Origin of the sequence: Flavobacterium algoris (genome assembly GCF_048158525.1) — a bacterium.
Classification (GTDB): Bacteria; Bacteroidota; Bacteroidia; order Flavobacteriales; family Flavobacteriaceae; genus Flavobacterium; species Flavobacterium algoris.
Window position 1 is genome coordinate 1 of sequence record NZ_JBLNKT010000010.1, and the last position, 57,671, is coordinate 57,671.

Here is a 57,671-nt window from a genome sequence, read left to right on the forward strand (position 1 = left end):
TCTAACAATTTGAAGCTTTAAAGACATACTGTAATCGCGTTGGGTGCGTTTTACATAATTTATGTTTTCTTCCATAACGATCTTTTTTGTGTATCGCTATTTCAGGACGGGACATATAATAAATTTAAAAAGCACGGTTGTAACAACCGTGCTTTTTTTTGTCATTTTATTAAATAAACAGCTCTTATTTATTTAAAAAGAGTAAATTTGACGAGTTTTTTAAAAATATTACATGAGCGCAGCGCACAAAGACTTGCATACTAAATTAACATTAGGCGGGTTATTAGTTTCATTAGGAATAATTTACGGTGATATTGGAACTTCACCTTTATATGTAATGAAAGCCATACTTGGTGATCATATTATTAATGCAGATGTCGTTTTAGGAGGGATTTCTGCTGTATTTTGGACTCTTACGTTACAAACTACTATAAAATACGTCTTGATTACTTTGAGTGCTGATAATCATGGAGAAGGCGGGATTTTCGCATTATATGCCTTAGTTAAAAAAACAAAAATTCAATGGCTAATAGTCCCCGCAATTATTGGCGGAAGTGCTTTACTGGCTGATGGAATCATAACCCCCCCCATATCTGTATCTTCTGCTGTTGAAGGAATTAGAACCTATTATCCTCATATAAACACAATCCCAATTGTCATAGGAATACTATTTGTATTGTTCGCAATTCAACAATTTGGAACCAAATTAGTTGGTAAATTTTTCGCCCCAATGATGCTGCTTTGGTTTGGTATGCTTGCCGTTTTGGGCTCTATACAAATCGCACAACATACTGAAGTTTTCAAGGCCTTGAACCCCTACTACGCTTATCATTTATTATCCATTCATCCTGAAGGTTTTTTTGTTTTAGGCTTTGTATTTCTTTGTACAACGGGTGCTGAAGCACTGTATTCAGACATGGGACATTGCGGTCGAAAAAACATTAGAATTAGCTGGATTTTTGTAAAAACGGCTTTAGTGCTTAATTATTTTGGACAAGCCGCTTATTTAATCCATCACGAAGGAGAAACATTGCAAAGTTTAGGCGGGAAAAATGGAAACCCATTCTATCTCATCATGCCGGATTGGTTTCAACCTATAGGAATTATTATTGCTACACTTGCAGCAGTAATTGCTTCACAAGCATTAATCAGCGGTTCATTTACATTAATAAATGAAGCGATGAGATTGAACTTTTGGCCGAAAGTAAAAATAAAATACCCAACTGAATTAAAAGGACAATTGTATATTCCGTCAATAAACTGGTTATTATTCTTTGGTTGTGTGGGCATTGTATTGCACTTCGAAGAGTCTAGTAATATGGAACATGCCTATGGATTAGCAATCATATTATGTATGATAATGACGACTATTTTGCTGAATTTTTATTTAATAATGAAAAGAGTAAAATTGTATTTTATCATGCCATTAATTACCATTTATCTAATTATTGAATTTAGTTTTCTTGCAGCCAATATTACAAAATTTGCAGAAGGTGGCTATGTAACTCTTTTTATAGCAACACTATTAATATCTGTAATGACCATTTGGTATTTGGCTAAGAAAATCAATAAAAGCTACACCAAAATTGTTAAAATTGAAGATTACAAAAAAGTACTTGTTGAATTGAGTGCTGATTTATCGATACCAAAATATGCAACGCATTTAGTTTACATGACAAATGCCGGCAGAACTGATGAAATAGAAGAGAAAGTAATGTATTCTATTTTACAAAAAAGACCTAAAAGAGCTGATATTTATTGGTTTGTACACGTAAACATATTAACGGAACCTTATAAAACCGAATATAAAGTAACCGAAATTGTCAAAGATGATTTGTATCGTGTTGATTTCAATTTAGGTTTTAGAGAACCTACTAAGATAAACTTGATGTTTAAAGAAGTAATTAAAGATATGGTACAAAAAGGAGAGATGGACATTACCAGTCGATATGAATCTTTGAATAAAAACAATATTATTGGCGATTTCAAATTTGTATTATCTGAAAAATTCCTTTCAAATGACAGCGATTTAAGATGGCATGAAAAATTAATCATGAATTCTTATTTCTTTATTAAAAAACTAAGTTTATCCGAAGAAAGAGCCTTTGGTCTGGATAGTAGCTCCGTTAAAATAGAGAAATTCCCAATGGTGCTTCATGCTCCCGAAAATATTGGTTTAACTAGAGTTAAATAAGGATTTTAAACCTACTAATTTATAAAAAACACTGTTTTGAAAACAGTGTTTTTTTATGTCAAAAAATTAAAAAACAACATTCATTATTAAAAATATAACATTCAATCAATTAATAGTACCTTTGCACCTCAATTATTTAAAATGAGATTACACAGAAATTTAGTTTATACTACCATCGATGCTTTGAACGCCATATTTAATGAAGGCGAATATGCTGATAAAGTGGTAGCACGATCCTTAAAAAAAGACAAACGTTGGGGAAGCTCTGACAGAAAATTTGTTGCCGAAACCATCTACGAAATTGTACGTTGGAAAAGATTATACGCAGAAATAGCCGAAGTAAAAGAACCATTTGACAGAGACAATCTTTGGAGAATGTTTTCTGTATGGGCAGTTTTAAGAGGCTACCCTATTCCTGATTGGCGCCAACTGGAAGGAACTCCGGAAAGAAAAATAAAAGGACGTTTTGACGAACTTTCAAAAGTAAGAGCTTTGAAAGAATCTATTCCGGACTGGATGGATGAATTAGGGGTTAAAGAATTAGGAGAGAAAGTTTGGGCAACCGAAATAACAGCTCAAAACCAACCTGCTAAGGTAATTCTAAGAGTCAACACACTTAAGACAACCAGAGAAGCGCTACGCGCTATTTTGATGGATTTAAACATTGAAACAGAAACGTTGAAAAATCAACCTGATGCTTTAGTGCTAAAAGAAAGAGCTAATGTTTTCTTAACTGATGCTTTTAAACAAGGTTTCTTTGAAGTTCAGGATGCCAACTCCCAATTAGTGGCTGCTTTCCTTGATGTAAAACCAGGAATGCGTGTCGTTGATACTTGTGCTGGTGCTGGTGGAAAAACATTGCACATTGCATCTTTAATGGAAAACAAAGGACAGTTAATCGCTATGGATTTGTATGAAAGCAAATTGAAGCAATTAAAAATCAGAGCCAAAAGAGACGGTGCCTTCAATATTGAATACCGCATCATTGACTCTACAAAAATCATCAAAAAATTACACGAAAAAGCAGACCGTGTTTTAATTGATGCACCTTGTAGCGGATTAGGGGTTCTAAAAAGAAATCCAGATGCTAAATGGAAATTAAAACCGGAATTTATCGACAACATCCGTAAAGTACAATCGGAAGTTTTAGAAAGTTATTCTAAAATTGTAAAACCGGGAGGAAAATTAGTATACGCTACTTGTTCTATATTACCGTCCGAAAATCAAGAACAAATTGCTCGTTTCTTAACTACTGACATTGGAAAACAATTCAACTTTGTGAAAGACCAAAAAATATTAGCTTCAGAGTCTGGTTTTGATGGATTCTACATGGCTTTGTTAGAACGTAAAGAAAACTTAGAACAGAAAGAAAAAAGAGTACAGAAAGAAATAGAATAGAATATAGATTTAGACTACAAAATTCACAAAAAAAATCCTCGAACAAAATCGAGGATTTTTTTATGCATTTTATCTATGTTCTTTATTCTATTCTCTTTATAATACTCCTAATCATTCATCGAGATTAAAAACTCCTCATTATTCTTCGTTTTCTTGAAACGATCATTAATGAAATCCATCGCTTCCACTGGATTCATATCCGAAAGGTATTTTCGCATAATCCACATTCTTTGCAATGTTTTTTGATCCAATAACATATCATCACGTCTTGTACTTGAAGAAGTCAAATCGATAGCTGGGAAAATACGTTTGTTAGCAATTTTTCTATCCAATTGCAATTCCATATTACCGGTACCTTTAAATTCTTCGAAGATAACTTCATCCATTTTCGAACCAGTTTCAGTCAATGCAGTAGCGATAATACTTAATGAACCACCATTTTCTACATTACGGGCAGCTCCAAAGAAACGTTTTGGTTTTTGCAATGCATTCGCATCCACACCTCCACTTAATACTTTACCAGAAGCAGGCTGAACCGTATTATATGCCCTGGCCAAACGCGTAATGGAATCCAATAGAATCACTACATCGTGACCACATTCTACCAATCGTTTAGCTTTTTCAAGTACGATATTCGCAATTTTTACATGCTCTTGTGGTTCTCTGTCAAAAGTAGAAGCAATTACTTCACCACGCACACTACGTTGCATATCAGTAACCTCTTCCGGGCGTTCATCAATCAATAAAACAATTAAATACACTTCAGGATGATTTGCCGCAATAGCATTGGCAATTTCCTTAAGCAACATCGTTTTACCAGTTTTAGGTTGCGCCACAATCATTCCACGTTGTCCTTTTCCTATTGGTGAAAACAAATCGATAATTCGTGTTGAAATAGTACTTTGTTTTTCGGCTAATTTGAATTTTTCTGAAGGAAAAACAGGTGTTAAATGTTCGAATGAAACTCTATCACGAACTACTTGAGGATCGTGTCCGTTTATTTTTAAAACGCGTACTAATGGGAAAAATTTCTCCCCTTCTTTTGGTGGACGAACCACTCCTTTTACAGTATCTCCGGTTTTAAGTCCGAACAATCTGATTTGAGAAGTCGATAAATAAATATCATCAGGTGAAGCCAAATAATTATAATCTGAAGAGCGCAAGAAACCATACCCATCAGGCATCATTTCAAGAACACCTTCACTTTCTATAATTCCATCAAATTCAAAATCAGAAGCAGCAAAATTACTTTTCTTATTTTTAAAATTTGGATTTTGATTCCCGTTTCCATTTCCATTCCCGTTTTGATTTGGGTTTTGGTTAGGATTCTGATTTGGGTTCTGCTTATGTAATTGATTTGGATTTATCTTTTTAGCCGGTGCAGCAGTAGTTTCCGTTTTATCTTCAATGACTGCATCTACAACTTCTACATTCTCTTTGGCTGCTTCTTTTACTTCTTCCTTATCATTTTTTAAAGCAATTTTCTTTTCGTAGGCTGATTTATTAAATTTAATAATTTTACCTACTTTTTGCTCCCCATCTACTGGTTGTTCTGCAATTGGAGTAATATCCTCTTCTCTTGTTGTTGGTTCAACTAAAGGAAGATTTTCTTCAACTGGAGTACTTATTTCTGTTGCAGTTTCTTCTTTTTCAAACAGCGTATTTTTTACCGCTTTTTGTATCGCTACTTTTTTAACAGGAACGATTCGCGCTCTTTTGGGTTTATCGTCCTCAACATTACTTTCCTTTTTAGAATCTAAAGCTGAATCAACGTTAGTAGCCACTTGATGCTCTAAAATTTGACTAATTAAAGTATCTTTTTTAACACCGTTAAACTTTATGGTTTTAGCCGATTTAGCTATTTCTTGAAGCTCAGATAGCTTCATTTCTTTTAATGCAGAAATATCAAACATGAATGTTCTATGAGTTTAATTATTTTGGAAAATTGTAAAGATAGGTAGTAAACTTTTTTGTTTTGAATCAACCGCAGTATGAAGTGCTTACGGTATTATGATGCAATAATACGAATAAAATCTTATCATACAATAGTATTTATAAAAAAGAAAATATATTTTTGTAGAACAAATTCAAACCATGATACAAAGAATTCAAACCATTTATTTATTTCTTGCTTTTGTAGTGACAGGAATTTTACCGTTTTTCATTCCTTTATGGACAATGAACAATGGTAGTGATTTTTTATTCATGCAAGATCAAGTTTATGTAATCCTGTTTGGTTTAAGCACAACGCTTACTTTATTAAGTATTGTATCGTATAAAAAAAGACAAAATCAATTTGTCATTGGCAGATTGAACATAATATTAAATTTAATTTTATTAGGATTGTTTGTATATCATTCACTAAACTTATCTGGAGAAACACTCGCTGTTTCAGAGAAAGGTATTGGGATGTTTCTACCTGTAGTTGCTATCGTATTATTAGTCTTGGCTAATAAGGCCATCAAAAAGGATGAAGATCTTGTAAAATCTGTGGATAGATTGAGGTAAACCTATAAACTTAATTTATTAGTGCGAAGAAGACCCGAATGTAACAGTTCGGGTTTTTTTGTGCTTATAAATACTAAAAATCTTACTAAATAATCCATTATATTTTTCTAAATTTGAAACATAGTAATTTCATTATGAAAACAAGAACCAGAATCCATTTAGCAGACGATCATCAAATACTCATTGACGGAATCAGTACTTTACTGCAAACTATCCCTAATTTTGAAGTAGTGGGGTTTTCTTTAAATGGAACTACTATTTATGACGATGTTATCAATAACAAATCCGATATTCTTGTTTTGGATATCAACATGCCTGAAAAAGATGGCATTGAAGTCATTAAAGAATTTTTCGAAAAAGGCTTTCCCTGCAAGGTTATAATTCTTTCCAGTTATGACGAACTAAAATTGATCAAAGAAATCATGAAACTTGGTGCTAGTGGTTATCTGACAAAAAAATGCGCAGGCGAAAATATTGTAGAAGCTATTGAAGCCGTTTCCAGAGGAGAGGAATATTTTTGCCAATCCGTTAGAGAAAAAATCTTTAATTCATTTACAAAAAACAATCCAAAACTAAATAAATCAGAACCGATTACGAACTCCATTTTAACTGGACGCGAATTAGAAATCATCACTTTGATTTCTTTAGAATATAGCGGTAAGGAAATTAGCGAACAACTTTTCATCAGTGTCAATACCGTAGAAACACACCGTAAGAATATAATGAAAAAATTAGATGCAAAAAACACTATTAGCTTAGTGAAATATGCCCTTAAAAATAATTTGATTAAGCAATAAAAGTTCTTTTTATGCCTAAAATTCGAATTAACATTGTACTATTTCTATTGCTATTACTTTCTAGTGCTTCTTTTTTTGCACAAGAAAAAATACCTACTAAGGAAGAAATTACACTATTAGCAAAAGAGGCCAATAAATATATGAAAACGGGCAATTTTGAAAAATCACTCGTAAAATCAAGAATCGCTTTACATTATGCCATCACTGTCAAGGATGACAATCTCATCGCCTCTATTTACAATACCATTGCTGCAAATTTTGATGAATTAACAGAATTCGACAAAGCATTTTTCTACTACAAAAAAGGCTTGTTTTATGCCAAAAGAACAAATAATAGTGAATTAAAAAACTGGCTTTATAATAATTTAGGAAATATTTATTGCTTTGATAAAAAGCAATATGAAAAAGGAATTGTTTGCTACAAAAAATCGCTGGAATACAGTCAAAAAACAAATGATTTTGCTCAAATTGTTTTTACAAAACTCAATATAACTTGGGCTTACTTCGACATTGGTCGTTTTGACGAAGGTTACCCCTATTTAGTATATATAAATAAATACCACAAAAAATATGGTGATGAATCTACAATTGTAGCACTAAACATGCTCAATGGTATGTACAATAGCTATAAAAATAATACCGAAAAAGCCAATTACTTTTTTCAAAATGCCATAAAACACGGTATGGAAGGAAATGAAAAATCCGATTTGTCTTTTTCGCATTTAGAATATTCCAAGTTTTTATTAAAAAATAGAGCGTTCCAAAAAGCATACGAAAACCTGACTCTTTACAACTCAATTACGGCTGAACTTAATTATGAAGAAAAACTAAAAAAAACGAATGTTGCAGGAATTAACCTTGAGATTGATCGCTACAAAAGAGAAATTGACAACATAGAAACCAAATACAAAACCAAACAAAATTTACTAATAGAAAAACAGAATAAAAATAGAAAGATTAGTATTATTGTCATTTCGTTATTACTCCTAATCATTATTCTTTTTTATTTTTTATTTCAAAATACAAGACTAAAACAAAACAACAAACTGAAAGATTTACAAAGCAAAATTCAGGAAAACATCATCAACGCATCCATTAACGGACAGGAATTAGAAAGAAAAAAAATAGCTTCTTTTCTACATGACAACATTAGTGCCTTGCTGTCTTCTGCAGGATTACATTTAAATGTTTTCACATCACAAAACCTGTTACCACCCCAAGAAATACTAAAAACCAAAGCTATACTTGAAGAAGCTCATGATAAAGTTCGCGATTTATCCCATGAACTGATGCCCACACTTTTAGCACGATTTGGTTTGCTTTATGCATTAGAAGATTTATGTGAAAAAAACTCAAATTCCGTAATTGAATTTAAGTATTCGAGTTCCGTGTCTACAAAAACGCGTTATAATGAAGAATTTGAAATGAAAATTTATTTTATAGTCAGTGAACTTTTAAACAATATAACGAAGCACAGCCAAGCAAATTCTGCTAAGGTCACCATCCAAGAAAACAATAATCTACTTCAAATTCATGTCTATGACAATGGAAAAGGTTTTGATCCCGCTCATTTTCATATTCTTGAAGGTTTTGGACTAAATCAGATTCAAGCGAGAATAAACAATTTAAAAGGAGGTATTTCCATCGATTCAAAGCAACATTATGGAACATCAATTTATATTATTCTACCTATTACCGCTAAATAAAAGCTACCCTTTTTTCTCTATTTCTATAATTTCCAAATCTTTTATTTTATCCTCTTCAATTACAAAACGCAACATGGTGCGTACCTGATGAAAACCGCTTTTTCCAGCTGCTCCGGGATTCATATGTAAGAGATTATGTTTTTTATCAAATATTACTTTTAGAATGTGCGAATGCCCACAAATAAATAATTTGGGAGGATTCGCATCCATCTCCGCTTTAATATTAAGATTGTATTTCCCCGGATAACCGCCAATATGCGTAATCCAAACATCTACCCCCTCACACATAAAACGGTTGTGCAACGGGAATTCCAATCGGGCTTGAGCATCATCAATATTGCCATAAACACAACGCAACGGTTTTAGTTTTTTTATCGCATCGGTTACAACCAAATTACCAATGTCGCCTGCATGCCAAACTTCATCCGCCTGAACAACATATTTCAAAATGGTATCATCAATGTGACTGTGCGTATCCGAAAGGAGTAGTATTTTTTTCAAAACAGGTTTATTAGGAGCTATTTACAGCTATTCGCTTGTATCTTTTTATTCGCTGAAAAGGCTAATAAAAAGGATACCGCTGCTATCTGGGCTAGGATTTTGTGGTAAAATTAGACAATCAAATTCCAAATAAAAAATCCATTTAAAACTTAACAAACTTTTGCGCCATAGCGACTTCGTGACACAAAAATTAATAAGTATCTTTGCTACTTTAAAATATATAAAACTCGATTTCTTTCAGAACAATCTGAAATCTGAAATCTGAAATCTGAAATCTAACCTTGAGGTACTTCATAAAATTAGCTTATAACGGAACCCATTATCACGGCTGGCAATACCAACCTAATGCTGCATCAGTTCAGGAAACGATGAACAAAGCATTTTCGGTGCTATTGAATACCGAGATTAATCTTATGGGAGCCGGACGCACGGATACTGGTGTTCACGCCAAGGAAATGTACGCCCATTTTGATTTTGAAAGACCATTTGACATTCCAAATTTAGTTCACAAACTCAACTCCTACTTGCCCAAAGACATTGTTGTTTATACCATTATCCCTGTTCACGACGAAGCGCACACGCGTTTTGACGCGACTAAAAGAACGTATGAATACCACATCAACACGTTTAAAGATGTTTTTTCGCAAGAGCAAAGTTGGTATTTCCATCAAAAATTAGATGTAGATTTAATGAACGAAGCGGCCAAATTATTGTTTAATTTTACTGATTTTCAATGTTTCTCTAAAGTAAATACAGATGTGAATACATTTGACTGTACGATTTTTGAAGCGTATTGGACTCGAGGCACAGCCGAACAGGGCGTAGCCAAACAAGAAAATGGCAACCTTATTTTTACGATTTCGGCCAATCGTTTTTTACGAAACATGGTACGCGCTATTGTGGGAACATTAGTAAACATAGGATTACACAAGATAACACTGGATGATTTTACTGCCATTGTAGAAAGTAAAAACCGAGATAAAGCTGGTTTTTCGGTTCCGGCGCATGGTTTATATTTAACCAAAATAGAATACGATTACATTACGCAATAGCCCAGATAGCAGTGGAAATCCTTTTATGTTTTTTCTTTAAAAACATAAAAGATTGAAACGAATAGCTGGAAATAGCTCCTGAAAATAATCAGGATAAATCCAAAAAATATGAAAGCAAAAGCATTTGATACCCGATTATTCAAACGAATATTACAATATACGAAACCGTACCAATGGCGTTTTAATGGCGTGATTATTTTTGCTGTTTCGTTATCTATATTTGCGGCATTACGTCCGTATTTATTAAAGCAAACAGTTGATGGATACATAAAAACCCACGACCAACAGGGTTTATTGATGTATGTAATCCTGATGGGAATGGTGCTGTTGATGGAAGTATTTTCGCAGTTTTACTTTGTATATTGGGCAAACTGGCTGGGTCAAGATATTGTGAAAGACATTCGAACAAAACTGTTCAAACACTTGTTGAGTTTTAGAATGAAGTATTTTGATCTTGTTCCTGTGGGGCAACTCGTAACGCGTTCCGTATCAGATATTGAGGCAATTGCCCGTATTTTTAGTCAGGGATTGTTTATGATTATCAGTGACTTGATGAAAATGGTTGTGGTACTTCTTTTTATGTTCTACATGAACTGGACGCTGACTTGGATTGTAATTGTGGCTATGCCAATTCTGGTTTTCTTCACCCGAATTTTCCAAAAGAAAATGCAAGTGGCTTTTGAAGAAGTGCGTACGCAAATTGCCAACATGAACTCCTTTGTTCAAGAGCGTGTGACGGGAATGAAAATTGTCCAACTCTTTAACAGAGAAGATATAGAATTTGAAAAATTCAAAAGCATCAATGACAAGCATAATAGAGCTTGGATAAAAACCATTCTTTACAACTCCATCTTCTTCCCTATTGCTGATATTATTTCGTCTTTGACATTAGGTTTTATCGTGTTGTATGGTGGAATTAAAATATTAAATGGGGATCATTTTACCACTTTTGGAGATTTGTTTTCTTACACGATGTTTATTGGAATGTTGTTTAATCCATTGCGCCAAATTGCGGATAAGTTCAACGAAATGCAGTTAGGAATGATTGCGGCGAATCGTGTTTTTGATATTTTGGATACCCAAGATCAAATACAAGATACCGGAACAATTGAAGCGCCCATTTTCAAGGGAGATATAAAATTCGAAAACGTTCGTTTTGGTTACATTCCTGAAGAAGATGTAATTAAAGGAATTAACCTTGAAGTAAATGCCGGACAAACCGTTGCGATTGTAGGCTCTACGGGAGCAGGAAAATCAACGATTATCAACTTGTTAAACCGTTTTTACGAAATCAACAGCGGTTCTATTTATATTGACAATCACAACATAGAACATTATACTTTAAGTTCATTGCGTACCCAAATTGCAGTGGTGTTGCAGGATGTTTTCCTTTTTGCCGATACTATCTTCAATAACATCACCTTGAATAATCCAGCGATAAGCAGAGAACAAGTTTTGGCTGCTGCCAAAAAAATTGGCGTTCATGATTTTATTATGAGTTTACCTGATAATTATGATTTTGATGTCAAAGAGCGTGGCGTAATGCTTTCGTCAGGACAGCGTCAGTTAATTGCTTTTTTGAGAGCGTATGTGAGTAATCCAAGCATTTTAATTTTGGACGAGGCCACTTCATCCATTGACACCTATTCCGAAGAATTGATTCAACGCGCCACTGAAACTATTACTCAAGGCCGAACTTCGATTGTAATAGCGCATAGACTCGCAACTATTGTCAATGCTGATAAAATTGTGGTTATGGATAAAGGTTTAATTGTAGAGCAAGGCACGCATCAGGAGTTAATCAACCGTGAAAGTGGGTATTACAAGAACTTGTATGACTCGCAATTTTCGGTGGCTAATTAAGTTTTTCACTGCAACGTTTATTTGCCGCTAAGACGCAAAGGCACTAAGTTTTAAATTTGGTTTCGCTTCTTTTTTTGGAAATTATAAACAGAATACTTGAAAAAAGTAATTGATTTTCTTAACCATATAACAAGTGTAAGTTCATTTAAGTTTTGATTTCAATAGATTAGCTTAAATGAACTTACACTTCTTATATGATTTAAATTATATTTTTACTGGTTTAAAGAAAATCAGGATAACCCTAATTAAACTTCATTAGATTCATCGCTTAGTAAATGCAATGATTTCTATTGACAATACTGTAACCCTTTTTAAAATAACAGTGTTTTTTTGAAATTTTGTTACTTTAATACTTTATTTCATTGAAACTTTCTCAAAACAGAATAAATCCTTAAATTCGCCAAATCAATTAATTTAGTAAAAACGTACCTAAAATGAAATGAGCTTTTGCCAATTCCATTTATATAACTAAAAAAATACTTAAAAAATAAAATGAGTTTTTACAAATTCATTTTTACAAAAATTTAAATAAAAAAATGACACGAGCGTTAGCGACTGCATTTCACCAATAAAAACAAATAAAAAACTTTGAAATGAAATACGATATTATAGTTTTAGGAAGTGGCCCAGGCGGTTATGTTACAGCCATTAGAGCATCACAATTAGGCTTTAAAGTAGCCGTGATTGAAAAAGAAAACTTAGGCGGAGTATGTTTGAACTGGGGTTGTATCCCAACAAAAGCGTTACTAAAATCAGCTCAGGTTTTTGATTATCTAAAACACGCTTCTGATTACGGATTGACTGTTTCATCATTTGACAAAGACTTCCCTGCAGTTGTACAACGCAGTCGTAGTGTTGCTGACGGAATGAGCAAAGGAGTTCAATTCTTGATGAAAAAAAATAAAATCGACGTGATTGATGGTTTTGGAAAACTAAAACCAGGAAAGAAAGTTGATGTTACTGACAAAGACAATAAAGCTACTGAATACAGTGCTGACCATATCATTATTGCTACTGGAGCACGTTCTCGTGAATTACCAAACTTACCACAAGACGGTGTAAAAGTAATTGGTTACAGACAAGCAATGACCTTGCCAACACAACCTAAATCTATGATTATTGTAGGTTCTGGAGCAATTGGAGTAGAATTTGCACATTTCTATAATTCTATGGGAACTGATGTTACCATTGTAGAATTCATGCCAAATGTAGTTCCCGTTGAAGACGAAGACATTTCAAAACAAATGGAACGTTCTTTGAAAAAAGCAGGAATCAAAATCATGACGAACTCATCAGTAGAACGAATTGATACTACAGGAGCAGGTGTTAAAGCATTTGTGAAAACAGCCAAAGGAGAAGAAGTTCTGGAAGCTGACATTTTACTTTCAGCTGTTGGAATCAAAACCAATATTGAAAACATAGGATTAGAAGAAGTTGGTATTGCTACTGACAGAGATAAAATCTTGGTAAACGCATATAACCAAACCAACATTCCTGGATATTACGCTATTGGTGATGTTACACCAGGGCAAGCATTAGCTCACGTAGCTTCTGCTGAAGGAATCAATTGTGTAGAGAAAATCGCAGGACTTCACGTAGAACCTATCGACTACGGAAACGTACCGGGTTGTACCTATGCAACTCCTGAAATTGCATCCGTAGGTTTGACCGAAAAACAAGCTAAGGAAAAAGGATACGAATTGAAAATTGGTAAATTTCCATTCTCAGCTTCAGGAAAAGCGAAAGCTGCCGGAACTCCGGATGGTTTTGTGAAAGTAATTTTTGATGCTAAGTATGGCGAATGGTTGGGTTGTCACATGATTGGAGCCGGAGTTACGGATATGATTGCTGAGGCAGTTGTGGCTCGTAAACTGGAAACTACAGGACACGAAATCTTAAAATCTATCCACCCACACCCAACAATGAGTGAAGCTGTTATGGAAGCCGTTGCTGATGCATATGGCGAAGTAATACATTTATAGATTTTAGATCGTAGATTAACGATTTTTGATTTCAGATTTATTAATCCGATTTGTGAAAGCAAGTCGGATTTTTTTATGTTTTTAAAGCAAATAAAAAACAAGAATCCTATTAAAAAAATGTCAATAATTTAACAAATAAATTAATATTAATTCGTAAATTTGATTGTATTGTGCGATATTTAAATACAAATATGTTAAAATTTAATAATTTAATTTATTTGCTATGAAAACACTAAGACAATTCAGTTTAAAGCCGGTATTGATAATTATTTTAATTACTCCTGCATGCACTCCAAGTTCAGATGATTTGAAAACCGACAATCGATTAAATGGTGTAGCTCCAATAGATAACCGAAATAATATTACTATTGTTGTTACTGACGGAACTTTGAAAATAGATCTTTATTGGGACTCTGATAACAATGAAGCAATTAATTTCAATAGGTTAAATTTTAATTTTGAAACTAAAAATAGATTAACTGCCACTGACGGAACAACTACTTATAAGGGAACTTGGTCACTAACTGATACAACGGGGTATATTGATACTTTATCAGAAATAAAATTTGATATTACTTTTACATCCCCAATACATTTTGTGGAAACAATAAATCATTGGGAAATCATTGATCAATCAAGAAGTGATATTAAATTAAGTGATGTAATTTATGGCAACGGAGAAACAGATTTTTCCATAGTTAGTAAAAATTAAAAACTTGGCTAACTAAAGAATGTAACGCACAATAAAACAGTTACAAAATAATACTCATACCATTAAAACAATATTTAAAGCCAAAACAAAATAGTATTCTTGCGCTATCTATTCGTTTAATACTGACAAAAATAGTACTATAAATTCAACACTTATTCTAGGTAAATTGTTGCTGCATATTGCACTACTAAATCCGTTTTTTCTTATTCTTTGGAACAAGAAAAAACGGATTTTTGATGTATTAGCACCTCAACATTTTTGAAATAAATAATCCCAAAATATTAAAATTCAATACGTTATAACTAAAAAAAAGGTATTAGATTTAATATTGGGTTGGATTTTTTTGTAAATTAGTAGCCTCGTAAAAATGACACCCTTATGGTGCTTTATTATTAAAAAAAATGATGAATTAGTATGCCAAAACTCATAGTGAATTTAAACCGATAAGTTGGTTTAAAAAACTAGAAGTCATTACGGACAAACAAGAATACCAATAATTCAGTTAAGCGCTTCTTGTCAATGCCGACTCACAACAAAGATAAAATACAAAAACCATCGACTACTTAAAAAACGACCGAAACCAAAAAGCCGAACAAGTAGAAAAAAATTAAATTAAAATAACTAAAAATTTAAATTTTAAAAAGATGAAAACAATCAAAATGATTTTAGTGACAGTACTCTTTGGATTATTCCTACAGCAAGGAGCAAGTTTGTATGCACAAGACCCCATGAAAGCATCCCCAAATGTGTATAAAAAAATACTGCTTGAAAACGACAAGGTAAGAGTAATGGAGGTTGAATTCAAGCCGGGAGCAACAGCTGCTTGGCACAGTCATCCTAACCATGTCATCTATGCCTTAACCAGCGGAAAAATAGAAATAACCGAAAAAGGCAAAGCAGCAACTACTATGGATATCAAAGCAGGTAACGCTATGTATATGCCTGCAGTAACTCATATGGGCAAAAACGTTGGAACCACCACAATCAAATTAATTGTGACCGAAATGAAACCAATGATGCAAAAAAAGATGAATCCCATGATGGCTCCGGCCAAGAAAAAATAACAAGACATTCTCTTTTGGAAAATAATTCATTTGATTTCATTTTTTGAATACGATTTAAAAACACCAAAATCCGTCTCATCTTCATAAGGCGGATTTTTTTATGGGCATGTCCTTGTTGCAGAACTATGGTATAAAAGACATAGTTTTTTTACGCAACAAGGTCAGGCTGTACGCTACAATCTTTTATTACGCTATGCTTCATAAAAGGATTTCCACTGCCATCCTTCATGCAAATCAACGGTGACGACAACTAAAATTGCCACCTTATAAATTCAAAAAGCATCTAACAAACAAACTGCCCTTTTATAATTTGCAAGAAAATTTTAATATATTTGAGAATAAATAAATAAATATTGATGCTTATCAGACAAAGCGACCCAATTTAGGGATGATAAGTCTAACATCTTCAGACCTATCTACAAGTTGTAAGCAATTTAAAGACAAAAATGAGTGAACAAGAAATATTACTTCTAGATAAATGGTTGGAATCTGTATATCATCTCAAAAGAATGGAAGAATTTTGGAAAGAATTAGATGGTGATATAAGTAAAAGAAAAAATAATTCACAACATTTCAAATATGAATTCAATGCATTTATTAATTCAATTAGAAGTGTAACTTTTGTTATGCAAAAATGTTTTAAAAATAAACATATTCATTTTGAAGAATGGTATTTAGAAATTCAAAATTTCCTCAAAGAAAGTGAGTTTTCTAAATCTGTAAATACCATAAGAACTTTAAATCAAAAAGAAGGGAATTTTCATCCTGATTTAATTGAAGTAAGAAATATTAATAATTATTTTAATACTGAAACGACTTTTACTCCAATTCCTCCAAAACAAAACAAATTATTTGAAAGATTGAAATTATCAGAATTAGAAAAAAACAAACTGTCAGAAAGGAATATTTCTAATTTTCAGATTGTAAGTATACCCAGTGCATTTAAGATAGAAATGACTTTTGAGATAGATAATGAAAGGGATTACGAACAGCAAATGGATGAAAATCATGAAATTGCTATTAAAGAATGTATAAAGCAAGAGTATCAAAAAAAAATGGAAATAACAGAAGAGGAATTAAAAAACACAACTTATTTAAAATTTAAACTAAAGGTTCTAAATAGAGTTTATGAATGGTCTGAATTCAAAAAAGAGTGTTATGATTTGGTAGAATATCTGAAAGCTAAAAGTAAAGAAGGAATTGAAAAATTTAAATAAACTGCTTACAACAGCTATCCCGACCGTGTAGATATCCCACAATAGTTAGCGCAGTTTTTTAAACTGTGCCCACAACAATGAGCAAATAATACAAATTTCAGCAGAATGGCTACTTTTCTTTTAGAAATGAGAAAGTTACTTTTTCCAGAGAGAGTATTGATTTCTGTTTAAATCCCATATATTTACTTTCTAATTAACAAAACTGAGCTTATTTAAAGGTTTAATCCCGATGCTTCGGGAGAGCTGAGATTAGCAGTAAACATATTAAAACACAATTACATATAAAATGAGATTCCCTCCATATGACATTTTCCCAATTATAACTGGCGACAAAATCTCGTTGCGACAAATTCTCACTACGGATATTGAAGATCTTATTGAAATTTCGTTTTATGATTCTATTCAGGCAACTACTTTTCAACAGGTGACAGAAATGCAGGTTAAAATAGACAAGAACTATATTGACGGTAATTCCGTTCATTGAGGCATTGCAGACAATTTAACAAATAAAATTATCGGAACTTGTGGTTATTATCGTGGATTTGAGGAAGGAGCAGGCGAACTTGGTTGCGTTTTATTACAGCAATACCGTGGGCAAGGTTTTATGACTTCGGCTATGTTATTAGCCATAGACTTTGGAATAAATAATATCGGACTAAAACGTGTTTGGGCAATAACAACTAAACAAAATGAGAAAGCAATAAAACTTCTTGAGCAACTTAACTTTACTAAAATTGCAGATTTGGACGATAACGAAATTGAATACGAATTAAGACGGAATGCCTACTGTTAACAATTGCTACAATAAATTTAGGTAATTGGCTTAATTTGAAAATAGTTTTGTATTTAAAATTTTAGTGACAACCGAAAAACAAATGATAATTTAGTTTCCAAAACTAGAACAAAACTACCGAAACGTTAGGCACAACCTAAACCAATATTATGCTAATATTTAACAAAAACTACTTTGGCTTCGCAACACTGATTTTTTTTATTGAAGTTTTGATCGCTCTTTTTGTCCATGACAGTTTTGTCAGACCTTATCTCGGTGATGTTTTGGTTGTTATTTTGATCTATTGCTTTTTAAAATCTTTTCTCAAATTACCCGTTTTAACTGTTGCGCTGTTTGTATTGCTCTTTTCTTTCACCATAGAATTTCTTCAATTTTTAAATATTGTTGAAAAGCTACATTTAGAAAAATCAAAAATTGCCCGAACCGTTATTGGAACTTCATTCTCCTGGATTGATTTACTAACCTATATTGTGGAAATTGCTATTGTAATTATTGTCGAAAAGTATTGGCTTAAAACAACATAAGACCATTAGAGAACAGCGTATTAAACAAGTAGTTTTCATCAAAACAAAATTGTAAATTAGAACAAATAGATGATGAATTAATAAATCTATTTGAATTTAGAAAAACAGTATCTTTAGCAATAAATATTTTTACAAGAACTATAAAAAACAGTATTCATATGAAATGGAAATTATCATTTTTCTTAATTATCAGCATTAGCATATTAGGTTACAGTCAAAAAAAAGATGACTCTGAATTAATAAAAAAATTACTGGAAAAAGAATCCGCAACATGGAGAGCTGCCGATAGTAAGAGGCATACGGAATGTTGGTATATTAAACCGTATAGCAAAATATTAATTTCAACTGCAGACGGAACCGCAATAGATGTTCCTCCAATGGCGATGATCAATACAAATCCAAGTTCGATGGGTAATGGTGGTTATTCCGTGAATACAAACTACAAAATGAGCATTAATGAGAATAGCGCTTGGGTAAGCCATAATGAAGAATCTACGGCTAAAGATGGAAAAAAAACTTTTTCTTATGAAATCAGGATGTTAGAAAAAATAAAAGGGCAATGGAAATTAGTTGGACAATCTATTCATATTTATAATCCAAAATAAAATAGTAATTTTTGGCGACTCTCTTTTAAAGAGTTTTTCATCTACAATAATAAATTATTAAAAAACTCCTTTTTGTTTAACACAAAAAGGAGTTTTTTTACTTTAATAAAAGTCGTTTGATCCTCATGATTAACTCATTAGGACTAAAAGGTTTTGTTATAAAATCATCTGCGCCTAGTTCAAAAGCCTTTAACACCGTTTTTTCTAAACCTACTGCTGATAATATGATTATTGGAATGTTTAATTTTAGTTCCACTTTTACTTTATTCACAATATCTAAACCTGAAGCAAAAGGCATTTCAATATCTGAAAGTATAAGATCCGGATTTTCTAAAACTATTTTATCTAATGCAACATTACCATCTGGACATGCAACAACTTCATATCCTTCTCGCATGAGCTTAAACTCCATAGTTTTTAACATCATCTCATCATCTTCGGCTATTAGTATTTTCATGTATTAATTAATTATTGGTATGAATAAATCTTCGAAAAAATCATGCTCTATAGTTCCAAAAAAAGCGTAAGCTTTTCTCAAAAATAGGCTTTTAAAATGGTTAATAGTATCAATATATTAAAGAATTATTATAAAATTGCTTCATTTATTTTAATAAAAAAAACACTAATTTATTATACTATTTACGTTTTTAAACCCAATTTAGTTTTTACTAATTACACTATTTTAGAAAAACCATGAATTGTTTCTAATTCATTGAAGACAACCTGACAAATTTCATAAAAATTTTCAACTTCCTCTTTCCGGATTTGCCCCAGAGGATTTATTTTAATTTCGCTTTCAATAATATCAATACATTTTGATGCACTTGTTATTCCTAACAAACTTATAGAGGATTTTAACTTATGCACTTCCGCTTTCAAAACTATTATATTGTCAATTTCGTTTGCTTCAATTATAGCTTCTAAAGCTGGCGGGGCATTATGTAAAAACAAAGACACCATTTTTTCTATAAAAACGGTATCTCCGTCGGCAAATTCATTTAAATATTTAAAATTGATTAATTTTTCGACCATCACTTCTTCTTCTGATGCATCAAAAGATTTATTATTTACATTCATTAAATTGTGGTGTAATTTTTCAAGCAATACATTAAAATCAAAAGGTTTAGACAGATAATCATTCATACCGCTTTCTAAACTCCTTTTTTCTTCACCTAATGTAGCATGCGCAGTTAACGCTATTATTGGGATATTTGATTTAGATCCCATATTGGTTCGTATGTGTTTTGTAACTTCATTTCCGTCCATTTCCGGCATTTGAATATCCATCAGAATAATATCATAATCATTCTTTTCTATTTTATCGATGGCTATTTTTCCATTATCGGCTATGTCAATTTCTTTCTCCCATTTTTCAAATACTTTAATTGCCAGCAGCTGGTTTAATTCATTATCCTCTACCAAAAGTATTTTTATGTCTTTTAGGAAATTAGAGGACAATTGTTCTTTTACTATTTTTACAGTTTCAATACTTCCTTTCTGAGCCTTTCTATATTGTAACGAAAATGAAAACTCACTCCCTTTAGCAACTTCGCTTATTACACTTATTATTCCACCTTGTAATTCAATAAGTTTACGGGTAATGGTAAGCCCTAGACCAGTTCCACCAAATTTTCTTGTCGTTTCATTTGAAGCCTGATTGAAACTATCAAAAATAGAATCAATCTTGTCTTTTGGAATACCAATTCCTGTATCTACAACTGTAAATCGTAAGAGACTAACTGATTCAGATTCTTTCTCTTGGGAAACGATTAACTCAACGTACCCTTTCTCCGTGAATTTTAAAGCATTTCCAACCAGATTAATCAATATTTGCGATAACCGTGTTGGGTCTCCAATCAAAAAATTATTTATTTCGGGATCTATTTCACACAATAATTTTACTTTTTTCTCATTTGAAATTGGAGAAAGTAGTTCAATTACAGCATTAATCGTTTTTGACAAAGAGAAATTAACATCTTCAAATGTCATTTTATCAGCATCAATTTTAGAAAAATCAAGAATATCATTAATAATAACCAATAAGTTTTTGCTGGCTCTTTTTATGGCTTCCACACTTTGTTTTTGATTATCATCTAGATTTGTGTTTTCCAGAATTCGAGCAAATCCTATAATTCCATTCATTGGGGTACGAATTTCATGACTCATATTGGTTAGAAATTGTTCTTTAACTCTAACGGATTGTTCCGCAATATCTTTCGCTTTTATTAATTCTTTCTCAATTCGTTTTTGATCACTAATATCTTGAATAGTACCTAAAATCTTGAATGGTTCATTGTGTTCATCATTCAAGCATTTTATAAACTCATTAATGTATTTAACAGTTCCCTTTTTACCCAATAAACTGTGGCTGAACTGAACTTCAGAATTACTTTCCTTTACATAACTGAGATTGCTTTCAAAAAGCTCAATATCGTCTGATTTAATTAAACAAGATTTCATAAGGGCAATGGAAGTGGTAGTGTTTTTGTCTATTTCAAAAATATTAAAGACTTCCTCCGAAAAAAAAACTTCTCCATCATTTAGATTTATTTCCCAACTTCCAATCTTGGCCAATTTTTGAGCCTCAAAAAGCCTGTTTGCATTTATTTTTAATTCTAATTCTGTTTTCTTTCTTTGAATAAGGCTTTCGTGCAGTTTAAGTGCATTTCGGATGCTCTGTGAGACCCCATCCGGGGTTAATAATGTTTTGGGAATATAATCTGATGCACCACCTAAAATTGCCTGGCTGGCAATTTTTTCATCTCCTTGTGAGGTCACAAAAATTACCGGAGTTTCTATTCCTAAATCTCTGAGTTTTTTTAAAAAAGAAATTCCATCACTATCCGGCATCATATAGTCTAAAAAAATTAAGTCATAATGAAATGATTTAATCTTTTCAATGCCTTCTTTGGCAGAAAAAGCAGGTTCTACATCAGCATTAATTCCAGAATGAGATATGGAACGAATAATGGTAATTGAATCAACTTTATCATCATCAATTATTAGTATTTTTAAAGCAACAGCCATATAATTTTATCTTTTTTCTCTTGTAAATTCAATGATATTCCAATAGTCATTAAGTATTGAAAAAAAATCTTTGCTATTTTCGCCCTCACATGGTTTATACATGTATCCCGCTATGTTTAAATTTAAAGCGGCAATTTTATTTAGGTCATTATCAGTTTTTGTTATTACAAACACTAAGGTTGATTTTAAATCGGGATGGATTCGCATTTTATTTAATAAATGTATACCGTTGATACCTTCCTCATTAATATCTATTAATACGATCTTAGGAATTGGCGATATTTTATTATCACCTTGTAACATAGACCAAGCTTCTGTGTCATTTTTAGCCCGATACAAGGTAGACTTAATCCCGATTTCAGAAAATGCATTTTTCACATTTTCAAAATCAGCACTACAACTGTCTATTAATAAAATATTTGAACTTCCCATAAAGTAAATTTAAAAAATTTACATTTCACATAACTGCCAAAAATTATTAAGTGTTGAAACCGATACAACGAATTTTTCGAAAGACAATGGTTTTAAAATATATCCGGCTACATTCAAATTATAGGCCTTAATTTTATCACTATCCTCATTTGAAGTTGTCATAACAAAAACGGAAATATTTTTCAGTCTTTCACTTTCCCTTAAAATTTTCAAGAATTCTATTCCATTCATCTTTGGCATATTTATATCCAAAATAATGATTTTTGGTAAAGGAATAATCTTATCGTCAAGCATCTCTAATGCTTCAACACCATTACCAGCTACAAAAAGCGGATTTTTAATATTGTTTTTAGAAAATGCTCTTTTTACATTCATTACATCAACCTCATCATCTTCTACCAATAAAATATTTACCAATTTATGTGTCATAATTTTAATTTATTATTCTTAATTATTTAGGCCAATTAAATTTAAAAACGGAACCTTTATTTATACCCGGAGTATACACTAATGTTCCTCCAACCATTTTAATTATTTTATTACTAATTGATAATCCTGCGCCTGTCGAATCTACAATATCTTTCGAATTTACCGTATAAAATATAGAGAAAATTTTATCTTTAACATCTTCCGGTATTCCAGGTCCATCATCACTAACTTTTATCACGTATTCCGTTTTCTCCTCACTTACTGCTACAAATACATTCTTTTTTTCTTTATCATGAAATCGAACTGCATTATCCAGTAAACTGTACAATACTTTTTGCAATTTTTTACCCAGAATAATACTATTTTCATTTAAAAGATTATAAGATAAATGGAATTCAACATCTGATTTATTATCGACCATTTCAATGCAATCTGTGACTAATTTAGGAATATTCACTTCATATGATTCCATTTCAGTCCTGTTTACACGAGAAAATTCCAATAATGCATTCATCATTTTTTCAAGACGCTCCACTCTATTTTTTAATAATCTAAAGTTATCCAAAATGTCTTTATCAGCATCACTTCCCAAATCTTCTTCAATCCAAGTTGTTATATTAGAAATAGCTCGCATTGGTGTTTTTATATCATGCGATACAATATAAACAAACTCTTCAAATTCTTTTTTAAGGGAAATTAGTTCCTCCTGACATTTTTTATCTGACTCGATCATATTCATTTATTTAGGAACCGTAAAAATAAAACTTGTCCCATTATCATTCTCAGATTTTATATAAATCTCGCCTCCTTTTTCTTCAATTATTTTTTTAACAATAGACAAACCTATACCGGTACTTTCTTTTTTATCGCGTGCTTCAATAGTTTGAAAAACTTCAAATACTTTTTTATGGTATTCTTCAGCGATACCCGGACCATTATCTTTTACCGTAAATTGATGAAAACCGGGCAATAATTCATATAAACATTCTATTTTACCAATTGGTTTATCATTATACTTGACTGAATTGCTTACAAGATTACTAAAAACCTGCTGAATAAGTATTTTTTCCGTTTCAATAGTAGGAAGCATATCATCGATGACAATCTTGAATCCTTCATTAGGAACAACTGAATCAACGATTTGATTCAACATCTTTTTTAAATCAGTTGTTTCTTTTTCAATTTTGGTTCTTCCTATACGGGAATATTCCAAAACCCCATTTATCAAATTCTCCATTCGCTGGATACGTCCCCGCAATAATTCAAAATTAGTATTGACTTCCGCTGGCATTTCCGGCATGTCCTCAACAATCCATTCCGAAAGATTATTTATAGCTCTTAGTGGTGCTTTAAGATCATGAGAAACGATATATGCATACTGATCCAGCTCTTTATTCTTTTTTTCGAGGTCAACTAATGCACTATTTAAATTTTCTTTTGCTAATTTTTCTTGAGTTATATCCGTACTAATCGCTATGTATTGATATGGTTTTCCGTTTTCGTTTAAAAAAGGAACAATTGTAGTATATTCCCAATAATAAGATCCGTCTTTTGCACGGTTTTTTATTTCTCCTTTCCAGACATTTCCATTGGCAATGGTCACAAATATATTCCTTGTAAATTCTGTTGGATGATACCCTGAGTTAATAATTTGTTGATCTTGTCCTATTAATTCTTCTTTTGTGTATTTAGAAATGGTACGGAAATTTTCATTGGTATAAGTGATTATTCCTTTTTGATCTGTAATTGCAACAATTGCAGATTCATCCAATGCTGATTTAATATCTCTAATTTCCTTTGTTTTACTATTTATTTTCTGCTCCGCTACTGTTTTTTCTGTAATATCCTGAATAGTTCCCTGAATCCCTACTATTTCATCACTGGTGTCTTTATAAGCTTTCCCAATCCCTACAACATATTTTAAGCTTCCATCAGGAAAAAGAACTCTATGATTATAATGCAAATCTGAGCCATTTATCCTTGTATTTTCAATTGCTTTATCCAGATTTAATAAATCATCGGGATGTATTCTACTTCGGTAAGCTTTAAATAGTTCATCTGAAGGTAATTCTTCTAAATCAAAAATTTGATAATGACCTTTGGACCAAATAAGTTGATTAGTTATTAAGTCAAATTTCCAGCTTCCAATTTTTGCAATACTTTGCGATTCATCCAATAATTTATTACTACTAATTAAATTTAGTTCTGCTTCTTTTTCCTTTGACATATCCCTTGCGATACAATATAAATTCCCTGTATCAGGATCAGGGGATGTGTTCCAGCTCAATAAAACATACTTGCCATTTTTACACCGATACCGGTTTTCAAAACTGATAGTCTTATGTCCTTTTGATAATTTTCCAACTTCCTGAAAGGTTTTGTCTAAATCCTCTGGATGAATTAAATCTACAAATGGTTTGCCTTCTAATTCCTCCTTAGAATATCCTAATACATCTGTAAAAGCAGGATTTACTTTATAAAAAAAGCCGTCTACGTTCGCAATACAAACCAAATCTTTAGACAGTTCAATAAAATTTTGAAATTCTTTTTGAGACTTAATCAAGTCCGTATTTTTTTTTCGCGAATCCAACAATAAAACTACTTGATGCGCAAGCAATTGCAATGCCTTCTTTTGTTCATTGGTCAATATTCTGGGTTTTGTGTCTATAACACAAAGAGATCCTAAATTAAAGCCATTTTCATCCTGAAGTGGCGCTCCTGCATAAAAGCGAATATTAGGATTTCCAGTCACTAAAGGATTCTCAGCAAATAATTCATTTTCCATTGCATTATTGACTTCATAGATATCATCGCCCATAATTGCATATTGGCAAAACGAGAAGCTTCTTGGGGTTTCAGTAACTCCTAAACCAACACTCGATTTAAACCATTGTCTTTCCTGATCTAATAAACTTAATAAGGCTATAGGAGTCCCGCAAATATAAGAGGCAAGCTGAGTGATTGCGTCATACTCTTTTTCGGCTAAAGAATCCATAATTGAATACTCTTTAAGTGCTTTGAGTCTTTCTATTTCATTTTCCGGTATCGGATTTTTTTTCATCAATTTGGGGGCTTTTTCTCTACTAACAATAGTACAGAATTTATAGGTCTAAACAAATATTTTTCATAGTTATACTTATTCTATTTCTTTAAACCAACTTAACTATTTTAATTACAAAAATAATTTATTTTTTGTATTATCAATATTTATCTAAACTTAATATTCCTGATAATTGCAACTATTTTTCTTACATATAATTTATATATTTATCATTAGATACTGCCATTACTTTTTTAATCTTATTGAAAAAAAAGTTTCATTTTCATTCCTGTTTTTTGAAACAAAATTAAAACACACAAACCTCTGTATTTTAATTACTTAATTTAAAACAACAATGAAAAAAATGTCTTTTTTTGTACCAATAAAATAATTAATTGATTAATTTTACAGCATGGGTTTCAACAATAAGGAATACCTGCTTTCCTGCTTTTAAACCTCAAAATGTAAGCAAATTTCAAACCTACTTTTTAAGTAAAAAGTGCGCCTCAACTATTTTCTATTGTTATTATTTTAACAGACTAATAATCGTCAGTTTCTATTCAAAAAACATATGAAATGGCAAAGTACAAACACATCCTATTTTTCAGCCAAATTGGTATTGATGCTATTGATATAGTTGGTGGCAAAAACGCCTCTCTTGGCGAAATGTACAATCAGCTCAATCCAAAAGGCATCAACATTCCTAATGGTTTTAGTGTTACAGCACGCGGATACCGGCTTTTCAGAAAAATGAATAATTTGGAGAAACCATTGAAAGAGTTACTGCTTTCATTGGATACTAAAGAATATTCCAATCTTTCTTCCATTGGAGAAAAAGCCAGAAATCTAATTTTATCAGCAACCATTCCAGAGGAAATTCAAGATGAAATAGAGGCTGCTTACCAATCGCTTAGTGAACAATGCGACATAAATAATCTTGATGTGGCAGTACGAAGCAGCGCAACTGCTGAGGATTTGCCTACAGCAAGTTTTGCAGGACAAATGCAATCCTTTTTGAATATCAATGGTACAGCACAGTTAATCGATGCCGTACACCGTTGTTATGTATCCTTATTCACGGACCGTGCCATAAAATACCGTCATGATATGGGTTTTGCTAAACTTGACATTGCGATTTCTGTAGGTATACAACAAATGGTTCGAAGTGACAAAGCAGCTTCTGGCGTAGCATTCACTATTGATCCGGATAGTGGTTTCGAAAACACCATTATCGTAAATAGCATTTGGGGATTAGGAGAAAACATTGTTCAAGGTACTGTTACACCTGACGAATGGATTGTCTTTAAACCTACTTTAGAAAATTCAGATTTAGAACCTATTCTAAAAAGACAATGCGGCAGAAAAGAATTTACAATGATTTATGCCGATAAATCCATCAGTTCTTCTGCAGAAAATACAATTAGTAACACAGATACTTCTTTGGAGAAACAAAACCAGTTTTCATTAAGCGATAAAGAAGTAATTCAGCTTTCTCAATGGTGTTATAAAATTGAAAAACATTATAAAAAACCAATGGATATTGAATGGGCAAAAGACGGTTTGAACAACCAACTTTATATCGTTCAGGCTCGTCCGGAAACCGTTCACGGAAAAACAAATAAACAAGTCCGGAAAATCTATAAACTCAAAGAGAAAGGAACTCTTTTAGCACAAGGGATTGCTCTTGGCGATAAAATTGCTTCTGGAAAAGTCCGCATATTAAATAGTCCGAAAGAAGGCCATTTATTACAAGATGGAGAAATTATAGTTACTGATTTGACTAATCCTGATTGGGATCCCATCATGAAAAGAGCTTCGGCAATTATTACCAACAAAGGCGGACGCACCAGTCATGCCGCCATAGTTGCACGAGAGCTAGGAATCGTTGCAGTAGTAGGCTGTGGCAATGCTACATCAGCACTAAAAAATAGCCAGGAAATTACTGTTTCCTGTGCCGAAGGAAAGGAAGGAAATATATACGAAGGATTACTAAAATGGGAAATAAAAGAACAGGATTTTAGTAAACTTGAAATGCCAAAAACTGATCCTATGCTTATTCTTGCCGATCCAGAAAGAGCATTTGAATTGAGTAATTATCCTAATCAAGGTGTGGGTTTGATGCGAATGGAATTTGCTATTTCGAATACCATAAAAATTCATCCGTTGGCCTTGTGTGAGCCTGAAAAAATAACCGACAACGCAATAGTTGCCGAAATAGCGGCATTAACCAAAGAATATGAAGATCCTAAAAATTATTTCATTGATAAACTAGCCGAAGCCGTATCTATTGTTGCTGCTGCATTTTATCCAAAAGATGTAATTGTACGAATGAGTGATTTTAAAAGCAATGAATATGCCAACCTCATTGGTGGAAAATATTATGAACCAGATGAAGAAAACCCCATGATAGGATTTCGCGGTGCTTCCCGCTATTACAGTGATTTTTATCGAAAAGGGTTTGCCTTAGAGTGTGAAGCCATGAAAAAAGTACGCAATAAAATGGGGCTTCATAATGTAAAATTGATGATTCCTTTTTGCAGAACAGTCGAAGAAGGTGAAAAGGTCCTTAATGAAATGGTCAAAAATGGATTAATGCAAGGCATCAACGGACTAGAAGTATATGTCATGATTGAAATTCCAAGTAATGTATTAATGGCAGATGAATATGCAAAACTATTTGATGGATTTTCTATTGGTTCCAATGATTTAACGCAACTCACATTAGGATTGGATCGCGACTCAGCATTAGTAAGTTATTTATTTGATGAGGAAAATCCAGCCATAAAATATTTGATTAAAGAAACGATTCGGGTTGCCAAACGTTTTGGAATAAAAGTAGGTTTATGTGGACAAGCACCTAGCGATATCCCACAATTTGCAAAGTTTTTAGTGAATGCAGGAATCGACAGTATTTCATTCAATCCCGACGCTTTGATAAAAGGAATTGAAAATATTTTGGAAGCAGAAAATAAAAAGAAAAATTCTAATGTAAGAAAACTCAATTATGGAAATAATATTCAAAAATAAAGTAGCTATTGTAACTGGCGGTTCATCAGGAATCGGTAAAGCTACTGCTCTTGCTTTCGCAAAAAAAGGAGCGAAAGTTGCCATAGTGGATTGGAAAGAAAATGATGAAACGCTAAATCTTATCAAAGATTCTGGAGGAGAAGCCTTTTTTATCAAATGCGATGTATCAAAAACTGCTGATGTAAAAGCGATGACAGAAAAAACGATTGATGCTTTTGGAAGATTAGATTATGCTTTTAACAATGCTGGTATTGAAGGAATAGCTGCTTCTTTACAAGATTGTACCGAGGAAAATTGGGATAAAACCATTGGTGTAAACCTAAAAGGAATTTGGCTTTGTATGAAATATGAAATTCCCCAAATACTGAAACAAGGAAAAGGTGTGATTATCAATTGTTCTTCTGTTGCCGGATTGGTGGGATTCGCCAGTTTACCTGCTTATGTGGCATCTAAACAGGGTGTTGTAGGATTAACAAAAACCGCAGCTTTAGAATGTGCAAAACTCGGAATTCGGGTAAATGCAGTTTGTCCAGGAGTAATACAAACCCCCATAATTGATAGACTTACCGGCAAAACAAAAGAAGCGGTGGAACAGTTTGCCGGCTTGGAACCTGTAGGTCGTTTTGGTCAACCAGAAGAAATAGCTAACGCAGTACAGTAGTTTGGATGTGTTCCGATGAAGCCTCTTCTATAACAGGATATGCAATGGCTGTTGATAGTGGTTTTGTGGCACAATAACTTAAATTATAATAGTAATTCTAGCTTTATGTAGTGTTAATACAGTTAAAAAAATGATACGCCATGATTGAATTTCTAATGCCCAGTTTGGGCGCGGATATGGAAGATGCTACACTGATCGAATGGAAAAAAAAACCAGGAGATACCGTGAAGCGAGGGGATATTATTGCCGAAGTGGAAACACAGAAAGAACTGATTGAAATTGAAATATTTGAAGAAGGAATCATTGCCGAATTACTCTTTAAAGAAGGTGCTAAAATTCCCGTGGGAACCGTAATGGCATTAATAAATTCTAACGAAGTTACATTGGAAACAAAAAAAGAAGAAAAAATTCCGGAACAAGAATCGATACCATTGCAACCGATAGAAGAAAAAGAAACGGAACCAATTTACGTTCCAAAAGTGGAAGAAACTCCTATCAAAGAAACTCCATTATACCAGAGAAGTAATGACGATAATCCTATTGGCTTTCAAAAAACAACAGAAACTGAACCCAATGTAGCCATTCCCAAAGATACTGTGGATAATACGATTGAAAAAATTGAAGCTGATGATAATCGTATTGATACTTTAAAAACAACAGAAACAGAACCCGATGTAGCCATTACCAAAGATGATGTGGATAATACGATTGAAAAAATTGAAGCTGATGATAATCGTACTGATACTTTAAAAACAACAGAAACAGAAACAGAAACAGAACCCGATGTAGCCATTACCAAAGATAATGTGGATGATACGATTGAAAAAATTGAAATAGAAAACACGGAGATACTACTTGATGAATCCGAAAAACAAGGCAATACTGCTGAAGGAATACGTACAGCAGTAGCTGCAGCAATGAGTAAATCTAAAAGGGAAATTCCACATTATTATTTGGAAAAAAAAATTAATCTTACAAATACGTTAGCTTGGTTGCAAATAGCAAACGAGCATCGTGTGGTAAAAAACCAATTACTGCCTGTAGCATTAATGATAAAAGCAACGGCAAAATCGCTTCTTGAATTTCCGGATTTGAATGCAATTTGGGATAACGGTTTACAACTAAAGAAAGATATCAATATCGGTTTTGTCGTATCACTTCGCACTGGTGGTATAATTGTTCCTGCCATTCATCAGGTTGACAAGAAAAATGTGGATGAAATCATGGATGCATTAAATGAGATTATTCCAAGAGCAAGAGCCATGCGGTTACAAAGTTCGGAATGGAATGATTCCACTATAACAATAACGAATATTAGTGACGGAGGAGCCGATTCTATTTTCGGAATCATTCATCCTCCACAGGTTGCAATTATTGGTTTTGGAAATATTCTGGAACAACCTCATGCCGAAAATGGTATGATTGGTATCTGTCCTTTCGTAAATGTGACATTGGCAGGAGATCATCGTGCTACGGATGGATTAATAGGCAGCCGATTTTTAATTACTTTAAACAAACATTTACAAAATCCTGAATTATTATAATCCCTGAAAATCTAAAAATATTATTTTTCAATTATTAAAAACATTGCTCTTCGTTCGAAATCCTCGGAATTGATGTCCGATAAAAATAATAGAACAGCACGCCATATAGATTCTTATGATTCACTACTATTCATCGTTGCGTTAAATGAAAAATTCCGGAACAAGATTATCGAAAAATCACTATCTTGACATCATTAATCACCTATATTTCAGATAAAAAAACAAAAATGAAAGTATTAGTTTATAGCATATTTGGTTTCGACAGACCTTTTTTGGAAAAAGCGGCCCATGGTAATCACGAGTTAGTTTTTACGGAGCAGCCTTTGAATGAAAGCACCGTAAATCTTGCCAAAGGCTTTGATGCCGTTTCGCTTTTCACCTCTGATGAGGCTTCAGAAGTTATATTGAAAAAACTATATACCTGCGGTGTAAAATACATTGCACTGCGCTCTGTAGGTTATGACCATGTAGATTTAGCAAGAGCCAAATCCCTGGCAATAAAAGTGGCAAACGTGCCGGAATATTCACCTTATGCCATTGCTGAACTTGCCGTTGCTCTCCTATTGGCTTTAAACAGAAAACTAGTTTTAGGCCAGACTTTAATGCAAAATGGTGATTATCGTTTAGATCATTTAGTAGGTTTTGATTTGCATGGAAAAACAATAGGTATCGTTGGTACTGGGAAAATAGGTACTGCTTTTGCACGAATTATGCATGGTTTTGGCTGTAAAATTTTAGCTTTTGATATACAGGAAAACAAAGAGCTAATGAAAGAAATCCCTATTTCTTATGTCTCAATAGCGGATTTATGCGTAAATTCTGATGTGATTTCTGTCCATTATTTACTGAACGAAACGACTAATCATTTGTTTAACAAAACGACTTTTTCACAAATGAAAAAAGGAGTTATTTTTATCAATACGGCTCGTGGAAGCATTGTAAACTCTGAAGATTTATTAGAAGCTATTGAAAATAAAACTATCGCCGCAGCGGGTTTAGATGTTTATGAAAAGGAGAAACCAATATTTTTTCAGGATCACACTAATGCTTCCGTAAGCGATCCTTTGTTTCTAAAACTCCGCTCCTATTCTAATGTGATAATTACCGGACACCAAGGTTTTTTAACTAATGAAGCATTAGAAGGAATCGCCCATACCACTATTGCAAATTTGAATGCTTGGGCATATAATGGTATTTCTGAAAATGAAGTAAGCTAAAGAAGCTTACTATTTTAAAACGAATACAAGCTATTGATTTTTATTATTTAGTTTTTTTTTCTAATCATACTATGATTAATAGTATTAAAAATTCAAAAGATGAAAGGATCATTCAAACTCGGAAAAGTAGCCGGTATTGGAATATTTATTCACTGGACATTTTCATTACTTATTCTGTTCATCATTTTTATGAACTACAAATCAGGCCAAAATACCACACAAATAATTTGGTCTGTTGTATTTATCTTATGCATTTTTATTACTGTTTTACTGCATGAATTAGGACATGCGCTAGCTGCAAAAAACTATAATATAAAAACTGAGGACATCACTCTTTTACCCATTGGAGGATTGGCGCGATTAGAAAGAATTCCCGAAAAACCATTAGAAGAATTAATCGTTGCTTTTGCGGGACCATTAGTAAATATTGCATTGGCATTTATAACGGCATTTTTTATTTCGATTCCTGACAATACGGATAAATTGATGACAGAATTATCTAATGGCGTCAATGCCAATAATTTCTTTCTCAACTTCTTTTTAGTTAATTTTTGGTTGGCAATTTTCAATTTAATTCCTGCATTTCCTATGGATGGCGGTAGAGTTTTACGGGCACTATTGTCCTTTAAACTTCCCCGAAATGTTGCAACCCGAATCGCGGCTCGTATTGGTCAATTTCTGGCAATGGCTTTTATTATTTTAGGTTTTTTTACCTCTCCTTTTTTGATTTTCATAGGTATATTTGTCATTATAGGTGCACAAATTGAAGCTGATTATACAGAATCAAAATTCATGTTGAAAGGCTTTAAAGTCCAGGATGTGGTCATGAAAGATTATCAGACAATAGATGCAGATGAAAAAATAAAAAAAGCAGTAGAATTGCTTCTGGACAGCCAAAACAAGAATTTTTTGATTACTGAAAATAACATTCCCGTGGGAACACTGAATCGGGACCAAATAATAATGGCACTTTCTAAAAAAGGAGATGATGAATTTATATACAATGTCATGGATCGAAATTTAATTATTCTCGTAAGCAATTCCCTTTTGGAAAACGTTTTTGAGTTGATCCAGCAAAATAAATCAACATTAATGCTCGTTATGGAAAACAATCAACTTATAGGAACTTTGGACATTGAAAATCTGTTGGAATTCATACTGATTAATGAAGTTAAAATAAAAAAAGCCCATGATAGAAAGTAAAATTAGCCGTATTGCTCCTAAAAGTCTGGAGCTAGTTTATAGTGGCGAAGATTATTTTTCAAGATTGGAAACTATTATTCATAATTCCCAGATTGAACTTCATATTCAAATGTATCTTTTTGAAAACGATGCAACGGGAAAAAGAATTATTGCGGCAATAAAAGAAGCGGCATCCCGTCAGGTTAAAATTTTCATTCTTTTAGATGGTTTAGGCTCTTTATCGTTTCCTTCTGATATAATTGATGAACTTAGACAAGACGGAATAAATATTCGGTTTTTCGCCCCTTTATTTTCAGCGTATACATTTTACCTTGGTAGAAGATTGCATCAAAAAGTAATAGTTGCTGATGCAAAAATCGCACTAATAGGCGGAATAAATATTGCCGATAAATACTGTGGTACCCCAACTGAAGTACCTTGGCTTGATTATGCCGTTCAATTAAATAGTACAATTGCCCAACCACTTCAGGAACTTTGCAGAAACATTTATTTTAAGAAAAAAAGGGTAAGCAGTAGAAAAATAAAATCGATCTTTCATGTTCAGGAAGATGCTTTGGTCCGTATCATTCAAAATGATTGGCTAAAAAGAAAAAATGAAATTTGTGATGGGTATATCAAATCCATTTGCCATGCAAAAAAAGAAATAATAATCGTGGGAAGTTATTTTCTTCCCGGAATTAGAATCATTAAAGCATTAAATAAAGCGTCCAAAAACAATGTAAAAATTAAATTAATTTTATCGGGTATTTCAGATCTTCCCATAACACGGCGGGCAACTTGTTTTCTTTATAACAAACTGCTGCATTATAATATAGAATTATACGAATGGAACCAATCTGTTTTACACGGAAAATCAGCTGTAATTGATGGCTATTGGACTACTATAGGCTCCTTTAATTTGAATAATTTAAGTTCGTATGGAAGTGTAGAAATGAACGTTGAAATAAATTCTACTGTATTTTCTAAAATGTATCAATCCCACCTCAACCAAATCATTGCCAAATGTGAACCTATAACCCTTGAATCGTTAGAAATAAAGACTCATTTCTTTTCTAAATTTATTAATCTATTCTCGTATTTCGTTACTCGACTAATCGAAATACTTATTACTTACACCCCTTATAAACGTTTCTATACTTGACCTAATAAATCAAAATTTAAAAGCGATTAATCCATTTTTACAAGACTAAAAAATTATACAGATTAATACTAACAATACAATATTTTTTGTAACTTTATACTTGTAAAACACTAAAAATAAGTATTTTAAATATTTCATAAACGCTTGTTTAGAATTTTAAAAAATGGAACCACATCGAATAAAAACCAAAAAAAAAGAGGAATGGATCCAAAAGGATTTCGAAAGTAAAATTCCGAAATTGGATCGAAAAACAGTGTTTCTTCCCAGTCAGGATGAATTGTTCTTTTAGTTCATTTCCCAAAGAAACTTGTTAGTTTAGACTAGCGACGGAACCGTGAGTCACTGTTCTGTAATTGAATGCTCTTTCAAGCACCAGGTTCAAAAGATTCTCCGCAGAGCTACGAACTTTTAAACCGGTATTCTTAATTGGGGTTAGGGACATAAAAGTCCCTACTCCATTAACGATGTAACCTTATGGATTTTATTCAATACAAAGAGACCTTTTCACACGATGCCCAGAAAAAAGGCTATTTAGAACAGAATATTAAACGCTGTCTGGATTATGCTGAAGTTTTATTTGCACATGATGTTCCTGTAATTTATAATCTAACCCATTTATCCCTTTTGGTTGGATACAAAAAAGAATTTCTAAAAAAAGCAGCTCTTTATCCCAAACGTTATTATCGGGATTTTGAGCTTTTAAAAAAAAATGGCAGCAAGCGACTTATTTCTGAGCCACTTCCCAGTTTGAAAGAAATCCAAATTTGGATTCTCAGAAATATCCTTTATAAAGTGCCTATTAGTCCTTTTGCGAAAGCATATAAACCTAATATAAGCATCCTTGAAAACCTTAAATTCCATAAGAACCAACCCAAAGTTTTCACGCTGGATTTAGAACATTTTTTTCCATCTATTGGCTTTGACGTCGTTGAAAAAGAATTTCTTGAATTGGGATATTCCAAAATGATCTCGAAATTGCTTTCAAAACTATGCATCCGTGATGGAAGCTTGCCACAAGGTGCACCAACAAGTCCCTATCTTTCGAATTTAATTTTCAAAAAAGCCGATGCCGTAATTTCTGATTATTGCAAACAACACAAAATAAGATACACCCGCTATGCAGACGATTTGAGTTTTTCCGGAGATTTTGATGAAAATAAGTTACTTCACAAAGTAACTGAAACCGTTGGGAAATTAAATCTTCGTATCAATAAAAACAAAACCAAACTGATGACGCCCAATACACGTCAAACAGTTACTGGCATTGTAGTCAATGAAAAACCACAGGTAGTATTTCATAAACGCAATGAATTAAGGCAAGCCATGTATTATATTACGAAATTTGGTTTCGAAGAGCACCGCGAATACAAAGAGATTGACCAGAAAAATTATCTGGAACATCTGTTGGGAAAAATAAATTTTGTACTACAAATTAACCCCAAAGATGCGGAATTTATAGGCTACAAAACCATACTAATTGCTTTAAAAAAGAAACAAGATTTAAAAACGATGGAAGATAAATTGATTCCAATTTAAAAAAATATTTTTTATAAAAAGCTCCAATTTGGAGCTTTTTTAATTATATAACCAACTGAAATAAAACATTTTATTTAATTTTAATATTAAATAATTAATTAAATTTGATATGCAAAATTTATAAAATTTATAATCCGCTGTAGTCCAGATTTAGATATTTCTGAATTCCAGAAAACAATTGGTAACAGTCAAATTTCAAACTTCTAAAAATCTTCATAAATACATTAAAATTAAAGTCCATGAAAAAAATAACAGCAATTATCGTAACCCTATTTTTCTCTACTTTTCTATTGGCACAAACAACTTGGAAAGCAGATCCGATGCATTCAAAACTAACTTTTAGCACCGTGCATCATGGCATTTCTGATATTGCCGGATTATTCAAAATATTTGAGATAACCGCTACAGCCAACAAAGCTGATTTTAGTGATGCCCACTTTGAGCTTTCAACAGAAGTAACCTCCATTAATACTGAAGTGGAAATGCGAGACAATCATTTGCGAAGTGCTGAATTTTTTGAAGTAGAAAAATATCCGAAAATGACTTTTAAAAGCACATCCATAAAAAAATTCGGAAAAGAAAAAGGCAAATACAAACTAATGGGCAACCTCACGCTACACGGTATTACAAAGCCAGTAACTATTAATATTTGGTATAGAGGAACGATCGTAAATCCGCAATCAAAAGCAATTACAGCCGGTTTTCAGTTTAGCGGCATTCTAAAACGATCCGATTTTGATATTGGTCCAAAATTTCCTGCGCCAATGATTAGTAATGAAGTAAAAATTAAAGCTGATAGTGAATTCATCAAACAACAGGTTTCTGCTAATGGATTGTAAAATCGTTGCCAATGATCCTAGCAAAATAATTATGAATGAAGAACAAAATTCTTCTATTGATTAGTTCTAAAAAGAGTACCTTTTTTAGGGCTAATTCATTCATAATAAACACCAAATTCTAATTTTAACAACGAAAAATTGATTAAATTTGATAGTAGAAATAATCCATTGGTAGGATGTTTTTTTTGCACTTCTGGATATTTAGATTAAAGTAAAATCTAATCAAAAGATATGGAAAACATAAAAAAAATAGTAATCGCAGTTGACAATGACCCCACTTCAGAGAAAATTGCTTTGAGTGGTTTTAAACTTGGCCTTCAACTAAAGGCTGAAATTGCATTATTAAGCGTTGTTGACCTCACAATGCTTATAACTGAAGGTGCAGTCACTCCTAAGGAATTTGCTGACATCACCATAAACGACTACAAAAAAAATCAACAAATGCTTGTTGACACCGTATTCAAGGAACATAAAATCTGGACTTTTGTAGAAGAAGGAATACCATACGAAGTAATTTTAAATGTGGCCAAAGAATGGGATGCTGATTTAATTGTTATAGGTACACACGGCAGAACTGGATTTTCACACTTAATTATGGGCAGTATCGCTGAAAAAGTAATTCGACATTCAGAAATACCAGTATTTATTATACCTACCAAGCCATGATAGAAAATTTCTTCCTAACGAAACATACGGAAGAAACAATCCGAAGATCAATTGTAAAAACGATTAGTTACCAATTTGATAATCAAATAATTATAAAAACAATCTAGGATGGCATTTATAGACTATTATAAAATCCTTGAAGTGGATAAAAAAGCAACGGAAGCCGATATTAAAAAGGCATATCGCAAAATGGCCCGAAAATACCATCCCGACTTAAATCCGAATGATAACGAAGCAGAAAGAAAGTTTAAGGAAATCAATGAAGCCAACGAAGTATTGAGCCACACTGAAAATCGTAAAAAATATGATGAATACGGTGAAAACTGGCAGCATGCTGAGCAATATGAAAAAGCAAAACAGCAAGGTCAATATTCAAGAGGTGGACAGCAAGATGGTTATGGAGGATTTAGCGGTGGCGGTAGTGGTGATTTCTCTGATTTTTTCGAATCTATGTTTGGTGGTCGTGCATCAGGAGGTGGCGGTCGCCGTCGTAGTGCCCAATTTAAAGGACAAGATTTCAGTACTGAATTACATCTGGACCTAAAAGACGTATACACCACCCACAAGCGAACCTTAACTATCAATGGCAAAAACATTCGAATCACTATTCCTGCCGGAGTCGAGAATGGACAACAAATAAAAATCAGCGGACTTGGAGGAGAAGGCTCCGATGGTGGACCAAAAGGGGATTTGTATATCACTTTCACTGTTGAAAACCACACTAATTTCAAGTTGGATAAATCCAATTTATACTCCACAGTGGATTTAGATTTATACACCGCCATATTAGGTGGCGAAATCACCGCAGATACATTTGACGGGAAAGTAAAACTTACGGTAAAATCCGGAACCCAAAACGGAACAAAAGTAAAACTGAAAGGAAAAGGATTCCCTATTTATAAAAAAGAAGACGAATTTGGTGATTTATACATTACGTATCAAATACAAATCCCCACAAACCTTACCGAAAAAGAAAAAGAATTATTTACGGAACTTGCTAAGTTAAGAACGATATGAACATAGAAAACCTCATCCCATTACCTACATTAAGCACCCATTACAAAGTGGAAATCTCTTTCTTTAACAATCTCATTGAGATGGGTTTACTTGAAATAAAAACAATTGAAGAAACACAATACATTCACCCAGATGCCATTTTTGAAATAGAGAAAATGATTCGGATGCATCAGGAATTAGCCGTTAATACTGAGGGAATTGATGTAGTATTTAATCTTTTACAAAAAATAGAAGACTTACAGAATGAACTGACTTCCGTTAAAAACAGATTGCGATTGTACGAAAGTTAATTTATAAATAAAGTATTATAAACACATCCAAAATTATATTTCTATTTTGGACAATACATGAATTCTGTTTTGGTTCCAACTATGTTTTTGTACTTTTTTTAAATAAAAAACACCTCTTAACGTCTTATTTCATTGGATAATTTTGTATTCTATCTCTAAAACACAATTAGTAAGATTATTCAAACATTAAATTATTTTTATTGTAACAAAAATCCATAAAGTCATACTAATTTTAAAATCAAATTTTATTTTAATATGGCAAATCTTACAGAGTATTGGTGGGTATTAGTTTTAGTTTTATTTATCGTTTTTTACAAATTCGTTTTACGTGTTTTCTTCGGAATGGTAATAGTACCGGAAGATAAAATTGGTTTAGTTACCAAAAAATTCGTTCTCTTTGGAGCCGAAAAATCATTACCTGATGGAAGAATAATTGCTACCAAAGGCGAAGCAGGTTTTCAGGCTAAAACACTTGCACCAGGGTTATATTGGGCAATGTGGCCTTGGCAATATTCAGTAAACATGACCTCATTTACCATTATACCTGAGGGAAATATTGGTTTACTATTGAGTAAAGATGGCGCCGAAATTCCAACAGGTCGAATTTTAGCACAAAAAGTAAATTCTGACAATTTTCAAGATGCTACTTTATTTCTAAATAATGGTGGACAAAAAGGACGTCAATCAGCCTTTATCACAACAGGATCTTATCGTATCAATACTTTTTTGTTTGAAGTAGTGATGACACCACAAATCGTGATTTTTGAAAACATGGTCGGAATTGTCACTGCAATGGATGGAGAACCTATTCCAATAGGTCAAATTGCAGGTAAATTTGTAGAAAACCACAATAACTTTCAAGATTTTGACCAGTTTCTAAAAAATGGCGGAAATAGAGGATTACAACCTCAAGTTATTTTGGCTGGTTCCTATTATATCAATACATGGGCGGTACAAATTGAGCAAAACCCAATGACAGATGTACCTATTGGTTATGTTGGCGTGGTAATTTCCTATATTGGAGAAGACGGAAAAGATGTTACCGGAGATACTTTCAAACATGGAAATATTGTTTCAAAAGGGCAACGTGGAGTTTGGATGGAGCCTTTTGGTCCGGGAAAATATGCTTTGAACAAATATACTACAAAACTGGAACCAGTTCCGACAACCAATTTAGTTTTGAATTGGGCCGATGCCAGAAGCGAATCCCACAATTTAGACAAAAATCTATCAACTATTACAGTACGTTCTAAAGATGGATTTCCTTTTAATCTGGATGTTTCACAAATTATACATGTGCCTGCAAATGAAGCACCAAAAGTTATTGCCCGTTTTGGGAGCATGAACAATCTTGTTTCTCAGGTTTTAGAACCAACAATTGGAAACTACTTTAGAAACTCAGCACAGGACAGCGATGTGATTTCGTTTCTTTCCACCAGAAAAGAGCGTCAAGAATCAGCTAAAAATCATATCAAAACGGTTTTAGATGAATACAATGTAAATGCTGTGGACACCTTAATAGGAGATATTGTTCCACCGGAATCATTAATGAAAACGTTAACCGATAGAAAAATTGCCGAAGAAGAGCAAAAAACCTATCAAACCCAAAGAATGGCACAAGAACAACGTCAAGGTGTAGAAAAAGAAACTGCCATTGCAGATATGCAAAAAGAAATTGTAAAAGCATCACAAAGTGTTGAAATTGCGCAACGTACAGCTGATGCAACGGTTAAAAAAGCCGAAGGGGATGCAACTAGTTTAAAACTCAATGTAAATGCGGAAGCCGAAGCTACAAAAATGCGTGCCAATGCCGAAGCTGAAGCTACAAAAGCAAGAGCCGGAGCACAAGCCGAAGCAACGAAACTTACCGCAAGTGCAGAAGCTGAAAGAATTTCTAAAACTGGTCTTGCAGAAGCTGAAAAAATTATGGCCATTGGTAAATCAACTGCCGAAGCGTATCAATTACAAGTTTCAGCAATGGGTGGTGATAATTTTACAAAATATAAAATAACCGAGGAAATTGGTAAAGGAAAAATCAAAGTAATTCCAGATGTTCTAATTTCGGGAAATGCAGGTTCTGACGGCGGTATCAGTGGCCTTCTAGGAATGAAATTAATGGAAATGATGGATACTAAAAACGGGAAAGACGAATCAAGTACAAAATAATCTTCGATTTAAATTAGTATCAAAAAATCCGCTTTTCTGCGGATTTTTTTTTGTCTTTTTTATAACTAATTAATGTTTCGTATATTTTCTCTAAAAACCATAAAAAAACAAGCGAACAACACCTAATACTACTGTAAATCAGTAAAATAATCGTATATTTGGGTAGCCATTTTCTGTTGAAAATTAATTCATTCGCTTATGGATAGTTTTTCTAAAATAATCGAAATATTCAAAGGTTTTCTACTTGAAATTGGCGAACTCTCTTATTTTGCAGGGCGTTTTTTTAAAGAAGTTTTTAAACGTCCTTCTGAATTCAAAGAATTTCTTCGTCAATGCTTTAATATGGGAAACCGTTCTCTACTGCTTGTTGCCGTTACAGGATTCATCATTGGTTTAGTATTCACTTTACAATCAAGACCTACTTTACAGGAATTTGGTGCCGTTTCCTGGATGCCCTCCATGGTAAGTATTTCGATAATAAGAGAAATTGGACCTATTATAACTGCCTTGATTTGTGCAGGACGTATTGGTTCCGGTATTGGTGCCGAATTAGGTTCCATGAGAGTTACGGAACAAATTGATGCTATGGAAGTTTCAGGCACAAATCCCTTTAAATATTTAGTGGTGACCCGCATATTGGCAACTACTTTTATGCTTCCCCTGTTGGTTTTTTTTGGGGATTTTATTGCCATTTTCGGTTCCTATCTCGTGGAAAACATCAAAGGAAATGTTTCTTTTTTATTGTATTACAATCAGGTTTTTGATGCATTGGAATTTGGGGATCTAATACCCGCAACAATTAAAACTTTCTTTTTTGGGTTTGCCATAGGATTAGTGGGCTGTTTTAAGGGATATAATTGTAAAAAAGGAACTGCAGGTGTGGGTTTAGCAGCAAACTCTGCGGTAGTTTTTACCTCAATGTTACTTTTTATTATTGACTTTATTGCTGTTTTTATTACCAATATTTTTTATGATTTATAACTGATTATGAGTACATCTATACCATATACGGAGCCTATTATAGAAATCAAAGACTTACGAAAGAGCTATGGTGACAATCATGTTTTGGATGGTTTTCATATGGTTTTGAACAAAGGGGAAAATCTGGTTATTATGGGAAAATCTGGTTCAGGAAAATCAGTAATGATAAAATGCCTGATTGGATTAGAAGAACCTGACAGTGGATCTATTGTAATTATGGGCAAAAACATTGCTGAACTAGACCATGAAGAATTAGACGAACTCCGGACTGAAGTTGGATTTCTTTTTCAGGGAAGTGCTTTGTATGATTCGATGACCGTCAGGGAAAATCTGGAATTCCCATTGCGTCGTCACAAGAAAAAATTTGGAAAAATAAAAGATACGACTCCACTGGTTATGGAAGCGCTAGGAAATGTAGGTTTGGCACACACAATAAATCTAATGCCCGAAGAACTTTCGGGTGGAATGAAACGCAGGATTGCTTTAGCAAGAACTTTAATTCTACAACCAAGTATTATTCTTTATGATGAACCAACTACTGGATTAGATCCCATAACGGCAAAAGAAATTTTGTTGTTAATGATGTCTATCCAACAAAAATACAATACCTCGGCAATCATAATTACGCATGATGTAGATTGTGCCAGAGTGATTTCGAACAGAATGATTTTATTAGTCGATGGTATCAATTATGCCCAAGGTACTTTTGAGGAATTATCGACCTCAACTGATCCTAAAATACAAGCTTTCTTTAAATAAAAATAAAAATGGAAAAAACGACATCACAAAAAATACGTCTTGGACTTTTTGTAATAATCGGGTTATTGATTTTCATTCTAGCCGTTTATTTCATTGGCGACAAGCAAAAAATGTTTGGAAAAACCAACCATTTAGAGGCTATTTTTAATAATGTAAATGGCTTACAATTAGGAAATAATGTGCGCTATTCCGGAATAAATGTGGGAACTGTACGCGCCATAGAAATGATTAATGATTCTACCATTAAAGTGGATATGCTTATTGATAAAACCATTTTCCATAATATACGGAAAAATGCTATTGCCACCATAGGTTCTGATGGTTTAGTAGGGAGTATGATCATAAACATTATCCCAGGAAAAGGAACGGCAGTCTCCTTAGAACCAGGAGATGAAATACATTCCTTAAGTCGCATTCGTACGGATGATATGCTCAATACCCTTGGTGTGACTAATAAGAATGCGGCACTTCTTACAACTGATTTACTTAAAATTACAAAGGAAATAACGCAAGGAAAAGGAACTGTCGGTTTATTAATTAAAGATTCCATTTTAGCCAACGATTTGAAAGAGACTATGCATTATTTGAAAATCACAGGAAAAACAACCTCGGAATCTGTAACAAAAATAAACGAACTCATTTCTTCTTTAGATAATAAAAATAATGTGATTGGTGTTTTGAAAGATACGGCTGTCGCCAATAATATAAAAACAATTGTCCGAAACTTAGATGAATCAAGCAATAAAATAGACAAAGTCATAACCAACCTTAATTCGACAATTGTAAATATCAAAGAAGGAAAAGGGGCCATTAACTACCTTTCTAATGACCCAAATTTAGTTCGAAAAATAGATTCGACAATGAAAAACATAAATGAAGCCAGTTTTCGGTTAAATGAAAATATGGAAGCTTTGAAACACAATTTTTTATTTCGGGGTTATTTTAAAAAACAGGGAAAAGCAAAATTGAAAGAGCAGAAAAAATAGGAGATTGAATCTGTACCGAAAAAATAAATTACAAAAAATCAACTCATGGTTACTATAGAAAAACTTGGTATTATACTAAGCCCAACTGAAAGAACTTTTGAAAGTACAGGAGTTTTAAATCCTGGTATTTATCAAGATGGAAACACAGTACATATTTTATACAGAGCGGTACAGAAAGGAAATTTATCTACCATTGGATATGCCAAAACAGAAGGCCCGATAAAAATAGTTGAAAGAGCAGAAAAACCTATTATTGTTCAAGATTATGATTATGAAAAACAAGGCGTCGAAGACCCCAGAATTGTAAAAATTGAAGATACCTATTATATAACCTATACTGCTTATGACGGTATCAATGCTATGGGAGCACTTGCTACTTCTAAGGATTTGATACATTTTGAAAAACAGGGAATAATTACACCTCCGGTTAACTATCAGCAATATGAAAGTCATGTGAATTTTTGCAATGCGAGTAAACTAAACCCGAAATACCATGAATATTATAATCTTTTTTCACAAATAGGACTTAAAAGTGATGAAACCCGCTTACTACGTGATAAAGATGTGGTACTGTTTCCAAGGAAAATAAACGGACAATTTGTCCTTTTGCATAGAATATGGCCGGGTATTCAAATTGTAAAATTTGACAACTGGAAAGATTTAACTTTATCTTTTTGGGAAAATTATCTGAAGAACTTAACAGATCATATTCTTTTAGATCCAAAAGATGCTTACGAAATGAGTTACATTGGAGCTGGAGTTCCCCCAATAGAAACTCCTGATGGATGGTTGCTAATTTATCATGGGGTACACGAAACAACAACAGGCAAAATCTATCATGCTAAAGCTGCTTTATTGCATCTAGAAAAACCTGAAATGGAGATATCCAGACTCCCCTATCCGCTCTTCTCTCCTACCAAACAATGGGAAATAGAAGGCGAAGACAACGATGTCGTATTCCCAACCGGCCATGCATTGTTCGGGAATGAGCTTTACATATACTATGGTGCGGCTGACAAACATATTGCTGTTGCTAAAATGAATATCAACGAATTGCTTCTTGAATTAAGAAAACAACCTTAAAAAAAGCGCCATGAAATTTGAAAAAGTAATAAAAATGCTAATTGTAAGTTCTTATTCGCCAAGAGAATGCGGGATAGCGACTTTTTCTAATGACATTGTAAATGCAGTGGAAATTGTTTTTGGGGAAACACTTCCTGTCGAGGTCTGTGCTTTGCAAAATAGTGATCAAAACTTCTCCTATAATGCTGAAGTAACCTATATTTTGCCTGTTGATTCATTAGAGCATTATAGGCTGGTTGCTGAGAAAATAAACGAACGAAATGATATTGGCTTGGTTTGTATTCAGCACGAATTTGGCCTTTTTAGAGGAGATTATGGCGATTATATTCTCTCATTTATACTAGCACTAAACAAACCAATTGTCACCGTTTTTCATACTGTACTCCCAAACCCGGATGAAAAAAGAAAGAAAATTGTTCATGCCATCGCAGATTTATCTGATAAAATTATTGTGCTTACCAAAAACTCAGAAACAATTTTGATTAGAGATTACGAATTGCCTAAAATGAAAACAATCGTAATTCCGCATGGCAATCATACTGTACTATGGGAACAAAAAGAGGAATTGAAAAACAAATATGATTTCTCCAATAAAATAGTGATGTCCACATTTGGTTTAATTAATAAAAACAAAGGTATCGAAACCGTATTACGCGCTTTGCCGGAAATTGTCAAGAAACATCCTGAAGTTATTTATTTAGTGATTGGCAAAACGCATCCTGAAATAATTTGTTGCGAAGGGGAAAAATATCGGGACATCCTTACGGGTATTGTCCATGAACTCCGTTTGGAAAACAATGTTATTTTTATCAATGAATACCTTCAATTGTGGCAATTACTGGAATATTTAACGGTCTCGGATATCTATTTATTTTCTTCCAAAGACCCCAATCAAGCTGTCAGCGGAACTTTTGCTTATGCGATGAGCTGTGGTTGTGCCGTTATTTCTACTCCCATACCGCACGCTGTTGAATCTCTTGTAAATGGCAACGGAATACTATTGAATGGGTTTGATCAACCGGAAGAATTCGAAAAAGCAATTTTGCATCTTATCGAAAATAAAGCGGAACGGATTGCCATGGGCAAAAATGCATTTTCATTGGCGCATGCCACAACATGGGAGAATATTGCTATTCAGTATCGGTTATTATTTGACCAATTGACGAATCGGGAAGAAGATTTAAAGTTTAATTTTCCTCCAATAAAATTAGACCATATTAAGAAACTCACCACTGATTTTGGAATCCTTCAATTTTCAAAATTCAGTCAGCCTGATCCTGAATCAGGTTATACTTTAGATGATAATGCCAGAGCATTAATCAATATGATATTGTATAACCAAGCTTTCCCAGACAATAAAACTTTAAAATTAGCCAGTATCTATTTAAATTTCATAGAAGGAATTCAACGAAACAATGGCTGGTTTGATAATTACAAAAGCTTTGACCATCAATTAACGAAACAAAATGGAGAAGTTAATCTTGAAGATGCTAACGGGAGAGCTTTATGGAGCTTGGGAACCGTGATTGCCCATAGAGAATCGGTACCTACAGATATGATTGTACGGGCAGAAAAATGTTGGAATAACGCAATCAAAAGAATTGACGACATTAAATCTCCAAGAGCCATTGCCTATGCTTTGAAAGGGCTGTACCATTATTATTCAGCTCATAAAAAAGAGAGTATAAAGCAAAAAATAGAAAAATTTGCCGATGAACTTTTGCGTCATTACAACATCAATTCAGCAGAAAATTGGTGCTGGTATGAAGATTATATGACTTATGCCAATAACGTTTTGCCTGAAGCGATGATGTACAGTTATTTAGTTACAAAAAATCCTAAGTATAAAAAAATTGCGGCCATCACATTTGATTTTCTCCTTTCTCATTATTTCATGAAAGGACAGATAAAAGTAATCTCTAACAGAGGCTGGTTCAAGAAAGAAAATGAAAGAGTTTTCTATGGAGAGCAGCCTATTGAAGTAGCCACTACAATTATTGCATTGGATTTATTTTATGAAGTAACCAAAAACAAAAAGTACAAAGACCAATTAAAACTCGCTTTTATCTGGTTTTTAGGAAATAACCATCTGAAACAAATCATGTATAATCCTGAAAATGGTGCTTCCTACGATGGATTAGAAGACAAACACATCAACATCAATCAAGGTGCAGAATCTACCTTATGCTATTTCAAAGCGAGATTAATTATGGAAAAATATGCCGTGAATTAACGAATTTGATTCTGTGATTTCTATTTTGAAAACAGCAATTGCAAATGACTTAATTCTATAAACAACAGTATATTAATTTGGGCGTGCCCCTCCGTAAAAACTTCGGGTCGTGCTGTACGTTCCCGCTTTTTTATTAGAGGCAAAAAAGCCTCTAATAAAAAGAGCTCCACTACCATCACTCACGCAAAAAAAAGCGATCAACGATACCATTAGCCATAAAATAAACAAATTCAGCACATATCTAATTTGTTCATTTATACGTACTTTTTAAATACTTTTCAATGCTTCAATAAGCAAATCAATATCTTCTTTTGAGTTATAATGACTTAAAGAAATACGCAAACTTGGTTTTTTCAAATCTTCATTCGAAAGCATTTCCGCCAATACATGTGAGGGTTTTATGCTTCCGCTTTGACAGGCACTTCCTCGAGAAACTGCAATTCCTTTCATGTCTAAATGAAATAAAATCATCGCGGTTTTATCTTCAGAAAAAGGCAATAAAACATTCAATATATTATAAAATCCATCAACGCTTCCGTTGATTACAAAAGCTGGAAATTCAATTTCGAGTTGGGCAATCAAGTAATTTTTCAATTCAGAGATATGCTTTCTTTCTGCTTCTAAATTAGCATAAGAAAGCTCCAGTGCTTTTGCCATTCCCGCAATTTGGTGTAGGGCTTCCGTTCCTGCCCGTAATCCTTTTTCCTGCTCGCCACCAAAAAACAAGGGTTGCAAACCGGAGTTTTTTCGAATAAAAGCAAACCCAACCCCTTTAGGACCGTGAAATTTATGAGCGCTTGCCACAATAAAATTAATCGGTAGCGCTTGTAAATCAATCGCTGTTTTTCCAATGGACTGCACGGTATCTGAATGAAATAAGACATTGTGTTCTTGGCAAATTAGTCCTACTCTATCCAAATCTAAAACAGTTCCAGTTTCATTATTCACATGCATCAGGCTTACCAAAGTTTTCTTTTCCTGAGAAAGCAGCTCTACTAAATCAGTGATATCAATTTCGCCATTTGGTTTAACAGCCACATAATCAACCTGAATACTGTATTCGCTTTGCAAAACTAAAATCGTATATAAAACGGCATGATGCTCTATTTTACTGGTAATGATTCGCTCTACTTTCAAATCTTTAACGGCAGAACGAAGAATCCAATTATTAGCTTCAGTGCCACAGGAAGTAAAAATTATTTCTTGCGCAGTACCATTCAAATGTTTTGCAATTGACTTTCTGGACAGTTCTAAAATACTTTTGGCATTACGCCCAAAACTATGCGTTGACGATGGATTTCCATAATCTTCGGTCATAACTTTGGTCATTTCTTGAATAACTTCCGGACGAATTGCTGTTGTAGAAGCATTATCGAGATATACTTTTTTCATTTTTTGAAATTATAAAATTATTTTGAAGCTTCCAGTTCTGATGGTGCTCCTTTCAATTTTCTGGAAAAGATCAGTTTCTCATTAAAGACAACTATTGAAACCAAAATCAGAAAATAAGAAAACAATTGAAGGGTAGTCACCTGTTCATGGTAATAGAATATGGCTAATAAAAAACCAATAATTGGATTAATATAGATCATAATTCCAACTGCTGACGAATTAATCCCTTTCAATGCATACAAATTTAAAAACAAAGGAATAATCGTAAAACAAACTACGATTACTAACAAACAGCTGTAAAACAATGATTCTGTGGGCAAGGTTCCACTATAATTTGGATAAAAAGGCAAGAGAATTAGGGCTGTAAAAACCAATTGAATGGTCAAAACAAGGAATTTATCCAATTCACTATTCTTTCGTTGACTCACTAAATACATCGCATAAGTTGCTGCTGTAATAAGACTGTAGAAAATATCTTCAAAATGATTGATAGACAATAAAACACAACTAAAAGCACTTATCATTACTGCAAACCATTGCCATTTACTCAGCTTTTCTTTCAATATAAAAAAAGCGAATATCGTGGTTAAGATGGGACATATTAAATAGGCTAAAGAAGCTGCTTTTACACTGATATGATTCATTACATAAATGAAAACAAACCAGTTTGAGGATAAAAACACGCCACCTCCAAGTGTCAATACAACAACACTTCGTCTCTGTTTAGGAGCCATGCTTTTAAAATGGTTCCAATCCTTTTTTAAAACTTTTTTTCTAAAAGAAAGATTAATCAACAGCATGGTAACAACACTAAAAAAAACGCGGTAAAATAAAATGTCCAAAGACGGGTAATCATGCAATGGTTTTAATGCTAAACTAAAAAAACCCCAGACAAAAAAGGCAGAAAAAGCGGCTAAATAGTATTTGTTGAGTCTCATATCCAGTATTAAATTGACGCAAAGATAATGATTTCTATTTGCTTTGAATTAACGCTTTCTTGTCAAATCAAGAAAGCATTGACAATTGTTTTTAAATCATTATTTAAAATCTAAAAGCCTAAAATGCTGTTAAATTCAATGATTTTGAATAGGAATGTATTTGGAACAAATTAAAAATTCTATTTTTGTTTCAAATACTATACATATGAAAAGAGTTGCAAGCCTATTGGTTTTAGCGTTGCTGTTAAACAGCTGTGATGATGGAAATTTGACTTTGGAAACTATTGATTTCTCAACTGCTACAACACAAAAATGCACTACCAATAATAATATCATCTATAAACTTAAAGAAAAGGAATCATTACTTCTTGACATCCCAGCAAGTACATTCTTAAACGAACCCAGCTTGGTTGACACTCCTGTAATTCTAGATATCAATACGACTAACAGAGTCGTATATCGTTTTTATGACGGAACGGTTGCCTCACCTACCATTTGTGAATCTATACCACCAGCAACACCTATTGTAACAGACCAATGGACAGCTACTGCTGGAAAAATTCAAATATTTACTACTGCTGTAAAAACTACAAATGCAACTGATAACAGCACCAAAATAACAGGTTACAATCACAATATTGTTTTCAAAAATATCACTTTTGCAAAAAGTAGTGGTACCCAAGTCTATGAAACATTTGCATTTGGAGATTATGTTACTTCAGCAACTTCATTACCATTTGGGTTTGATAAAACATTAGAACAATGCCCAACATCAAAACAAATTTACGATAATAACAGTAGCGAAGCGCTCACATTAGACATCGATCCTACTTTGATTGTTAATAGTGCTACTCCTCTAAATACTCCTAGAACCGCACTTATAAGCGCAACAGTTAATAAGCTTACCTATCGATTATTTTCAGGTTTATTAACCTCTAGCTATTTTTGCACAACTACAGTTCCCACAACTCCTGCGATAAGTGAAGAGTGGATTGCCGTGGCCGGAGTTTCAAATGTAAGTGGAATTATTGAAGTAACTACAACGTCTTTTGCAAACGGTTTTAAACACACTATCGTGCTTAAAAATGTTACAATGAAGAAAGGAAATAATGATTTCAAATTAGGTGACAACTACATTTATGGCGAACTTTTAACAGCAAATTAAACACCAGTAAAAATTTAAAGTCAAGCCTATTTTACCCTAAAAAAAGCGTCGATTCTTAAGGATATTTTCATTTGAAAATATCCTTAAGAATCGATGCTTTTTTTGTGTTGTATAAAACCTAAAACGAGAATTATTTAGTGCTTTGTTTTATAAAAACTTCAGTAGCACCTTGACCGTATTTTTGATAATTACCTTCTTGAAAAGCAATATTGTCATACCGACCAAATAAAAAATCAAGCTCTGCTTTTAAGATTCCTTCACCAACACCATGTATAAAAACAATCTTAGGAATGCGATTTCGAATGGCAAATTCTATGTGTCTTTTTGCCGTTTCAGTTTGCAAGGTCAGAATATCATAATTAGACATTCCACGCTTGTTAGGAACTAATTTTTCGATGTGCAAATCGAACTCCGGAGCTGAAATTTCATGTTTATCTTTACGTTCTTTGACAAAACTACGTGGTTTTGGGATCTCTTTCTCCTTTGAAATTTCATCTACATTAATTCTTCTAATAGAATCCATTAAATTACTGGAATCGTTTATCTTAAGCAATTCATTGACAAAAAATGTCATCACAAAACCATCCTCTGTCTCTATCGTTACTTGCTTGTCTTTTACAGATAACACTACTCCGTTCATGGCTTCATCAAGCACTGAAACTTTATCTCCTTTATTAAACATTTTCGTCTTCTTTATCTTGATTTTTACTTGGTGTCTTAGCGCTCAATTGCATCATTCCAAACATAAAAACAACAATTGTAACAACCATTACATAAACATTTTTCTCTGCTTTTACTTGCTCATATAAAGCTATAATGATCGCAATAATCATTATGGGAATTAAAAACTTTTTCATCTCTTTAAATATCAGTTTCCAAAAGTAATGAATTTAAAATTGCTCTATTTATTATCTCAACCGTTTCTTATTTTTTTGTAAAATTGTAAAAAGAAAAAACCATTGGATTTAGAAAAATATATGTTCCCTTGTTTAAGCAAAACACTCTTTGGAGTGGAGTGTTTGGGATGCGGTTTTCAGAGAGGACTTCTATTGCTTTTACAAGGTGATTTTATAGCCGCTTTCAAGATGTATCCTGCCATTTTTACTACTCTATTATTTTTAGGAACTATTAGTTTACATTTTATCGACAAACGAAATAATTATCAAAAATACATAATTGGAATAGGAATCCTAAATGGGATATTTATGATTGCTGGTTATTTCTATAAACACTATTAAGCGATAATTTTATTTTTCTAATTTTAGAAAATAAATCTTTAAGAATAAAAAATCAGGTTTTGATTTATTAAAAATTAAACCATTTAAATTCTTTCTAAGTCATAAAAATTATTATTTTTGATAATATAACAAATCAAATTAATTTGGTTCTAAATTACATTTGAAGTTAATCTATTAGTAACAAAAACATACCTGCCTTTATTTTGATTAAAGCCTTTATGAAAAAAATCAACCTTAAAAAAACAACTCTACAAAAAACTGTTTTTTTTATAATTCTCATTCTAGGTATAATCTATCTTTACTTTACTTGGATGCGCTTTAAAGATAATCGAGATGAAAATGTGTTACAAATTGCGAAATCAATCGAAGTATCCTTACCGAAAGAAAGTTTAAAAACACTTCAGGCAAACCTTTCCGATATCAACAGACCCGAGTATAAGGCATTAAAAAAAAATCTAAAGGAAATAGTTCGGGTTAATCCTAAAGCAAGTTTTGCGTATTTATATACCCAAAAAAATGGGAAAATATATTTCATCGTCGATTCAGAACCTGAAACTTCAAAAAATTACTCTCCTCCTGGACAAGAATACACTGAAGCAGATGGACCAACCTACCAAGCTTTTAATGATGGAAAGGATATTATTACAGAACCTTCTAGCGACAGATGGGGGACTTGGGTTAGTGCTTATATACCCATAAAAGATAAAACTACCGGTAAAACTATTGCAGTATATGGAATGGATTTTGACGCAAAATCATGGGATAATGATTTATTAATTGAAGTAATTGAATCCAGCTTACTGGTATTATTATTCCTAATTACGTCGCATTTTTTATTTAAAATAATAGCCAAAAACAAGATACTCAATTTCGACATAATCAATCGAAAAACAGAAGAAGAGAAATTACATAATGCTTTAATAGTCCTTAACAAAAAAAACGACGAGCTGGATCAATTTGCTTATATAGTTTCACATGATTTAAAAGCACCACTAAGAGCTATTTACAGCCTTTCAGAATGGATTATTGAGGATTTAGATATCGTTTCTGATGAAACAAATTCAAATTTTAAATTACTACAAGGAAGAATTCAAAGGATGGAAAACTTAATCAATGGTATTTTAGAGTATTCCCGCATTGGAACTGTTAATATCGAAGTTGAAAAGGCAGATTTACATCAAATGCTGGAAGAAATAGTTGAATCTATAGTACCCAAGGATAGGTTCGAAGTTATTATTGGGAACAATTTTCCCGTTATTTCTACTGAAAAAATATTAATGCACCAGGTTTTTAGTAACTTGATAAGCAATGCGGTAAAATATAACGACAAACCTATTGGAAAAATAGAATATACTTATCTTTCATTACCTGATTTTCATCAATTTACCATAAAAGATAACGGCCCTGGAATACCCGAAAAATACCAAGAAAAAGTATTTGGTGTTTTTCAGACTATTTTAGCCCGAGATGTCAAAGAAAGTACTGGAATTGGGTTGTCGATTGTCAAAAAAATCATCGAAGGAAAATCAGGAAAGATTCATATAGAATCTGACGGAATTTATGGTACCAGTTTTATTTTTACTATCCCTAAAAACCCAAAAACGACAGTATCATAAAATTTACTCTTTTGCACGCGACAAATGAATAATTCAAGAATATTATAATTGTTATATTTTTCGGGAATATCCCTAAAAATGTTACCAATCAAGAAAAACATTGTATTCTCATTCAATATGCCAATTTCTTTGTGTTAATGTTGCCACTGTTTCTAAAAATCGCCTTACTTTTATGCTTTTAAATTAATAATTCAATCCTATAATCGTGACAAAAGATCTGATTATCAAAAATATTAGCGCTTTAAAAAGCCATTTCTCCATCAACTACGGAATCAAGACGAAAACGGAAGCCTTTACTGAAAAATTATTCTATACGCTATTTGATGCTAATGCTCCACTGGATGAAAGTATAGCTGAACTTGAATTACAATTCAAAGAAATTTCAGCAATTGCTTGTAAAAAACCACATGCATTATGCGATTCTATTTGGGACAAATATCTGGAAAGTTTACCATCTGTACTTGAAAAACTGAATCAGGATGCTGCTTACATTTTAGAAAATGACCCTGCTTCAAACAGTATTGAAGAAGTCTATTTGGCATATCCAGGATTCTACGCCATTGCCATATATAGATTAAGCCATGAACTATATTTATTAGACCTATTGCTTTTCTCCAGATTAATGAGCGAATACGCGCATCGCATCACGGGTACAGACATTCACGCAGGTGCAACTATCGCATCGCCTTTCTTTATCGATCATGCCACCGGAATTGTAATTGGGGAGACTACTGTGATTGAAAAACACGTAAAAATTTACCAAGGAGTAACTTTAGGAGCATTAAGTGTGAGCAAAGACATGAAAAATGCAAAAAGACATCCTACCGTGGAGAAAAATGTTTGCATTTATGCCAATGCAACTATTCTAGGCGGAGAAACCGTAATTGGTAAAAATAGTATTATTGGGGGAAATGCTTGGATTACCAAATCTATTCCGGCAAAATCGATGGTACTCAACACCACGACTACAGAAGTAAAAATAAAAGAAATAAATTAGCATGAAGCCACAAAAATTATTAGACCTGATTGGAAATACCCCTTTGGTGGAGACCGTTAATTTGGTTAAAAATAAAAACGTAAAACTTTTATTAAAACTCGAAGGAAATAATCCTGGAGGCAGTGTAAAAGATAGAGCAGCTTACAATATGATTAAATCTGCATTGGAAAGAGGCGATATCAAAAAAGGAGACAAACTCATTGAAGCCACCAGTGGAAATACCGGAATTGCTTTGGCGATGATTGCCCAATTATTTAATATCGAAATTGAATTGATTCTTCCGGAAGATTCTACCAAAGAACGCACCCAAACAATGCGTGCTTATGGTGCCACCGTGATTTTAACACCTGCTGATACTGGAATCATTGGCTCTAGAGATTATGCTGATAAAAAAGTTGCCGAAGGCGGTTATATCATGCTGAATCAGTTTGCAAATGATGACAACTGGAAAGCACATTATAAAACGACTGGTCCGGAAATATGGAATGATACCGAGGGAACTGTAACGCATTTCGTTTCTGCAATGGGAACTACTGGAACGATTATAGGAACTTCTACTTATTTGAAAGAGAAAAACCCAACAATCCAAATCGTAGGCGCTCAACCAAGTGATGGCTCCCAAATTCCGGGAATCAGGAAATGGCCTCAAGAATATTTGCCTAAAATTTTCGATGCCTCAAAAGTAGATACGATTATTGAAGTCACCGAACAAGAAGCCCGAGATATGACCAAACGTTTGGCTCTTGAAGAAGGCGTTTTTGCAGGAATGAGCAGCGGTGGTTCCGTAGCAGCAGCCATAAAAATAGCCAATACTATAGAATCGGGAGTTATTGTTGCCATTATCTGTGATCGCGGCGATCGTTATTTATCTTCGGATTTGTTTGACTAAATTGAAATACTTTTATAAAATCAGCCTTCCTTTTCAGTATCTTTCGGATATAAAAAGGAAGGCTGATTCAATTTTAAGTAAGAGCACTTTTTTCTTTTTAATTAAACTCTAATTCCTGATTTACAATTTTATAATTCGGTTGCAAATGAAAAATACAACATTAATTTACTGCATTCTATTTTTAGCACTATTTATGGGAGGAAAAGCACAGGCTCAAGACTGGCCAAATTTAAATAAATATCAAACCGAAAATACGAATCTTAAACCCACAGTAGCAGGTCAAAAAAGAATTGTATTTATGGGTGATTCCATAACCGAATTTTGGTCAATTATAAATGCAGAATACTTTGTCGGAAAACCATATATAAATCGTGGAATTAGCGGGCAAACAACACCTCAGATGCTGATTCGTTTCAGAGCCGATGTTATAGCTTTAAAACCAACTGCAGTGGTTATTTTAGCTGGAATAAATGACATTGCAGGAAACACAGGTCCGTCTACACTGGATATGATTGCAAATAATATTTTCTCAATGGCCGAATTAGCAAAAGCGAACCAGATTAAAGTAATTCTTTGTTCCGTTTTGCCTGCTTTTGATTTTCCTTGGAGACCCAATCAAAATCCTGCTGAAAAAGTAGTAGCCTTGAATGAAATGATAAAAACATATGCAATAGCCAATGACATTGTGTTTGTTGATTATTATTCGGCTATGGTTGATGGAAGAAAAGGTCTACCCAACTCCTATTCTAATGATGGTGTACATCCTAACAAAACAGGGTATGAAGTTATGGCTCCTATACTCGAAAAAGCAATAACCAACGTTTTCTAAAAAAATAAAGTCACTTTAAAAATACAAAAAATGAACTATCGCAGACTGGGTAAAACAGATTTTGAAATCTCCGAAATATCTCTTGGCACTTGGCAAGTAGGCGGAAAATGGGGTTCTCCCTTTAACGATAAAACCGCAGATCAGCTAATCAATACTGCCATTGACAATGGTGTAAATTTTATTGATACTGCTGATGTTTATGAAAATGGATTGAGTGAAACTGCCGTAGGCCGAGTAGTTCGTTCTCGCTCTGAACGAATTTATGTCGCTACTAAATGTGGTCGACACATCAATCCCCATGTCAATGAAGGCTATCAACCTAAAGTGCTACAAAAATTCGTAGAAGACAGTTTGAGAAGAACCGGTTTAGAAACATTGGATTTAATCCAATTGCATTGTCCTCCGTCCGAAGTATTTTACCGTCCGGAAATGTTTGAAATGTTTGATCGATTGAAAGAGCAAGGAAAAATTTTAAATCTTGGTGTCAGTGTCGAAAAAGTGGAAGAAGGACTAAAAGCTATTGAATTCCCAAATGTGACAACAGTTCAGATTATTTTCAACCTTTTCCGTCAGCGTCCATCCGAACTATTTTTCAAAGAAGCACTAAAACGTGATATCGGTATTATTGGGAGAGTTCCACTCGCAAGCGGACTTCTGACAGGGAAATTTAATGCTCAAACAACTTTTGACATACAAGATCACCGTAATTTTAATCGAAATGGGGACGCTTTTGACAAAGGGGAAACTTTCTCCGGTATTAATTACGAACTTGGCTTAAAAGCCGTCGAAGAATTGAAATCTTTGTTTCCAAATGCAACAAATCTGGCTCCTATTGCTTTGCAATGGATTTTGAGTTTTGATGAAGTAAGTTGTATTATTCCTGGCGCATCAAACGAAAGTCATGTATTGTCTAATTTATCCGTTTATGATTTACCAAAATTGACTTATGAAAAAATTACCGCTATGAATGAAATTTATCAGCGCTATATCAAGCCTGAAGTACACCAGCTTTGGTAATCCATTTTATTAAAATAAAAAAGGCTCGATTAAAATTAAATCGAGCCTTTTTTATATGAATCCTTACTTTTTATGCTAAAGTAGCCGTAGTAGATATTGCTGCATTCAATAGTTTAGAAATAGGGCAGTTTTTCTCTGCTTTTGTAACCAATTCTTGAAAAACCACATCGGTAATTTCCTTTACTTTCGCATTTACAGTTAAATGAGAAGTTATTATAGTTCCTTCTACCAATTCGATATCGCATTTCGTTTCGATGCTTTCAATTTCAAAACCTCCTTCAGTAATATAAGCTGAAAGTTGCATTGTAAAACAACCAGAGTGGGCTGCTGCAACCAATTCTTCGGGATTAGTCCCTACTCCTTCTTCAAAACGAGATTTGAATGAATATTGCGTATC

General features: G+C 33.1%; 52 protein-coding genes (1 of these 52 running past the window's edge). 39 read left to right on the plus strand and 13 right to left on the minus strand.

The features are described 5' to 3' along the window. Window positions 1–232: 232 nt before the first annotated feature. Both ACM55I_RS07300 and ACM55I_RS07305 read left to right on the plus strand, forming a co-directional pair. Window positions 233–2,194 carry a KUP/HAK/KT family potassium transporter gene (locus ACM55I_RS07300; protein ID WP_416846118.1) on the plus strand — a complete coding sequence of 654 codons (1,962 nt, stop codon included), beginning with the start codon at window positions 233–235 and terminating at the stop codon, window positions 2,192–2,194. Window positions 2,195–2,335: 141 nt separating this feature from the next. After that, a complete protein-coding gene (locus ACM55I_RS07305; protein ID WP_039107732.1) occupies window positions 2,336–3,592 on the plus strand; it encodes an RsmB/NOP family class I SAM-dependent RNA methyltransferase in 1,257 nt (418 codons plus the stop codon). 107 nt (window positions 3,593–3,699) lie between these two features. Here ACM55I_RS07305 and rho read toward each other — a convergent pair whose 3' ends face one another. Beyond that, a complete protein-coding gene (gene rho / locus ACM55I_RS07310) occupies window positions 3,700–5,505 on the minus strand; it encodes a transcription termination factor Rho (RefSeq protein WP_416846119.1) in 1,806 nt (601 codons plus the stop codon). Window positions 5,506–5,686: 181 nt separating this feature from the next. Between rho and ACM55I_RS07315 the strand changes: the two genes are divergently transcribed. The 3 genes from ACM55I_RS07315 (at window position 5,687) to ACM55I_RS07325 (ending at window position 8,603) form a co-directional block, all read left to right on the plus strand. After that, complete coding sequence (locus ACM55I_RS07315; RefSeq protein WP_416846120.1) at window positions 5,687–6,100, plus strand: DUF4293 domain-containing protein; 414 nt, start codon at window positions 5,687–5,689, stop codon at window positions 6,098–6,100. A gap of 134 nt (window positions 6,101–6,234) precedes the next feature. Next, window positions 6,235–6,897, plus strand: a complete 663-nt coding sequence (locus ACM55I_RS07320; RefSeq protein WP_416846121.1) for a response regulator — start codon at window positions 6,235–6,237, stop codon at window positions 6,895–6,897. Window positions 6,898–6,908: 11 nt separating this feature from the next. Beyond that, window positions 6,909–8,603 (plus strand): tetratricopeptide repeat-containing sensor histidine kinase, encoded by a 1,695-nt coding sequence (locus ACM55I_RS07325; RefSeq protein ID WP_416846122.1) that lies wholly within the window; start codon window positions 6,909–6,911, stop codon window positions 8,601–8,603. Window positions 8,604–8,606: 3 nt separating this feature from the next. Here the strand turns inward: ACM55I_RS07325 and ACM55I_RS07330 are convergent, their stop codons facing one another. Further along, the gene (locus ACM55I_RS07330) at window positions 8,607–9,104 is read right to left on the minus strand and encodes a metallophosphoesterase family protein (RefSeq protein ID WP_416846123.1); all 498 of its coding nucleotides are present in this window, start codon (window positions 9,102–9,104) and stop codon (window positions 8,607–8,609) included. Window positions 9,105–9,385: 281 nt separating this feature from the next. On the opposite strand from ACM55I_RS07330, the gene truA reads away from it, so the two are divergent. From truA to ACM55I_RS07380, 10 genes are all read left to right on the plus strand, one after another. Continuing rightward, window positions 9,386–10,156 carry a tRNA pseudouridine(38-40) synthase TruA gene (gene truA / locus ACM55I_RS07335; protein ID WP_416846124.1) on the plus strand — a complete coding sequence of 257 codons (771 nt, stop codon included), beginning with the start codon at window positions 9,386–9,388 and terminating at the stop codon, window positions 10,154–10,156. Between the two features lie 108 nt (window positions 10,157–10,264). Then, entirely contained in the window at window positions 10,265–12,019 is a 1,755-nt protein-coding gene (locus ACM55I_RS07340; protein ID WP_416846125.1) for an ABC transporter ATP-binding protein, read from the plus strand. A gap of 593 nt (window positions 12,020–12,612) precedes the next feature. Continuing rightward, a complete protein-coding gene (gene lpdA / locus ACM55I_RS07345; protein ID WP_416846126.1) occupies window positions 12,613–14,001 on the plus strand; it encodes a dihydrolipoyl dehydrogenase in 1,389 nt (462 codons plus the stop codon). A gap of 223 nt (window positions 14,002–14,224) precedes the next feature. Further along, window positions 14,225–14,713: a hypothetical protein gene (locus tag ACM55I_RS07350; protein ID WP_416846127.1), complete on the plus strand. Its 489-nt coding sequence runs from the start codon at window positions 14,225–14,227 to the stop codon at window positions 14,711–14,713. 644 nt (window positions 14,714–15,357) lie between these two features. Next, on the plus strand, window positions 15,358–15,777 hold the full coding sequence (locus ACM55I_RS07355) for a cupin domain-containing protein (protein ID WP_416846128.1): 420 nt from the start codon (window positions 15,358–15,360) through the stop codon (window positions 15,775–15,777). A gap of 446 nt (window positions 15,778–16,223) precedes the next feature. After that, window positions 16,224–16,994 (plus strand): hypothetical protein, encoded by a 771-nt coding sequence (locus tag ACM55I_RS07360; protein WP_416846129.1) that lies wholly within the window; start codon window positions 16,224–16,226, stop codon window positions 16,992–16,994. A 286-nt stretch (window positions 16,995–17,280) separates the two neighbouring features. Next, the gene (locus tag ACM55I_RS07365; protein ID WP_416846130.1) at window positions 17,281–17,478 is read left to right on the plus strand and encodes a hypothetical protein; all 198 of its coding nucleotides are present in this window, start codon (window positions 17,281–17,283) and stop codon (window positions 17,476–17,478) included. Window positions 17,479–17,505: 27 nt separating this feature from the next. Continuing rightward, the gene (locus ACM55I_RS07370) at window positions 17,506–17,787 is read left to right on the plus strand and encodes a GNAT family N-acetyltransferase (RefSeq protein ID WP_416846213.1); all 282 of its coding nucleotides are present in this window, start codon (window positions 17,506–17,508) and stop codon (window positions 17,785–17,787) included. 149 nt (window positions 17,788–17,936) lie between these two features. Further along, window positions 17,937–18,311, plus strand: a complete 375-nt coding sequence (locus ACM55I_RS07375; RefSeq protein WP_416846131.1) for a ribosomal maturation YjgA family protein — start codon at window positions 17,937–17,939, stop codon at window positions 18,309–18,311. A 158-nt stretch (window positions 18,312–18,469) separates the two neighbouring features. Next, window positions 18,470–18,916: an endo-arabinase gene (locus ACM55I_RS07380; protein ID WP_416846132.1), complete on the plus strand. Its 447-nt coding sequence runs from the start codon at window positions 18,470–18,472 to the stop codon at window positions 18,914–18,916. A gap of 97 nt (window positions 18,917–19,013) precedes the next feature. On the opposite strand, the gene ACM55I_RS07385 is transcribed toward ACM55I_RS07380, so the two are convergent. From ACM55I_RS07385 to ACM55I_RS07410, 6 genes are all read right to left on the minus strand, one after another. Continuing rightward, window positions 19,014–19,373: a response regulator transcription factor gene (locus tag ACM55I_RS07385; protein WP_416846133.1), complete on the minus strand. Its 360-nt coding sequence runs from the start codon at window positions 19,371–19,373 to the stop codon at window positions 19,014–19,016. 215 nt (window positions 19,374–19,588) lie between these two features. Next, window positions 19,589–21,943: a response regulator gene (locus ACM55I_RS07390; protein WP_416846134.1), complete on the minus strand. Its 2,355-nt coding sequence runs from the start codon at window positions 21,941–21,943 to the stop codon at window positions 19,589–19,591. 6 nt (window positions 21,944–21,949) lie between these two features. Next, on the minus strand, window positions 21,950–22,375 hold the full coding sequence (locus ACM55I_RS07395) for a response regulator (protein ID WP_416846135.1): 426 nt from the start codon (window positions 22,373–22,375) through the stop codon (window positions 21,950–21,952). Between the two features lie 18 nt (window positions 22,376–22,393). Next, window positions 22,394–22,804 (minus strand): response regulator, encoded by a 411-nt coding sequence (locus tag ACM55I_RS07400; RefSeq protein ID WP_416846136.1) that lies wholly within the window; start codon window positions 22,802–22,804, stop codon window positions 22,394–22,396. 22 nt (window positions 22,805–22,826) lie between these two features. Then, on the minus strand, window positions 22,827–23,537 hold the full coding sequence (locus ACM55I_RS07405) for a sensor histidine kinase (protein WP_416846137.1): 711 nt from the start codon (window positions 23,535–23,537) through the stop codon (window positions 22,827–22,829). A 6-nt stretch (window positions 23,538–23,543) separates the two neighbouring features. Next, a complete protein-coding gene (locus tag ACM55I_RS07410; RefSeq protein WP_416846138.1) occupies window positions 23,544–25,865 on the minus strand; it encodes a PAS domain S-box protein in 2,322 nt (773 codons plus the stop codon). Between the two features lie 555 nt (window positions 25,866–26,420). On the opposite strand from ACM55I_RS07410, the gene ppsA reads away from it, so the two are divergent. The 17 genes from ppsA to ACM55I_RS07495 all read left to right on the plus strand — a co-directional run bounded on the left by ppsA (window position 26,421) and on the right by ACM55I_RS07495 (window position 47,193). Beyond that, on the plus strand, window positions 26,421–28,871 hold the full coding sequence (gene ppsA, locus ACM55I_RS07415) for a phosphoenolpyruvate synthase (RefSeq protein WP_416846139.1): 2,451 nt from the start codon (window positions 26,421–26,423) through the stop codon (window positions 28,869–28,871). Next, window positions 28,849–29,532 (plus strand): SDR family NAD(P)-dependent oxidoreductase, encoded by a 684-nt coding sequence (locus tag ACM55I_RS07420; protein ID WP_416846140.1) that lies wholly within the window; start codon window positions 28,849–28,851, stop codon window positions 29,530–29,532. The genes ppsA and ACM55I_RS07420 overlap by 23 nt, the downstream gene beginning before the upstream one ends. A 140-nt stretch (window positions 29,533–29,672) precedes the next feature. Continuing rightward, window positions 29,673–31,076 carry a dihydrolipoamide acetyltransferase family protein gene (locus ACM55I_RS07425; protein WP_416846141.1) on the plus strand — a complete coding sequence of 468 codons (1,404 nt, stop codon included), beginning with the start codon at window positions 29,673–29,675 and terminating at the stop codon, window positions 31,074–31,076. Window positions 31,077–31,303: 227 nt separating this feature from the next. Beyond that, window positions 31,304–32,293: an NAD(P)-dependent oxidoreductase gene (locus ACM55I_RS07430; RefSeq protein WP_416846142.1), complete on the plus strand. Its 990-nt coding sequence runs from the start codon at window positions 31,304–31,306 to the stop codon at window positions 32,291–32,293. A 99-nt stretch (window positions 32,294–32,392) separates the two neighbouring features. Further along, a complete protein-coding gene (locus ACM55I_RS07435; protein ID WP_416846143.1) occupies window positions 32,393–33,496 on the plus strand; it encodes a site-2 protease family protein in 1,104 nt (367 codons plus the stop codon). Further along, window positions 33,483–34,637: a phospholipase D-like domain-containing protein gene (locus ACM55I_RS07440; protein ID WP_416846144.1), complete on the plus strand. Its 1,155-nt coding sequence runs from the start codon at window positions 33,483–33,485 to the stop codon at window positions 34,635–34,637. The genes ACM55I_RS07435 and ACM55I_RS07440 overlap by 14 nt, the downstream gene beginning before the upstream one ends. A 474-nt stretch (window positions 34,638–35,111) precedes the next feature. Then, window positions 35,112–36,173 (plus strand): reverse transcriptase domain-containing protein, encoded by a 1,062-nt coding sequence (locus ACM55I_RS07445; RefSeq protein WP_416846145.1) that lies wholly within the window; start codon window positions 35,112–35,114, stop codon window positions 36,171–36,173. Between the two features lie 239 nt (window positions 36,174–36,412). Continuing rightward, entirely contained in the window at window positions 36,413–37,012 is a 600-nt protein-coding gene (locus ACM55I_RS07450; protein WP_416846146.1) for a YceI family protein, read from the plus strand. A 231-nt stretch (window positions 37,013–37,243) separates the two neighbouring features. Further along, on the plus strand, window positions 37,244–37,678 hold the full coding sequence (locus tag ACM55I_RS07455; protein WP_416846147.1) for a universal stress protein: 435 nt from the start codon (window positions 37,244–37,246) through the stop codon (window positions 37,676–37,678). A 108-nt stretch (window positions 37,679–37,786) separates the two neighbouring features. Next, window positions 37,787–38,695, plus strand: a complete 909-nt coding sequence (locus ACM55I_RS07460) for a DnaJ C-terminal domain-containing protein (protein WP_416846148.1) — start codon at window positions 37,787–37,789, stop codon at window positions 38,693–38,695. Next, on the plus strand, window positions 38,692–38,985 hold the full coding sequence (locus tag ACM55I_RS07465; protein WP_416846149.1) for a chaperone modulator CbpM: 294 nt from the start codon (window positions 38,692–38,694) through the stop codon (window positions 38,983–38,985). Before ACM55I_RS07460 ends, ACM55I_RS07465 begins: the two co-directional genes overlap by 4 nt. A 255-nt stretch (window positions 38,986–39,240) precedes the next feature. Further along, window positions 39,241–41,151 (plus strand): SPFH domain-containing protein, encoded by a 1,911-nt coding sequence (locus ACM55I_RS07470; RefSeq protein WP_039107671.1) that lies wholly within the window; start codon window positions 39,241–39,243, stop codon window positions 41,149–41,151. A gap of 198 nt (window positions 41,152–41,349) precedes the next feature. Continuing rightward, window positions 41,350–42,132: an MlaE family ABC transporter permease gene (locus tag ACM55I_RS07475; protein ID WP_416846150.1), complete on the plus strand. Its 783-nt coding sequence runs from the start codon at window positions 41,350–41,352 to the stop codon at window positions 42,130–42,132. A gap of 6 nt (window positions 42,133–42,138) precedes the next feature. Then, window positions 42,139–42,891, plus strand: coding sequence for an ABC transporter ATP-binding protein (locus ACM55I_RS07480; RefSeq protein WP_416846151.1), 753 nt, complete (start codon window positions 42,139–42,141; stop codon window positions 42,889–42,891). A gap of 8 nt (window positions 42,892–42,899) precedes the next feature. Next, the gene (locus tag ACM55I_RS07485; protein ID WP_416846152.1) at window positions 42,900–43,877 is read left to right on the plus strand and encodes an MlaD family protein; all 978 of its coding nucleotides are present in this window, start codon (window positions 42,900–42,902) and stop codon (window positions 43,875–43,877) included. Between the two features lie 45 nt (window positions 43,878–43,922). Further along, entirely contained in the window at window positions 43,923–44,960 is a 1,038-nt protein-coding gene (locus ACM55I_RS07490) for a glycoside hydrolase family 130 protein (protein ID WP_416846153.1), read from the plus strand. Window positions 44,961–44,970: 10 nt separating this feature from the next. Beyond that, window positions 44,971–47,193 (plus strand): glycosyltransferase, encoded by a 2,223-nt coding sequence (locus tag ACM55I_RS07495; RefSeq protein ID WP_416846154.1) that lies wholly within the window; start codon window positions 44,971–44,973, stop codon window positions 47,191–47,193. A gap of 267 nt (window positions 47,194–47,460) precedes the next feature. Here ACM55I_RS07495 and ACM55I_RS07500 read toward each other — a convergent pair whose 3' ends face one another. Both ACM55I_RS07500 and ACM55I_RS07505 read right to left on the minus strand, forming a co-directional pair. Beyond that, window positions 47,461–48,585 (minus strand): cysteine desulfurase family protein, encoded by a 1,125-nt coding sequence (locus ACM55I_RS07500; RefSeq protein WP_416846155.1) that lies wholly within the window; start codon window positions 48,583–48,585, stop codon window positions 47,461–47,463. A 17-nt stretch (window positions 48,586–48,602) separates the two neighbouring features. Further along, on the minus strand, window positions 48,603–49,523 hold the full coding sequence (locus ACM55I_RS07505; protein ID WP_416846156.1) for an EamA family transporter: 921 nt from the start codon (window positions 49,521–49,523) through the stop codon (window positions 48,603–48,605). Between the two features lie 205 nt (window positions 49,524–49,728). On the opposite strand from ACM55I_RS07505, the gene ACM55I_RS07510 reads away from it, so the two are divergent. Further along, window positions 49,729–50,688 (plus strand): hypothetical protein, encoded by a 960-nt coding sequence (locus ACM55I_RS07510; RefSeq protein WP_416846157.1) that lies wholly within the window; start codon window positions 49,729–49,731, stop codon window positions 50,686–50,688. 130 nt (window positions 50,689–50,818) lie between these two features. Here the strand turns inward: ACM55I_RS07510 and ACM55I_RS07515 are convergent, their stop codons facing one another. Both ACM55I_RS07515 and ACM55I_RS07520 read right to left on the minus strand, forming a co-directional pair. Then, a complete protein-coding gene (locus tag ACM55I_RS07515) occupies window positions 50,819–51,370 on the minus strand; it encodes a Smr/MutS family protein (RefSeq protein ID WP_416846158.1) in 552 nt (183 codons plus the stop codon). Next, window positions 51,363–51,545, minus strand: a complete 183-nt coding sequence (locus ACM55I_RS07520; RefSeq protein ID WP_416846159.1) for a hypothetical protein — start codon at window positions 51,543–51,545, stop codon at window positions 51,363–51,365. The genes ACM55I_RS07515 and ACM55I_RS07520 overlap by 8 nt, the downstream gene beginning before the upstream one ends. A gap of 102 nt (window positions 51,546–51,647) precedes the next feature. On the opposite strand from ACM55I_RS07520, the gene ACM55I_RS07525 reads away from it, so the two are divergent. The 6 genes from ACM55I_RS07525 to ACM55I_RS07550 all read left to right on the plus strand — a co-directional run bounded on the left by ACM55I_RS07525 (window position 51,648) and on the right by ACM55I_RS07550 (window position 57,274). Continuing rightward, the gene (locus ACM55I_RS07525; protein ID WP_416846160.1) at window positions 51,648–51,926 is read left to right on the plus strand and encodes a DUF2752 domain-containing protein; all 279 of its coding nucleotides are present in this window, start codon (window positions 51,648–51,650) and stop codon (window positions 51,924–51,926) included. A gap of 311 nt (window positions 51,927–52,237) precedes the next feature. Next, the gene (locus ACM55I_RS07530) at window positions 52,238–53,542 is read left to right on the plus strand and encodes an ATP-binding protein (RefSeq protein ID WP_416846161.1); all 1,305 of its coding nucleotides are present in this window, start codon (window positions 52,238–52,240) and stop codon (window positions 53,540–53,542) included. A gap of 205 nt (window positions 53,543–53,747) precedes the next feature. Continuing rightward, window positions 53,748–54,539 (plus strand): serine O-acetyltransferase EpsC, encoded by a 792-nt coding sequence (gene epsC, locus ACM55I_RS07535; RefSeq protein WP_416846162.1) that lies wholly within the window; start codon window positions 53,748–53,750, stop codon window positions 54,537–54,539. Window position 54,540: 1 nt separating this feature from the next. Next, window positions 54,541–55,428: a cysteine synthase CysM gene (gene cysM, locus ACM55I_RS07540; RefSeq protein ID WP_416846163.1), complete on the plus strand. Its 888-nt coding sequence runs from the start codon at window positions 54,541–54,543 to the stop codon at window positions 55,426–55,428. A gap of 145 nt (window positions 55,429–55,573) precedes the next feature. Continuing rightward, complete coding sequence (locus ACM55I_RS07545) at window positions 55,574–56,257, plus strand: SGNH/GDSL hydrolase family protein (RefSeq protein WP_416846164.1); 684 nt, start codon at window positions 55,574–55,576, stop codon at window positions 56,255–56,257. A gap of 30 nt (window positions 56,258–56,287) precedes the next feature. Further along, window positions 56,288–57,274 (plus strand): aldo/keto reductase, encoded by a 987-nt coding sequence (locus tag ACM55I_RS07550; RefSeq protein ID WP_416846165.1) that lies wholly within the window; start codon window positions 56,288–56,290, stop codon window positions 57,272–57,274. A 70-nt stretch (window positions 57,275–57,344) separates the two neighbouring features. Here the strand turns inward: ACM55I_RS07550 and ACM55I_RS07555 are convergent, their stop codons facing one another. Beyond that, window positions 57,345–57,671 carry the 3' portion of an OsmC family peroxiredoxin gene (locus tag ACM55I_RS07555; protein ID WP_416846166.1) on the minus strand. Its footprint extends 84 nt past the window's final position, so only the last 327 of its 411 coding nucleotides appear in the window; its start codon lies off the right edge, out of view; it ends in the stop codon at window positions 57,345–57,347.

Coding starts and splice junctions, on each gene's coding strand:
- ACM55I_RS07390 (WP_416846134.1), bottom strand. CDS start 21,943: ATGGCTGTTGCTTTAAAAATACTAATAATTGATGATGATAAAGTTGAT.
- ppsA (WP_416846139.1), top strand. CDS start 26,421: ATGGCAAAGTACAAACACATCCTATTTTTCAGCCAAATTGGTATTGAT.
- ACM55I_RS07485 (WP_416846152.1), top strand. CDS start 42,900: ATGGAAAAAACGACATCACAAAAAATACGTCTTGGACTTTTTGTAATA.
- ACM55I_RS07495 (WP_416846154.1), top strand. CDS start 44,971: ATGAAATTTGAAAAAGTAATAAAAATGCTAATTGTAAGTTCTTATTCG.
- ACM55I_RS07420 (WP_416846140.1), top strand. CDS start 28,849: ATGGAAATAATATTCAAAAATAAAGTAGCTATTGTAACTGGCGGTTCA.
- ACM55I_RS07300 (WP_416846118.1), top strand. CDS start 233: ATGAGCGCAGCGCACAAAGACTTGCATACTAAATTAACATTAGGCGGG.
- ACM55I_RS07385 (WP_416846133.1), bottom strand. CDS start 19,373: ATGAAAATACTAATAGCCGAAGATGATGAGATGATGTTAAAAACTATG.
- ACM55I_RS07435 (WP_416846143.1), top strand. CDS start 32,393: ATGAAAGGATCATTCAAACTCGGAAAAGTAGCCGGTATTGGAATATTT.
- ACM55I_RS07475 (WP_416846150.1), top strand. CDS start 41,350: ATGGATAGTTTTTCTAAAATAATCGAAATATTCAAAGGTTTTCTACTT.
- ACM55I_RS07510 (WP_416846157.1), top strand. CDS start 49,729: ATGAAAAGAGTTGCAAGCCTATTGGTTTTAGCGTTGCTGTTAAACAGC.
- ACM55I_RS07505 (WP_416846156.1), bottom strand. CDS start 49,523: ATGAGACTCAACAAATACTATTTAGCCGCTTTTTCTGCCTTTTTTGTC.
- ACM55I_RS07365 (WP_416846130.1), top strand. CDS start 17,281: ATGAGATTCCCTCCATATGACATTTTCCCAATTATAACTGGCGACAAA.
- ACM55I_RS07500 (WP_416846155.1), bottom strand. CDS start 48,585: ATGAAAAAAGTATATCTCGATAATGCTTCTACAACAGCAATTCGTCCG.
- ACM55I_RS07480 (WP_416846151.1), top strand. CDS start 42,139: ATGAGTACATCTATACCATATACGGAGCCTATTATAGAAATCAAAGAC.
- ACM55I_RS07400 (WP_416846136.1), bottom strand. CDS start 22,804: ATGACACATAAATTGGTAAATATTTTATTGGTAGAAGATGATGAGGTT.
- ACM55I_RS07395 (WP_416846135.1), bottom strand. CDS start 22,375: ATGGGAAGTTCAAATATTTTATTAATAGACAGTTGTAGTGCTGATTTT.
- ACM55I_RS07520 (WP_416846159.1), bottom strand. CDS start 51,545: ATGAAAAAGTTTTTAATTCCCATAATGATTATTGCGATCATTATAGCT.
- ACM55I_RS07425 (WP_416846141.1), top strand. CDS start 29,673: ATGATTGAATTTCTAATGCCCAGTTTGGGCGCGGATATGGAAGATGCT.
- ACM55I_RS07320 (WP_416846121.1), top strand. CDS start 6,235: ATGAAAACAAGAACCAGAATCCATTTAGCAGACGATCATCAAATACTC.
- ACM55I_RS07375 (WP_416846131.1), top strand. CDS start 17,937: ATGCTAATATTTAACAAAAACTACTTTGGCTTCGCAACACTGATTTTT.
- ACM55I_RS07455 (WP_416846147.1), top strand. CDS start 37,244: ATGGAAAACATAAAAAAAATAGTAATCGCAGTTGACAATGACCCCACT.
- ACM55I_RS07550 (WP_416846165.1), top strand. CDS start 56,288: ATGAACTATCGCAGACTGGGTAAAACAGATTTTGAAATCTCCGAAATA.
- ACM55I_RS07380 (WP_416846132.1), top strand. CDS start 18,470: ATGAAATGGAAATTATCATTTTTCTTAATTATCAGCATTAGCATATTA.
- ACM55I_RS07325 (WP_416846122.1), top strand. CDS start 6,909: ATGCCTAAAATTCGAATTAACATTGTACTATTTCTATTGCTATTACTT.
- ACM55I_RS07355 (WP_416846128.1), top strand. CDS start 15,358: ATGAAAACAATCAAAATGATTTTAGTGACAGTACTCTTTGGATTATTC.
- ACM55I_RS07515 (WP_416846158.1), bottom strand. CDS start 51,370: ATGTTTAATAAAGGAGATAAAGTTTCAGTGCTTGATGAAGCCATGAAC.
- ACM55I_RS07545 (WP_416846164.1), top strand. CDS start 55,574: ATGAAAAATACAACATTAATTTACTGCATTCTATTTTTAGCACTATTT.
- ACM55I_RS07340 (WP_416846125.1), top strand. CDS start 10,265: ATGAAAGCAAAAGCATTTGATACCCGATTATTCAAACGAATATTACAA.
- ACM55I_RS07445 (WP_416846145.1), top strand. CDS start 35,112: ATGGATTTTATTCAATACAAAGAGACCTTTTCACACGATGCCCAGAAA.
- ACM55I_RS07440 (WP_416846144.1), top strand. CDS start 33,483: ATGATAGAAAGTAAAATTAGCCGTATTGCTCCTAAAAGTCTGGAGCTA.
- ACM55I_RS07530 (WP_416846161.1), top strand. CDS start 52,238: ATGCGCTTTAAAGATAATCGAGATGAAAATGTGTTACAAATTGCGAAA.
- ACM55I_RS07350 (WP_416846127.1), top strand. CDS start 14,225: ATGAAAACACTAAGACAATTCAGTTTAAAGCCGGTATTGATAATTATT.
- ACM55I_RS07405 (WP_416846137.1), bottom strand. CDS start 23,537: ATGATCGAGTCAGATAAAAAATGTCAGGAGGAACTAATTTCCCTTAAA.
- ACM55I_RS07305 (WP_039107732.1), top strand. CDS start 2,336: ATGAGATTACACAGAAATTTAGTTTATACTACCATCGATGCTTTGAAC.
- ACM55I_RS07460 (WP_416846148.1), top strand. CDS start 37,787: ATGGCATTTATAGACTATTATAAAATCCTTGAAGTGGATAAAAAAGCA.
- ACM55I_RS07360 (WP_416846129.1), top strand. CDS start 16,224: ATGAGTGAACAAGAAATATTACTTCTAGATAAATGGTTGGAATCTGTA.
- ACM55I_RS07430 (WP_416846142.1), top strand. CDS start 31,304: ATGAAAGTATTAGTTTATAGCATATTTGGTTTCGACAGACCTTTTTTG.
- ACM55I_RS07465 (WP_416846149.1), top strand. CDS start 38,692: ATGAACATAGAAAACCTCATCCCATTACCTACATTAAGCACCCATTAC.
- ACM55I_RS07410 (WP_416846138.1), bottom strand. CDS start 25,865: ATGAAAAAAAATCCGATACCGGAAAATGAAATAGAAAGACTCAAAGCA.
- lpdA (WP_416846126.1), top strand. CDS start 12,613: ATGAAATACGATATTATAGTTTTAGGAAGTGGCCCAGGCGGTTATGTT.
- cysM (WP_416846163.1), top strand. CDS start 54,541: ATGAAGCCACAAAAATTATTAGACCTGATTGGAAATACCCCTTTGGTG.
- ACM55I_RS07470 (WP_039107671.1), top strand. CDS start 39,241: ATGGCAAATCTTACAGAGTATTGGTGGGTATTAGTTTTAGTTTTATTT.
- ACM55I_RS07490 (WP_416846153.1), top strand. CDS start 43,923: ATGGTTACTATAGAAAAACTTGGTATTATACTAAGCCCAACTGAAAGA.
- ACM55I_RS07450 (WP_416846146.1), top strand. CDS start 36,413: ATGAAAAAAATAACAGCAATTATCGTAACCCTATTTTTCTCTACTTTT.
- rho (WP_416846119.1), bottom strand. CDS start 5,505: ATGTTTGATATTTCTGCATTAAAAGAAATGAAGCTATCTGAGCTTCAA.
- ACM55I_RS07315 (WP_416846120.1), top strand. CDS start 5,687: ATGATACAAAGAATTCAAACCATTTATTTATTTCTTGCTTTTGTAGTG.